At 68.0% G+C, this 52,699-nt stretch carries 62 protein-coding genes, 1 tRNA gene and 1 pseudogene; 47 read left to right on the top strand and 17 right to left on the bottom strand.

Annotated features, from left to right (window positions below):
• The 3 genes and pseudogenes from KBY70_RS11995 to KBY70_RS11985 form a co-directional block, all read left to right on the top strand.
• Positions 1-143 (top strand): annotated as a pseudogene (locus KBY70_RS11995) (photosystem II D2 protein (photosystem q(a) protein)); the annotation flags it as partial.
• Positions 127-1,512: a photosystem II reaction center protein CP43 gene (gene psbC, locus KBY70_RS11990; protein ID WP_094560227.1), complete on the top strand. Its 1,386-nt coding sequence runs from the start codon at positions 127-129 to the stop codon at positions 1,510-1,512. The pseudogene KBY70_RS11995 and the gene psbC, both read left to right, overlap by 17 nt.
• Before the next feature lie 279 nt (positions 1,513-1,791).
• Entirely contained in the window at positions 1,792-1,923 is a 132-nt protein-coding gene (locus KBY70_RS11985) for a hypothetical protein (protein ID WP_254988648.1), read from the top strand.
• A gap of 15 nt (positions 1,924-1,938) precedes the next feature.
• On the opposite strand, the gene KBY70_RS11980 is transcribed toward KBY70_RS11985, so the two are convergent.
• Positions 1,939-2,532, bottom strand: coding sequence for a nucleoside triphosphate pyrophosphatase (locus KBY70_RS11980; RefSeq protein ID WP_094560226.1), 594 nt, complete (start codon positions 2,530-2,532; stop codon positions 1,939-1,941).
• Positions 2,533-2,553: 21 nt separating this feature from the next.
• Here KBY70_RS11980 and KBY70_RS11975 point away from each other — a divergent pair, with 21 nt between their 5' ends.
• From KBY70_RS11975 to KBY70_RS11955, 5 genes are all read left to right on the top strand, one after another.
• Entirely contained in the window at positions 2,554-2,964 is a 411-nt protein-coding gene (locus KBY70_RS11975) for an Npun_F0494 family protein (protein ID WP_254988647.1), read from the top strand.
• A 107-nt stretch (positions 2,965-3,071) separates the two neighbouring features.
• The gene (locus KBY70_RS11970; RefSeq protein WP_254988646.1) at positions 3,072-3,236 is read left to right on the top strand and encodes a type VII secretion target; all 165 of its coding nucleotides are present in this window, start codon (positions 3,072-3,074) and stop codon (positions 3,234-3,236) included.
• A gap of 38 nt (positions 3,237-3,274) precedes the next feature.
• Positions 3,275-3,634, top strand: a complete 360-nt coding sequence (locus KBY70_RS11965) for a type II toxin-antitoxin system death-on-curing family toxin (RefSeq protein ID WP_254988645.1) — start codon at positions 3,275-3,277, stop codon at positions 3,632-3,634.
• 23 nt (positions 3,635-3,657) lie between these two features.
• Positions 3,658-5,142 (top strand): cobyric acid synthase, encoded by a 1,485-nt coding sequence (locus tag KBY70_RS11960; protein ID WP_254988653.1) that lies wholly within the window; start codon positions 3,658-3,660, stop codon positions 5,140-5,142.
• Positions 5,139-5,378, top strand: coding sequence for a 2Fe-2S iron-sulfur cluster-binding protein (locus KBY70_RS11955; protein WP_094560224.1), 240 nt, complete (start codon positions 5,139-5,141; stop codon positions 5,376-5,378). The genes KBY70_RS11960 and KBY70_RS11955 overlap by 4 nt, the downstream gene beginning before the upstream one ends.
• Positions 5,379-5,404: 26 nt before the next feature.
• Here KBY70_RS11955 and mnmA read toward each other — a convergent pair whose 3' ends face one another.
• The gene (gene mnmA / locus KBY70_RS11950) at positions 5,405-6,595 is read right to left on the bottom strand and encodes a tRNA 2-thiouridine(34) synthase MnmA (RefSeq protein ID WP_254988644.1); all 1,191 of its coding nucleotides are present in this window, start codon (positions 6,593-6,595) and stop codon (positions 5,405-5,407) included.
• Positions 6,596-6,670: 75 nt separating this feature from the next.
• On the opposite strand from mnmA, the gene KBY70_RS11945 reads away from it, so the two are divergent.
• The 3 genes from KBY70_RS11945 (at position 6,671) to KBY70_RS11935 (ending at position 10,286) form a co-directional block, all read left to right on the top strand.
• On the top strand, positions 6,671-8,299 hold the full coding sequence (locus KBY70_RS11945) for an NAD(P)H-hydrate dehydratase (RefSeq protein ID WP_315859745.1): 1,629 nt from the start codon (positions 6,671-6,673) through the stop codon (positions 8,297-8,299).
• Between the two features lie 141 nt (positions 8,300-8,440).
• Positions 8,441-9,367: a sigma-70 family RNA polymerase sigma factor gene (locus KBY70_RS11940; RefSeq protein ID WP_094560220.1), complete on the top strand. Its 927-nt coding sequence runs from the start codon at positions 8,441-8,443 to the stop codon at positions 9,365-9,367.
• 4 nt (positions 9,368-9,371) lie between these two features.
• Positions 9,372-10,286: a histone deacetylase gene (locus KBY70_RS11935; protein WP_094560250.1), complete on the top strand. Its 915-nt coding sequence runs from the start codon at positions 9,372-9,374 to the stop codon at positions 10,284-10,286.
• Between the two features lie 12 nt (positions 10,287-10,298).
• Here KBY70_RS11935 and pdhA read toward each other — a convergent pair whose 3' ends face one another.
• Positions 10,299-11,444 (bottom strand): pyruvate dehydrogenase (acetyl-transferring) E1 component subunit alpha, encoded by a 1,146-nt coding sequence (gene pdhA, locus KBY70_RS11930; RefSeq protein WP_409996059.1) that lies wholly within the window; start codon positions 11,442-11,444, stop codon positions 10,299-10,301.
• A gap of 95 nt (positions 11,445-11,539) precedes the next feature.
• On the opposite strand from pdhA, the gene KBY70_RS11925 reads away from it, so the two are divergent.
• The 6 genes from KBY70_RS11925 to KBY70_RS11900 all read left to right on the top strand — a co-directional run bounded on the left by KBY70_RS11925 (position 11,540) and on the right by KBY70_RS11900 (position 17,923).
• Positions 11,540-13,456 (top strand): ARC6/PARC6 family protein, encoded by a 1,917-nt coding sequence (locus KBY70_RS11925; RefSeq protein WP_254988642.1) that lies wholly within the window; start codon positions 11,540-11,542, stop codon positions 13,454-13,456.
• A gap of 105 nt (positions 13,457-13,561) precedes the next feature.
• Positions 13,562-15,019 carry a signal recognition particle protein gene (gene ffh, locus KBY70_RS11920; protein WP_254988641.1) on the top strand — a complete coding sequence of 486 codons (1,458 nt, stop codon included), beginning with the start codon at positions 13,562-13,564 and terminating at the stop codon, positions 15,017-15,019.
• 50 nt (positions 15,020-15,069) lie between these two features.
• Positions 15,070-15,498 carry a 30S ribosomal protein S16 gene (gene rpsP, locus KBY70_RS11915; protein ID WP_254988640.1) on the top strand — a complete coding sequence of 143 codons (429 nt, stop codon included), beginning with the start codon at positions 15,070-15,072 and terminating at the stop codon, positions 15,496-15,498.
• Between the two features lie 11 nt (positions 15,499-15,509).
• A complete protein-coding gene (locus tag KBY70_RS11910; RefSeq protein ID WP_254988639.1) occupies positions 15,510-16,541 on the top strand; it encodes a PhoH family protein in 1,032 nt (343 codons plus the stop codon).
• Complete coding sequence (locus KBY70_RS11905) at positions 16,538-17,044, top strand: FUSC family protein (RefSeq protein WP_254988638.1); 507 nt, start codon at positions 16,538-16,540, stop codon at positions 17,042-17,044. Before KBY70_RS11910 ends, KBY70_RS11905 begins: the two co-directional genes overlap by 4 nt.
• 111 nt (positions 17,045-17,155) lie before the next feature.
• Positions 17,156-17,923: a Bax inhibitor-1 family protein gene (locus tag KBY70_RS11900; protein ID WP_254988651.1), complete on the top strand. Its 768-nt coding sequence runs from the start codon at positions 17,156-17,158 to the stop codon at positions 17,921-17,923.
• Between the two features lie 46 nt (positions 17,924-17,969).
• On the opposite strand, the gene KBY70_RS11895 is transcribed toward KBY70_RS11900, so the two are convergent.
• Together KBY70_RS11895 and KBY70_RS11890 are read right to left on the bottom strand one after the other, a co-directional pair.
• Positions 17,970-19,532 carry an alpha/beta hydrolase family protein gene (locus KBY70_RS11895; protein WP_254988637.1) on the bottom strand — a complete coding sequence of 521 codons (1,563 nt, stop codon included), beginning with the start codon at positions 19,530-19,532 and terminating at the stop codon, positions 17,970-17,972.
• Between the two features lie 11 nt (positions 19,533-19,543).
• Entirely contained in the window at positions 19,544-20,077 is a 534-nt protein-coding gene (locus KBY70_RS11890; protein WP_254988636.1) for a hypothetical protein, read from the bottom strand.
• A 177-nt stretch (positions 20,078-20,254) separates the two neighbouring features.
• On the opposite strand from KBY70_RS11890, the gene era reads away from it, so the two are divergent.
• Genes era through trmD form a run of 5 tightly spaced genes read left to right on the top strand, consistent with a single transcriptional unit; the run spans position 20,255 to position 23,136 of the window.
• A complete protein-coding gene (era, locus tag KBY70_RS11885) occupies positions 20,255-21,184 on the top strand; it encodes a GTPase Era (RefSeq protein WP_369802035.1) in 930 nt (309 codons plus the stop codon).
• Positions 21,185-21,224: 40 nt separating this feature from the next.
• Positions 21,225-21,452: a type II toxin-antitoxin system Phd/YefM family antitoxin gene (locus KBY70_RS11880; RefSeq protein ID WP_094560209.1), complete on the top strand. Its 228-nt coding sequence runs from the start codon at positions 21,225-21,227 to the stop codon at positions 21,450-21,452.
• 29 nt (positions 21,453-21,481) lie between these two features.
• Positions 21,482-21,880, top strand: a complete 399-nt coding sequence (locus tag KBY70_RS11875; RefSeq protein WP_233128561.1) for a type II toxin-antitoxin system VapC family toxin — start codon at positions 21,482-21,484, stop codon at positions 21,878-21,880.
• Between the two features lie 26 nt (positions 21,881-21,906).
• Positions 21,907-22,416, top strand: a complete 510-nt coding sequence (locus KBY70_RS11870) for a phycobiliprotein lyase (protein ID WP_254988635.1) — start codon at positions 21,907-21,909, stop codon at positions 22,414-22,416.
• Positions 22,417-22,437: 21 nt separating this feature from the next.
• Entirely contained in the window at positions 22,438-23,136 is a 699-nt protein-coding gene (gene trmD, locus KBY70_RS11865) for a tRNA (guanosine(37)-N1)-methyltransferase TrmD (RefSeq protein ID WP_254988634.1), read from the top strand.
• A 3-nt stretch (positions 23,137-23,139) separates the two neighbouring features.
• On the opposite strand, the gene KBY70_RS11860 is transcribed toward trmD, so the two are convergent.
• Complete coding sequence (locus KBY70_RS11860; protein ID WP_254988633.1) at positions 23,140-24,021, bottom strand: SPFH domain-containing protein; 882 nt, start codon at positions 24,019-24,021, stop codon at positions 23,140-23,142.
• An 80-nt stretch (positions 24,022-24,101) separates the two neighbouring features.
• Between KBY70_RS11860 and KBY70_RS11855 the strand changes: the two genes are divergently transcribed.
• From KBY70_RS11855 to larB, 5 genes are read left to right on the top strand one after another with little or no spacing between them, the layout of a single operon-like run.
• On the top strand, positions 24,102-24,518 hold the full coding sequence (locus KBY70_RS11855) for an NfeD family protein (RefSeq protein ID WP_254988632.1): 417 nt from the start codon (positions 24,102-24,104) through the stop codon (positions 24,516-24,518).
• Between the two features lie 19 nt (positions 24,519-24,537).
• Positions 24,538-25,023 carry a 2-C-methyl-D-erythritol 2,4-cyclodiphosphate synthase gene (gene ispF, locus KBY70_RS11850; RefSeq protein WP_254988631.1) on the top strand — a complete coding sequence of 162 codons (486 nt, stop codon included), beginning with the start codon at positions 24,538-24,540 and terminating at the stop codon, positions 25,021-25,023.
• The gene (locus tag KBY70_RS11845; RefSeq protein WP_254988630.1) at positions 25,020-25,448 is read left to right on the top strand and encodes a TIGR03792 family protein; all 429 of its coding nucleotides are present in this window, start codon (positions 25,020-25,022) and stop codon (positions 25,446-25,448) included. The genes ispF and KBY70_RS11845 overlap by 4 nt, the downstream gene beginning before the upstream one ends.
• A complete protein-coding gene (locus tag KBY70_RS11840) occupies positions 25,445-26,284 on the top strand; it encodes a methyltransferase domain-containing protein (protein WP_094560202.1) in 840 nt (279 codons plus the stop codon). Before KBY70_RS11845 ends, KBY70_RS11840 begins: the two co-directional genes overlap by 4 nt.
• Positions 26,281-26,967, top strand: coding sequence for a nickel pincer cofactor biosynthesis protein LarB (larB, locus tag KBY70_RS11835; protein ID WP_254988629.1), 687 nt, complete (start codon positions 26,281-26,283; stop codon positions 26,965-26,967). The genes KBY70_RS11840 and larB overlap by 4 nt, the downstream gene beginning before the upstream one ends.
• Here the strand turns inward: larB and KBY70_RS11830 are convergent.
• The 5 genes from KBY70_RS11830 to KBY70_RS11810 form a co-directional block, all read right to left on the bottom strand.
• On the bottom strand, positions 26,942-27,100 hold the full coding sequence (locus tag KBY70_RS11830) for a hypothetical protein (RefSeq protein WP_254988628.1): 159 nt from the start codon (positions 27,098-27,100) through the stop codon (positions 26,942-26,944). The genes larB and KBY70_RS11830 overlap by 26 nt on opposite strands.
• Before the next feature lie 116 nt (positions 27,101-27,216).
• On the bottom strand, positions 27,217-28,146 hold the full coding sequence (locus KBY70_RS11825; RefSeq protein WP_254988650.1) for a DUF1517 domain-containing protein: 930 nt from the start codon (positions 28,144-28,146) through the stop codon (positions 27,217-27,219).
• 94 nt (positions 28,147-28,240) lie between these two features.
• On the bottom strand, positions 28,241-28,447 hold the full coding sequence (thiS, locus tag KBY70_RS11820) for a sulfur carrier protein ThiS (RefSeq protein ID WP_094560199.1): 207 nt from the start codon (positions 28,445-28,447) through the stop codon (positions 28,241-28,243).
• Positions 28,444-29,538: a thiamine phosphate synthase gene (locus KBY70_RS11815; RefSeq protein ID WP_254988649.1), complete on the bottom strand. Its 1,095-nt coding sequence runs from the start codon at positions 29,536-29,538 to the stop codon at positions 28,444-28,446. The genes thiS and KBY70_RS11815 overlap by 4 nt, the downstream gene beginning before the upstream one ends.
• 97 nt (positions 29,539-29,635) lie before the next feature.
• Complete coding sequence (locus KBY70_RS11810; protein ID WP_094560198.1) at positions 29,636-30,610, bottom strand: bifunctional riboflavin kinase/FAD synthetase; 975 nt, start codon at positions 30,608-30,610, stop codon at positions 29,636-29,638.
• Between the two features lie 81 nt (positions 30,611-30,691).
• Here KBY70_RS11810 and KBY70_RS11805 point away from each other — a divergent pair, with 81 nt between their 5' ends.
• Entirely contained in the window at positions 30,692-31,273 is a 582-nt protein-coding gene (locus KBY70_RS11805; protein WP_094560197.1) for a DUF3611 family protein, read from the top strand.
• A gap of 21 nt (positions 31,274-31,294) precedes the next feature.
• On the opposite strand, the gene surE is transcribed toward KBY70_RS11805, so the two are convergent.
• A complete protein-coding gene (surE, locus tag KBY70_RS11800) occupies positions 31,295-32,080 on the bottom strand; it encodes a 5'/3'-nucleotidase SurE (RefSeq protein WP_094560246.1) in 786 nt (261 codons plus the stop codon).
• 84 nt (positions 32,081-32,164) lie between these two features.
• Here surE and pheS point away from each other — a divergent pair, with 84 nt between their 5' ends.
• The 4 genes from pheS to KBY70_RS11780 all read left to right on the top strand — a co-directional run bounded on the left by pheS (position 32,165) and on the right by KBY70_RS11780 (position 35,340).
• Positions 32,165-33,172: a phenylalanine--tRNA ligase subunit alpha gene (gene pheS / locus KBY70_RS11795; protein WP_254988627.1), complete on the top strand. Its 1,008-nt coding sequence runs from the start codon at positions 32,165-32,167 to the stop codon at positions 33,170-33,172.
• 67 nt (positions 33,173-33,239) lie between these two features.
• A complete protein-coding gene (locus KBY70_RS11790; RefSeq protein ID WP_094560195.1) occupies positions 33,240-34,157 on the top strand; it encodes an NAD(+) kinase in 918 nt (305 codons plus the stop codon).
• Complete coding sequence (locus KBY70_RS11785; protein WP_254988626.1) at positions 34,154-34,840, top strand: winged-helix domain-containing protein; 687 nt, start codon at positions 34,154-34,156, stop codon at positions 34,838-34,840. The genes KBY70_RS11790 and KBY70_RS11785 overlap by 4 nt, the downstream gene beginning before the upstream one ends.
• Positions 34,840-35,340 (top strand): DUF192 domain-containing protein, encoded by a 501-nt coding sequence (locus tag KBY70_RS11780; RefSeq protein ID WP_094560193.1) that lies wholly within the window; start codon positions 34,840-34,842, stop codon positions 35,338-35,340. The genes KBY70_RS11785 and KBY70_RS11780 overlap by 1 nt, the downstream gene beginning before the upstream one ends.
• On the opposite strand, the gene cbiE is transcribed toward KBY70_RS11780, so the two are convergent.
• Positions 35,270-36,583 (bottom strand): precorrin-6y C5,15-methyltransferase (decarboxylating) subunit CbiE, encoded by a 1,314-nt coding sequence (gene cbiE / locus KBY70_RS11775; protein ID WP_254988625.1) that lies wholly within the window; start codon positions 36,581-36,583, stop codon positions 35,270-35,272. The two genes, KBY70_RS11780 and cbiE, sit on opposite strands and share 71 nt — an antisense overlap.
• Before the next feature lie 41 nt (positions 36,584-36,624).
• On the opposite strand from cbiE, the gene KBY70_RS11770 reads away from it, so the two are divergent.
• The 6 genes from KBY70_RS11770 to KBY70_RS11745 all read left to right on the top strand — a co-directional run bounded on the left by KBY70_RS11770 (position 36,625) and on the right by KBY70_RS11745 (position 42,925).
• Positions 36,625-36,897 (top strand): hypothetical protein, encoded by a 273-nt coding sequence (locus KBY70_RS11770; RefSeq protein WP_254988624.1) that lies wholly within the window; start codon positions 36,625-36,627, stop codon positions 36,895-36,897.
• A 27-nt stretch (positions 36,898-36,924) separates the two neighbouring features.
• Positions 36,925-39,432 carry a GH116 family glycosyl hydrolase gene (locus KBY70_RS11765; RefSeq protein ID WP_254988623.1) on the top strand — a complete coding sequence of 836 codons (2,508 nt, stop codon included), beginning with the start codon at positions 36,925-36,927 and terminating at the stop codon, positions 39,430-39,432.
• The gene (locus KBY70_RS11760; protein WP_254988622.1) at positions 39,429-39,929 is read left to right on the top strand and encodes a DUF3122 domain-containing protein; all 501 of its coding nucleotides are present in this window, start codon (positions 39,429-39,431) and stop codon (positions 39,927-39,929) included. The genes KBY70_RS11765 and KBY70_RS11760 overlap by 4 nt, the downstream gene beginning before the upstream one ends.
• Positions 39,930-40,449: 520 nt before the next feature.
• Positions 40,450-40,680 carry a hypothetical protein gene (locus tag KBY70_RS11755; protein WP_254988621.1) on the top strand — a complete coding sequence of 77 codons (231 nt, stop codon included), beginning with the start codon at positions 40,450-40,452 and terminating at the stop codon, positions 40,678-40,680.
• 101 nt (positions 40,681-40,781) lie between these two features.
• Positions 40,782-41,870, top strand: a complete 1,089-nt coding sequence (gene ribD, locus KBY70_RS11750) for a bifunctional diaminohydroxyphosphoribosylaminopyrimidine deaminase/5-amino-6-(5-phosphoribosylamino)uracil reductase RibD (RefSeq protein WP_254988620.1) — start codon at positions 40,782-40,784, stop codon at positions 41,868-41,870.
• 5 nt (positions 41,871-41,875) lie between these two features.
• Entirely contained in the window at positions 41,876-42,925 is a 1,050-nt protein-coding gene (locus KBY70_RS11745; RefSeq protein WP_254988619.1) for a mechanosensitive ion channel family protein, read from the top strand.
• Here KBY70_RS11745 and KBY70_RS11740 read toward each other — a convergent pair.
• Genes KBY70_RS11740 through KBY70_RS11730 form a run of 3 tightly spaced genes read right to left on the bottom strand, consistent with a single transcriptional unit; the run spans position 42,891 to position 44,270 of the window.
• Positions 42,891-43,397 carry a DUF427 domain-containing protein gene (locus KBY70_RS11740; RefSeq protein WP_254988618.1) on the bottom strand — a complete coding sequence of 169 codons (507 nt, stop codon included), beginning with the start codon at positions 43,395-43,397 and terminating at the stop codon, positions 42,891-42,893. The genes KBY70_RS11745 and KBY70_RS11740 overlap by 35 nt on opposite strands.
• Positions 43,390-43,635, bottom strand: a complete 246-nt coding sequence (locus KBY70_RS11735) for a Nif11-like leader peptide family RiPP precursor (protein WP_254988617.1) — start codon at positions 43,633-43,635, stop codon at positions 43,390-43,392. The genes KBY70_RS11740 and KBY70_RS11735 overlap by 8 nt, the downstream gene beginning before the upstream one ends.
• Positions 43,632-44,270: an SOS response-associated peptidase gene (locus tag KBY70_RS11730; protein WP_254988616.1), complete on the bottom strand. Its 639-nt coding sequence runs from the start codon at positions 44,268-44,270 to the stop codon at positions 43,632-43,634. Before KBY70_RS11730 ends, KBY70_RS11735 begins: the two co-directional genes overlap by 4 nt.
• 113 nt (positions 44,271-44,383) lie before the next feature.
• On the opposite strand from KBY70_RS11730, the gene ftsH reads away from it, so the two are divergent.
• The 7 genes from ftsH to KBY70_RS11695 all read left to right on the top strand — a co-directional run bounded on the left by ftsH (position 44,384) and on the right by KBY70_RS11695 (position 50,447).
• Entirely contained in the window at positions 44,384-46,264 is a 1,881-nt protein-coding gene (ftsH, locus tag KBY70_RS11725) for an ATP-dependent zinc metalloprotease FtsH (RefSeq protein WP_254988615.1), read from the top strand.
• 54 nt (positions 46,265-46,318) lie between these two features.
• The gene (gene argF / locus KBY70_RS11720; protein WP_254988614.1) at positions 46,319-47,272 is read left to right on the top strand and encodes an ornithine carbamoyltransferase; all 954 of its coding nucleotides are present in this window, start codon (positions 46,319-46,321) and stop codon (positions 47,270-47,272) included.
• A 134-nt stretch (positions 47,273-47,406) separates the two neighbouring features.
• Complete coding sequence (gene lexA, locus KBY70_RS11715) at positions 47,407-48,045, top strand: transcriptional repressor LexA (protein ID WP_094560182.1); 639 nt, start codon at positions 47,407-47,409, stop codon at positions 48,043-48,045.
• 90 nt (positions 48,046-48,135) lie between these two features.
• Positions 48,136-48,208, top strand: a tRNA-Ala gene (locus tag KBY70_RS11710).
• A 210-nt stretch (positions 48,209-48,418) separates the two neighbouring features.
• A complete protein-coding gene (locus KBY70_RS11705) occupies positions 48,419-49,711 on the top strand; it encodes a site-specific integrase (protein ID WP_254988613.1) in 1,293 nt (430 codons plus the stop codon).
• A gap of 176 nt (positions 49,712-49,887) precedes the next feature.
• Complete coding sequence (locus KBY70_RS11700; protein ID WP_254988612.1) at positions 49,888-50,202, top strand: hypothetical protein; 315 nt, start codon at positions 49,888-49,890, stop codon at positions 50,200-50,202.
• A complete protein-coding gene (locus tag KBY70_RS11695) occupies positions 50,199-50,447 on the top strand; it encodes a hypothetical protein (RefSeq protein ID WP_254988611.1) in 249 nt (82 codons plus the stop codon). The genes KBY70_RS11700 and KBY70_RS11695 overlap by 4 nt, the downstream gene beginning before the upstream one ends.
• A gap of 83 nt (positions 50,448-50,530) precedes the next feature.
• Here the strand turns inward: KBY70_RS11695 and KBY70_RS11690 are convergent, their stop codons facing one another.
• Complete coding sequence (locus KBY70_RS11690; protein WP_254988610.1) at positions 50,531-50,749, bottom strand: hypothetical protein; 219 nt, start codon at positions 50,747-50,749, stop codon at positions 50,531-50,533.
• 15 nt (positions 50,750-50,764) lie between these two features.
• Between KBY70_RS11690 and KBY70_RS11685 the strand changes: the two genes are divergently transcribed.
• Both KBY70_RS11685 and KBY70_RS11680 read left to right on the top strand, forming a co-directional pair.
• Positions 50,765-51,472: a hypothetical protein gene (locus KBY70_RS11685; RefSeq protein WP_254988609.1), complete on the top strand. Its 708-nt coding sequence runs from the start codon at positions 50,765-50,767 to the stop codon at positions 51,470-51,472.
• A partial coding sequence (locus KBY70_RS11680; RefSeq protein ID WP_254988608.1) for a hypothetical protein occupies positions 51,465-52,699 on the top strand: 1,235 nt, incomplete at its 3' end. The genes KBY70_RS11685 and KBY70_RS11680, both read left to right, overlap by 8 nt.

Genomic DNA, 52,699 nt, shown 5'->3' with positions numbered 1-52,699 from the left:
CTGAGGACCCCGAATTTGAAACCTTCTACACGAAGAACATTCTTCTGAATGAAGGTCTGCGTGCCTGGATGGCACCGGCTGACCAGCCGCACGAAAACTTCGTCTTCCCTGAAGAGGTTCTGCCCCGTGGAAACGCCCTTTAATTCCAACTTGGTGGTCGGAGGCAGAGACCTCGACTCCACCGGTTATGCCTGGTGGGCGGGCAATGCCCGTCTGATCAACCTCTCCGGCCGCCTGCTCGGCGCCCACGTGGCCCACGCGGGTCTGATGGTCTTCTGGGCCGGCGCCATGATGTTGTTCGAGGTGAGCCACTTCACCTTCGACAAGCCCATGTATGAACAGGGCCTGATCCTGTTCCCCCACGTGGCCACCCTTGGCTACGGCGTGGGCCCCGGCGGCGAGGTCACCGATCTCTACCCGTTCTTTGTGGTCGGTGTGCTGCACCTGATCAGCTCGGCCGTGCTCGGCCTGGGCGGTCTGTATCACGCCCTCCGCGGCCCTGAAATCCTCGAGAACTACTCCTCGTTCTTCTCCCAGGATTGGCGCGACAAAAACCAGATGACCAACATCATTGGTTATCACCTGATCCTTCTCGGCGTCGGCGCCCTGCTGCTGGTCTTCAAGGCCATGTTCTTCGGCGGCGTCTACGACACCTGGGCCCCGGGCGGTGGCGATGTGCGCATCATCACCAACCCCACCCTCAGCCCCGGAGTGATCTTCGGCTATCTCACCCGCGCCCCGTTCGGTGGCGAAGGTTGGATCATCGGGGTCAACTCGATGGAAGACATCATTGGTGGCCACATTTGGATCGGTCTGATCTGCATCTTTGGTGGCATCTGGCACGCGATCACCAAGCCCTTCGGCTGGGTGCGCCGCGCCTTCATCTGGAATGGTGAGGCCTACCTGAGCTACAGCCTTGGCGCCCTGAGCTTCATGAGCTTCATCGCCTCGGCCTACATTTGGTTCAACAACACCGCCTATCCCTCGGAGTTCTACGGCCCCACAAACGCCGAGTCCTCCCAGGCCCAGAGCTTCACCTTCCTGGTGCGCGACCAGCGCCTGGGCGCCAACATCGGTTCGGCCATGGGCCCCACCGGTCTGGGCAAATACCTGATGCGCTCACCCACCGGCGAGATCATCTTCGGTGGTGAAACCATGCGCTTCTGGGACTTCCGCGGCCCCTGGCTGGAGCCCCTACGCGGCCCCAACGGCCTGAGCCTCGACAAGCTCCAGAACGACATTCAGCCCTGGCAAGTGCGCCGCGCGGCTGAATACATGACCCACGCTCCCAACGCGTCCCTGAACTCGGTGGGCGGCATCATCACCGAGCCCAACTCGGTGAACTTCGTGAACATCCGCCAGTGGCTGGCGTCCACGCAGTTTGTGCTCGCCTTCTTCTTCCTGGTGGGTCACCTCTGGCACGCCGGCCGCGCCCGCGCTGCCGCTGCCGGTTTCGAGAAAGGGATCGACCGCAAGGCCGAGCCCACCCTGGCCATGCCGGACCTCGACTGAGCCCTTGTGTTGATCTGAATCCGCAACCATTGGATGCAGTTCTGCCTCAGCCCCCGCCACATGCGGGGGCTTTTTTATTGCCCCGCTCCAGGCTGCATAGCTTTCCAGCAGTACTCAAGACTGCCTGCATGAAGCGTCCCCAGCTTCCGCCGGTGCTGGTCAGCGCCGTGAGCGCCAGCCTGCTCAGCACGGCCCTTGGGTTGAACCCCGTCTTGCCTGCCGCGAAGGCCAAGGGGCGGGACGTACCAGATCAGTGATCGCAACGGCACCACCTGGCCGGTGCAGGTGCGCGACCAGGGGCGAACGCTCAGCTTCAGCTGGTCGGATCGGGTGCTCACCATGACGCCCGAGACCGCAGCCACCAGCGGCACCAGCTGGGGCCAGCTGCTCGACATCCTGCTGGGCCAGTGAAGCCCTGGCTTGCAGTTAGCCCGCAAGCCAGCGGCGCAGCAAGGGCAGGCTCAGGCCGATCACATTGCTAAAACAGCCCTCGATCCGTTCCACCAGCAAGCCGCCTCGGCCCTCCAGGGCAAAACCACCGGCGCACTGCAGCGGTTCGCCGGTGGCCACATAGGCCTCAATCTCCGCTGGGCTCAGGGACGCGAACTGCACACGGGTCACCACCGCGGCGAGCTGTGGGCTGGTGTAGCCCCCCAGACCCTGGCCACCAGCCTGGTCAGCGGGCAGCAGGCAATGGCCGGTGATCAGCTCTCCCCAGTGCCCGGCCATCCGCTGCCAGCGCGCCTGGGCTTCCGCAGCATCGGCGGGCTTGCCAAACACCTCCCCCTCAAACACCAACAGCGAATCACAGCCGAGCACCGCAGCGCCCTCGCCAAAGCCCTCCGCCACGGTGGATGCCACCGCCGCCGCCTTGGCCCGCGCCAGCTGCTGCACGAGCTGCCTCGGATCGCTGTGCTGGATCGCTGCCTCGTCCACGCCGCTCACCTGCACCCGGTGGGGGATGCCGGCCTGCTCCAGCAAACGCCGACGGGCGGGAGACGCCGAAGCAAGAACGAGCATGGGGTCAGGGAGAATCCCTCTATGCAACACCGGGCCGCCACCCCAATCGACCGCCTGCTCCTCGACCCCCTCCTCCACGACCGGCGTGCCCAGCAGCGCGCCAGCCAGGCCCTGCGCTGCCTGCCCTTTCGCCTGGCGTTCTACAGAACGGTGGCGGAGCAGGCCCTCAGCAGCAACGAACTCTGCCGCCGGAACGACCACCGGAGCCTCTGCCGGGGCACCCCCACTCCCGATCGAATCGAAGCCCAGTGGATCTGGCTGATCCAACTGGGAGTGCTGCGGCGGGAGGTGGATGGCCAGGGCCTCACCGAGCGGGTGCGGCTCACGCCGATGGGCCGCACGCTGCTGGCCCAATGGCCCGATGAGATTCCTGCCGCCACGCTGCTGGATCGCCTCCAGCACGGCCTGCGCCGCCACCGGCCCCGGCTGTGAACGGCAGCAGCGAGTAGCATTCAAGTGCTACTTGCCACAGTATGATGCCAACTGAAGTCACGCTTCGTCAGGCTGGCGGGTCTGTCAGCGCCACAATCCCTTCCGAGATGGCCCGCCGGTTTCACCTGGCTCCGGGAGACCGCGTGCAAGCGATCGAAACTGAGCACGGCATCCTGCTCTCCCCCTTCGATCCAACGGTGCAGGAAGCACTGGCACTCGCAACGGATGCGGCGCGCCAGTTCCAAGCCGCCCTGCGTGAACTGGCCCGTTGAGCGACGTCCAGGAACCGCGATGGGTGCCTGCCGTTGCGGTGAAAGCCATCCACCACCAGCAGACCCTGGAGCATGGTGGACTTCGGGGTGTTCGCAGCGAGATCGCTCTGGCCTCTTCCCTTGCCAGGCCCAGGCAGCGTTGGGTCTACGGAGAACTGGGCACAATCCCCCAACTGGCAGCCGCTTACGCCGAGGCAATTGTGCGCGCGCACCCCTTCAGCGATGGGAACAAAAGGAGCGGGTTTCTCGTAGCCGTTGTTTTCCTGGGCCTCAACGGCTTCAGCTTCCAAGCCGGCAATGAAAGCATTGTTCTGACGATTCAACGGCTTGCGGCGGGCGAGCTGCCCTGGTTGGAACTCGAACGCTGGTTTGTCGACAACAGCAGGGCCAACGGATGAGCCAGGCCCCACCCAACCCCCTGATGGTGCTAGGCACCAGCAGTGGTGCCGGCAAATCGCTGATGACCGCCGCCCTCTGCCGGGTGCTGCGCCGCCGCGGTGAAACGCCCCTGCCCTTCAAGGGGCAGAACATGAGCAACAACGCCTGGGTGGACCAGACCGGCGGCGAGATGGCCTACTCCCAGGCGCTGCAGGCCTGGGCCGCCGGCCTGGAGCCGCACCACAGCATGAACCCGGTGCTGCTCAAGCCCCAGGGCGATTCCACCAGTGAGCTGATTCATCTGGGCCGTTCGGTGGGCAGCGCCCGCGCCGAGCACTACTACCGCGACTGGTTTCGCCCCAGCTGGGCGGCGATCCGCCAGGGGCTGCAGACCCTGCAGGCGGCCCATCCCGGCGGGCGTCTGGTGCTGGAGGGGGCCGGCAGCCCGGTGGAGGTCAACCTGCAATCCCGCGACCTCACCAACCTGCGTCTGGCCCAATACCTGCGGGCCCGCTGCCTACTGGTGGCCGACATCGAGCGCGGTGGCGTCTTCGCCCAGCTGGTGGGCACCCTGGGCCTGCTGCGGCCGGTGGAGCGCCCCCTGGTGCGCGGCCTGCTGATCAACCGCTTCCGCGGCCGCCGCGAGCTGTTCGATGAAGGGCGGCGCTGGCTGGAGGCCCACACCGGCGTGCCGGTGCTGGGGGTGATGCCCTGGCTCGATGAGCTCTTCCCCCCGGAAGACTCCCTCGACCTGCTGGAGCGCCGCGGCCGCAAGCGGGGAGCGGAGCTGGAGATCGCCGTGCTGCGGCTGCCGTCGCTGAGCAACTTCTCCGACCTCGACCCCCTAGAGGCCGAACCAACGGTGCAGCTGCGCTGGCTCGCGCCAGGGGAGGAGCTGGGCCAGCCCGATGCGGTGATCGTGCCGGGCAGCAAGCAAACCCTGCGGGATCTGGCCGCCCTGGACGCCAGTGGCCTGGGAGAGGAACTGAAGCGCTATGTCGCTTGCGGCGGCCACGTATTCGGCATCTGCGGCGGCATGCAACTGCTGGGGCGCGAGCTCAGTGATCCCGATGGGCTGGAGGGGCAGGCCGGCACCGGTGCAGCCGGGATCGGCTTGCTACCACTGAGCACAGTGTTTGGCGAGGGTAAGGCCCTGCGCCAACGCCGAAGCCCCGCCCTCTGGCCAGCTGCCGCGGGCGATGCCCTAGAGCTGGAGGGCTTCGAGCTGCACCGCGGCCGCACCACCGCGCTCGACGCCTGCCAGCCCCTCTGCGCCGATGCGGCGTTGGGCTGGGTGGCCGCCTTTGGCGACCAGGGCGGACTGGTGGTCGGCACCTATCTGCACGGGGTGTTTGAGAGCGGCCCCTGGCGGCGGCGCTGGCTCAACCAACTGCGGCAGCGCAAGGGGTTGCCGAGCCTGAGCGAACGGCAACCGCACCACAGCCGCCAGCGCGAAGCCCTGCTCGATCGGCTCGCCGATGCCTTTGCGCAGCACGTCAACCTGGATCCCTTACTGCAGGAGCCATGACCGAGGTGCTGATCCACTGGCCCCACGGCCACCAGAGTCGCATCGCCAGCGGCAGCGACTGGCTGGAAGCAGCCCGCCAGGCCGGGGTGGCCATCCCCACCGGTTGCCTGGGGGGCAGTTGCGGGGCCTGCGAAATCGAGGTGAACGGCCAGGTGGTGCGGGCCTGCATTGCCACGGTGCCCGCCAGCCGCAGCGGCACGCTAACGGTGGAGCTGGCGAGCGATCCCTATTGGTGATCAGGGCTGGTGATGAGCGCTGGTGATCAGGCCTGAATCAGCCCACCGCCGAGCAGCACCTCACCCTCGTAAAACACCGCCGCCTGTCCAGGCGTGATCGAAAACTGCGCGTCTGCAAACTCGAGCCGCACCCGATGGGGCCGGCCAGCGGCCCGGTCGGCCTCAGTGGCGGGCAGGGGGAAGAGCCGGGCCGGCTCCGGCGCACTGCGGTAGCGCACCTGCACCGCCACCTCAAGCGGCTCCACGATCGGCTCCTCGGGCGGGGCCACCGACACCCAGTTCACCGCGCCCACCACCGCTTCAGGGCGGGCCGCCTCGCGCCGGGGCGCCACCACCACCTGGTTCATCGCCCCATCGAGCCGCACCACGTGCAGCGGCTCGCTCCAGGCCACGCCTAGCCCCTTGCGCTGGCCAATCGTGAAGTGCTCGATGCCGTCGTGTTCGCCGACCACCGTGCCATCGGCGAGCACGATCTGGCCCTGGCGCGGCGGCAAATAGGCATCCAGAAAGGCCTTCATTGAGCCGTGGTGATCCGCCAGGCAGAGGTCCTGGCTTTCGGGCTTCTTGGCCGTGCGCAGGCCATGGCGCTCCGCCTCCAGGCGGGTGTCGGCCTTGGTCAGCTCACCCAGGGGAAACACGAGACGGCCCAGGGCCTCCTGGGGCAGGTCGTAGAGGAAGTAGCTCTGATCCTTCTGGGTATCCAGGCCCCGCAACAACTGGTGGCGGCCGTTGTCGCTCACCGCGCCGTGGCGCACCCGGGCGTAGTGGCCGGTAGCGAGGCGGCCGATGCCCCGCTCCGCCTCGGCCCACTGCAGCATCGGCCCAAACTTCACCTCCCGGTTGCAGCGGGAGCAGGGCAGCGGCGTGACCCCAGCCGCGTAGCCCTCCACCAGGAAATCGACAATCTGGGCCTGGAAGTGCGCGCGGAAATCCACCACGTGGTGGGGCACCCCCAACTGCTCACAGATACCGGCCGCATCCACCAGGCCTTCGGCGCAGCAGGCCCCCTTGCCGCTCATCAGCCAGAGAGTGAGCCCCTCCACCTGCCAGCCCGCCTCCACCAGCAGCGCCGCCGTGAGGGAGCTATCGACGCCGCCCGACAGCCCCACGGCCACCCGATGTTCGCCGGGCCAGGCGCGCAGCCGATCCAGGGCCGCAAGGCCGGCCGGAGTGCACGGTGTCGCGGGACTGCTGGAGGTGGCAACGGAAACGGACAACAGGGCAGACAGCGGGCAGGAGTGATCCCATCATGAAACCCAGTTGCTGAAACAGGGTTGGTGCAGCCAGCCGCATTGCCCGCCTGGCCCGCGCGGGACGGCCGCCATCTGCTGGTGAGCAGCGCCCAGATGGCGGCGCTGGAGGAGCAGCTGTTCGCCAGTGGCCTGCCGGTGGAAGCCCTGATGGAAAAAGCTGCCCTGGCGGTGTCGCGGCGGCTGCTGGAGCAGCACGGCGAGCGGTTGAGGCGCGATGGCGCGCTTGTGCTGGTGGGGCCCGGCCACAACGGCGGCGACGGCCTGGTGATCGCCCGGGAGCTGCACCTGGCCGGGGTCGCGACCACCCTCTGGAGCCCGTTTGAGCGGCGCAAGCCGCTCACCGAAGCGCACCTCCACCATGCCCGCTGGCTGGGCATTCCCCTGCTCGATCACAATCCAAACCCCGAAGCCAGCCCCCTCTGGATTGATGCTCTGCTGGGCATCGGCCAGCGGCGTCCCCCCGGGGCAGTGATCGAACCCCTGCTGCACGCTCGCCAGCAACAACGCCCCGGCGGCCTGGTGGCGGTGGATGTGCCCACAGGCCTCTGCGCCGACAGCGGCCAGGCCACCGGCCCGGTCACGGCCCTGGCCCTCACCACCTACGCGATCGGGCTGGTCAAGACCGGCCTGGTGCAGGACGCGGCCCTGGCGAGCGTGGGCCAGCTGGAATGGATCGACCTGGGCTTGCCCCGATCCCTGCTGGACACCCTGCCCTGCGATCAGCCGCTGGGGCTGGCCGCGCGGGATCTGGCCGACCGACCCCGGCCCGCACTCAGTCCGGCCGCCAACAAATACCAGCGGGGCCGGCTGCTGGTGGTAGCGGGCAGCGAGGCCTACCAGGGGGCGGCCAGCCTCGCGCTGGCAGGGGCCTCCAGCAGCGGCTGCGGCAGCCTGCAGGCGGCCCTACCGGAGGCCCTGGCCAGCAGTCTCTGGCAGCAGCACCCCCACGTGGTGGTGAGCCAAACCCTGGCCTGCCACAACCACGGCAGCCTGCGGCTGGATCAACTCACCGAGCTCGACCCGCAGCGGCTCAATGCCCTGCTGATCGGACCAGGAATCGGGCCCCTCGCGCCTGCGGGCCAGCTGGCTCCACCGATGCCCCAGGCTGGCCCTGGAGAAGCCGACTGCTGGCGCAGCCTGCTGGGCTGGAGCGGGCTGCTGGTGCTCGATGCCGATGGACTCAACCGACTGGCCGGGCCGGTGGCCCAGGGCCTCGGCCTGAGCGCCATCAGCTGGCTGCAACAGCGCCAGGGCCCCACCTGGATCACCCCGCACCCGGCGGAATTCGCCCGGTTGTTTCCTGAGCTCGCCGCCACCTCTACCACCACCAGTACCGCCCTGGAGGCCGCCGCCCAGGCGGCCCGGAGCTGCGGCGCCTGCGTGCTGCTTAAAGGGGCGCGCAGTGTGGTGGCAGCCCCCGATGGCCGCCGCTGGCAACTGCTGGAGGCCAATCCCACCAGTGCCAGGGCCGGCCTCGGCGATGTGCTGGCGGGCCACGCCGCAGGCCTGGGGGCGATGGCCATGGCCGCCACAGGCGGCGCCGATGCCTCCTGGCTGGCTGCAGCGGCCCTGGCCCACGCCCAGGCCGGCTTGCAACTCCGTGCACCCAGCAACCAGGGCGCCGCCACCCCCCTGGAGGTGGCGCAAAAGCTAGCCCAGTTGTGTTGATCACCACACCAAGTTGCAGCGCAGCCGCCCCAACCCAGGACGGTTCTGTGTTGTTTTGCAATTGAAAGCTAAAGGGTTGCTGAAAACACACTCGAAACAGTGAATTTGCCTGGATAGTCATTGTCCTCTCTAGGCGCTCCGATGACCTCCTCTCCCCTAGGAGCTAGCGAAAGCAGTCGTCGACGAAGTAGCGACCCGATCACCTGGTATCTGGCGACGATCGGTCGCGAACCTCTGCTCACACCAGCCGAAGAGATCGAACTCGGCAACCAGGTGCAGACAATGATGCGCCTGCTGGAAGAAGGAGAGCGGGACTACACCGACCTGGAAAAGAAGCTGCTCCGCATCGGCAAGCGCTCCAAGCAGCGCATGATGAAGGCCAATTTGCGTTTAGTGGTCAGTGTTGCCAAAAAGTATCAAGGCAAAGGCCTCGAACTCCTCGATCTGATCCAGGAAGGATCGCTGGGATTGGAGCGGGCCGTTGAGAAATTTGACCCAACCCGGGGCTATAAATTTTCGACCTACGCCTTCTGGTGGATTCGCCAGAGCATGACCCGGGCGATCGCCTGCCAGTCGCGCACGATCCGCCTGCCGGTGCACCTGAGCGAACGGCTGTCGGCCATCCGCAAGGTGAGCCTGGATCTGGCCCACAAACTGGGTGCCATGCCCAGCCGGCAGGAAATCGCCGAAGCCATGGCGATACCCATCGACGAGCTCGATGGCCTGCTGCGCCAGGCCCTCACCACCTCCAGCCTGGATGCGCCCGTGAACGGCGATGAGGGGCGCAGCTTCCTGGGTGATCTGATCGCTGACTCCTCCAACGAGGAACCCCTCGATCGGGTGGAGCGGGTCATCCACCATGAGCAACTGGGACGCTGGTTGAGCCACCTGAGCGACCAGGAGCGTCAGGTGTTGCACCTGCGCTTCGGGCTGGAAGGCGAGGAGCGCCACACCCTGGCGGAAATCGGCCGCCAGCTGGATGTGTCACGGGAACGGGTGCGCCAGGTGGAGCTCAAGGCCCTGCGCAAGCTGCGCAACCTCACCCGCCGCACGCCCACCACGCTCTAGGGCTCTGGGGCCGCCGCTGATCTACCACCCGGCCTACTCGGCCCCGCTGCCCAGCAGCCATCGCTTCCCGATGGCGAAGTTTCGGCTGCTGCACCAGCTGCTGCACCAGCAGGGGCTCGCCAGCCCTGAGCAACTGCACACCCCCTTGCCCGCGCCGCGCCGCTGGCTGGAACTGGTGCATGAACGCACCTATCACCAGGCCTTTGCCCGCAACGCGCTCACGGCCGCCGATCAGCGGCGCATCGGTCTACCCGCAACCCTGCCGCTGGTGCGGCGCACCTGGCTGGCCGTTGGCGGCACGGTGCTCACCGCCCGTCTGGCCTTGCGCCATGGGGTGGCCTGCCACCTCGCCGGCGGCACCCATCACGCCTTCCCGGATCACGGCAGCGGCTTCTGCATCTTCAACGACTGTGCCGTGGCGGCCCAGGTGTTGCTGGCAGAGGGGGCGGTGCAGCGGCTGATGGTGATCGACCTGGACGTGCATCAGGGGGATGCCACGGCGGCGATCTTTGCTGATGAGCCGCGGGTGTTCACCTTTTCGGCCCACTGCGCCAGCAACTTCCCGCTGCGCAAACAGCGCAGCAACGTCGACCTGCCGCTCGCCGATGGCCTCGAGGATGTCGACTACCTGCACGCCATTGGAGATCTGATCCCCGAGCTGCTCGATCAGCAGCTCCCCCAACTGGTGCTCTACAACGCCGGAGTGGATCCCCACCGCGACGATCGCCTGGGACGTCTCTGCCTCAGTAGCGATGGCCTGATCAACCGCGACCGACTGGTGCTCGATGCCTGCCTACGGCGCGGTATCCCGGTTGCCACGGTGATCGGTGGCGGTTACGACGCCTTGGAGCCGTTGGTGAAGCGCCACAGCCTGGTGTTCAGGGCCGCCGCTGAGCAGGCCCGTCTGCACGGGATCTGATCGGCCTTCGGCTCAATCTTCCGCCCAGATGTAGCGGGTGAGCTCTTCGGGTTTGGGCTCGGGGGCAGCAAGGGCGAATTCCACGCAATCGGCTACCTCAGCGTCGATCTCCTTCTCAATCGCCTTGAGCTCCTCGGCGGAGGCGAGGCCCTGCTCGATCAGGCGAGCGGCCAGGGCCTTGATCGGGTCGCGTTTCGCCCAGAACTCCTTCTCCGCCTCGGCCCGCAGCTCGTCGGGGTCGGCCAGGGAGTGGCCGCGGAAGCGGTAGGTGAGGCACTCGAGCACGGTGGGGCCTTCTCCAGCCCGGGCCCGCTCAATGGCGCGCTGGGCGGCACCGCGCACCGCCAGCACATCCATGCCATCCACCTCTTCACCGGCCATGCCGAAAGCAGCTGCCTTGCGCCAGATCTCCGGATCACTGGTGGCGCGGTTGTGGTCCATGCCGATGGCCCACTTGTTGTTCTCCACCACAAACAGGATCGGCAGCTTCCAGAGAGCCGCCATGTTCAGGCACTCGTAAAACTGCCCGATGTTGCAGGTGCCATCGCCGAAGAAGGCCGCCGTGACCGCATCGCTGCTGGCATCTCCCAGGGCGTCGCGCTTGTAGCGGCTGGTGAAGGCGGCGCCGAGGGCCACCGGGATGCCCTCACCAATGAAGGCGTAACCACCCAGGAGGTGGTGCTCCTTGGAGAACAGGTGCATCGAGCCGCCGCGGCCCTTGCTGCAGCCGGTTTCCTTGCCGAACAACTCGCTCATCACCTCGCGGGCCGGCACGCCGCAGCTGAGGGCGTGGACGTGATCGCGGTAGGTGCTGCAGAACCAGTCGTGCTGCATCTTCATCGCCTTGATCACGCCCGTGCTCACGGCCTCCTGGCCGTTGTAGAGGTGCACGAAGCCAAACATCTTGCCCCGGTAATACATCTCGGCGCACTTGTCTTCGAAGCGCCGCCCCAGGGTCATGTCGCGGTAGAGCATCAAGCCCTCCTCCCGCGTCACCGTGGCCGGGGTGGAGGGGTAAAGGTTCTCCAGACGCTCGGCATGAGCACCAACCAGGCTGGTGGCGTCGGCGGAACAGGACGGTGCTCCGGTAGCAGCCGTTCCAGAAACAGCCGTTCCAGAAGCAGCCGTGATGTCAGGGCCCATGTCTGCCTGCGTCATGAATCAACTCTACGAGGTCCGATCTCAACGGGACCGGCAATCTCTGGCAAAACTGCTGACCCTGCCTAGAGTCGGCCGTCAGTGACGGGTCTGGATTGGAACTGCCAATCGATCACTTCCGGTTGCTCGGAGTTAGCCCGACCACCGACCTGCAGGCGTTGCTCCACACCCTGCAGCAACGCATCGACCGCGCCCCCGACCAGGGCTTCACCCAGGACACCCTGCTGGCCCGCGAAGAGCTGCTGCGGGCCAGCGCCGACCTGCTCAGCGACGCGAGCCGGCGCCAGGCCTACGAATCCGACCTCACCGCCCTGGCGGGCAGCGACCAGTCTGTAATGCCGGCGCTGGATGTGCCCACCAGCAAGGATGTGGGAGGCCTGCTGCTGCTGCTGGAGGCGGGTCAGGCCTTTGATTGTTTCGAAATCGCCTGCCGCGCCCTGCAGCCGCCCCAGGCACCGGCGCTGGGCAGCACCCGTGAGGCAGACCTCACCCTGCTAGCGGGCCTGGCCTGCCTGGCCGCCGCCGCCGATCTGCATCAGCAACGGCGCTATGAGGCCGCCGCCCAGACCCTTCAGCGGGGCCAGCAGCTGCTGCAACGGATGGGCCAACTGCCGGCGATCCGTCAGCAACTCAGCGACGAGCTCGACAACCTCCGGCCCTACCGCGTGCTCGACCTGCTCAGCCGCAACCTCACGGCCCAGGCGGAGCGGGCCGAGGGACTGGCCCTGCTCGAGGAGCTGGTGGCCCGTCGCGGCGGACTCGAAGGCTTCGGGGATCCCAGCATGGGTCCCGAGGAGTTCCAGGCCTTCTTCAAGCAGATCCGCGCCTTCCTCACGGTGCAGGAGCAGGTGGACCTGTTCAGCCGCTGGGCGCCAACCTCCGCCGCAGCCGATTTTCTGGCCAGCACCGCCCTCACCGCCTCCGGCTTTGCCCAACGCAAACCCGAACGCATTGCCGCCGCCCGGCAACGGCTCGAGGCCAGCGGCCAGGAGGGTGTGCAACCGCTGTTGGCCTGCCAGCACCTGCTGCTGGGCCAGGTGGAGCAAGCCCGAGCCGCCTTTGAACAGGGCGCCACGCCGGACTTGAAGCGCTGGGCCGACCAGCAGAGCCCGGATCCCCTGGCCCAGCTCTGTGCCTATTGCCGCGACTGGCTGGCCCGCGATGTGTTGCCCGGCTACCGCGACCTGGAGGCCGATCCGGATCTGGAGGCCTACTTCGCCGATCGCGATGTGCAGACCTACGTGGAGCAGCACGACCGCCCGCCCGCTCCGGCTGTCACCGGCAGCATCCTCCCCTGGGGCGTGGCCGTCGATTCCGGCAGCCCGGCGGAGACCACCACCCAGCCTTTGACCCCGGTCAACGACGACGACGGGGACTGGGATGGTGACGGTTGGAACCCGGGAGCCTGGCTGGAGACCATGCGCTCCAACTGGCGCTGGCCGCAGCTGGAGCGACCCTCGCGCAGCACGGCCACGGCAGCGGCCGTTGGGGCTGGCGTGGTGCTGGTGGCCATCGCCTCGGTGATGCGCCCGCTGCCACCCACACCCACTCCGCTGCCCGTCGAGGCCAGCAAACCCGCCGCGCCACCGGCACCGGCACCGGCACCGGCCACCCTGCCGCTGCGGGCCGAGGCCCCCAGCGAAGCGCAGGTTCAAGCGCTTCTGGAAGCCTGGCTCGATGCCAAGGCCTCCATCCTGGCCGGCAAGAACAGCCGCATCCCCTTGGAGGTGCTGGCCCGGCCCTCCCAGGTGGATCGCCTTGAGGCCGAGCGCGCAGCCGATCAGGCCCGCGGCGAAACCCAAACCATCAGCACCGCGATCACCTCCGTGGTGATCGATGAACAGAGCGCCAACCGGATCGCCGCCACGGTGAACCTGCGCTATGCCGACCAGCGGCTCAACGCCAAGGGAGACCCACAAGGCGAGCCCACCAAGCTCGCGCTGCGCAACCGCTATGTGTTCGGCCGCGATGGTGGCATCTGGCGGCTGGTGAGCTTCCAAAAAGCCCCCTGAATCACCAACCTCCCGGAACACCGCCCCCGTGCCCGCCGGGCCGGTTTTTACGATCGCTTCACTCCCGGGGCCACGCCCCGCCCCTGGTCCCCGAGCGGCAACGCGATGTTTGACGAGCTGTCCCAGCGATTTGAAGATGCGGTCAAGAGCCTGAGGGGCCAGGCCTCGATCACCGAAACGAACGTGCAGGGGGCGCTCAAACAGGTGCGCCGGGCCCTGCTGGAGGCCGATGTGAGCCTGCCGGTGGTGCAGGACTTCGTCGACGAGGTGCGCCGCAAGACGGTTGGCGCCGAAGTGGTGCGGGGCGTGAGCCCGGATCAGAAATTCATCCAGCTGGTGCATGAACAGCTGGTCGAGACCATGGGCGGCGAGAACGCGCCCCTGGCTGCCGGCGGCGTAGCCGGGGCCCCGACGGTGGTGCTGATGGCCGGCCTGCAGGGCGCCGGCAAGACCACCGCCACCGCCAAGCTCGGCCTGCACCTCAAGGAGCAGGGTCGCAAAGCGCTGCTGGTGGGAGCGGATGTGTACCGCCCAGCCGCCATTGAGCAGCTCAAAACCCTCGGCAGCCAGATCGGCGTGGAGGTGTTCAGCCTCGGCATTGATGCCAAGCCGGAAGCCATCGCCGCCGCCGGCATCGCCAAAGCCAAGGAAGAAGGCTTCGACACGGTGCTGGTGGACACCGCCGGCCGTCTCCAAATCGATCAATCGATGATGGAGGAGATGGTGCGGATCCGGGAGGCCTGCAGCCCCGATGAGGTGCTGCTGGTGGTGGATTCAATGATCGGCCAGGAAGCGGCCGAGCTCACCCGCTCCTTCCACGAGCAGGTGGGCATCACCGGTGCCGTGCTCACCAAACTCGACGGCGACTCCCGGGGTGGTGCGGCCCTGTCGATCCGCAAGGTGAGCGGAGCGCCGATCAAGTTCATCGGCACCGGCGAGAAGGTGGAGGCGCTGCAGCCCTTCCACCCCGAGCGGATGGCCAGCCGCATCCTCGGCATGGGCGACGTGCTCACCCTGGTGGAGAAGGCCACCAAGGAGGTGGAGCTGGCCGATGTGGCCAAGATGCAGCAGAAGCTGCAGGAAGCCAGCTTCGACTTCTCCGACTTCCTGCAGCAGATGCGCCTGATCAAGCGCATGGGCTCCCTGGGCGGCCTGATGAAGCTGATCCCGGGCATGAACAAGATCGACGACGGCATGCTCAAGCAAGGCGAGCAGCAGCTCAAGCGGATCGAGGCGATGATCGGCTCGATGACCGAGGCCGAACGGCAGCAGCCGGAACTGCTGGCGTCCCAGCCCTCCCGCCGCCGCCGCATCGCCGCAGGCAGTGGTCACGCGCCGGCCGATGTTGACAAGGTGCTGGCCGACTTCCAGAAGATGCGCGGCTTCATGCAGCAGATGACCAAAGGCGGCGGGATGCCGGGGATGCCTGGGATGGGCGGCATGCCCGGGATGCCAGGTATGCCAGGAATGCCAGCCATGCCCGGTCCCATGGGCGGAGTTGGGGGCGGGGGGCGACGGCCCGCCAGGCCGGCCAAGAAACGCAAGGGCTTCGGGGAGCTCTGAGCACCCGACCGGGTACATTGCTTCTTTGGACACCTAGCGGCAAGGCCACGATGATCAAGCTCCGCCTGAAGCGGTTTGGAAAGAAGCGGGAAGCGAGTTTCCGCCTAGTGGCCACCAACAGCACCTCCCGTCGCGACGGTCGTCCGCTCGAGGAGCTGGGCTTCTACAACCCCCGCACCAAGGAGACCCGTCTCGATACCGAGGCGATCCGGGCCCGCCTGAGCCAGGGCGCCCAGCCCACCGACACGGTGCGCTCCCTGCTCGAGAAAGGCGGATTGGTCGAAAAGACCGTTCGCCCCGCTGAGGTGGTCGGCAAGCTGAAGCAGGCCGAGGCGCGCGAAGCCGCTGCCAAGCAGGCCGCCAAAGAGGCTGCGGAAGCCAAGGCCGCCGAAGCCGCTGCCGCTGCGGAAGCCAAAGCTGCTGCTGCGGCCGAAGCCGCTCAAGCTGAGCCCGCTGCCGAAGCTGCAGCCGAAGCTTGATCGCTCGCCCCATGGCTGAGCCAGGGGAGCCAACCCGCTTTTCCATCCCTCTGCCCAACCCTGCCGCGGCCCTGGCCCTGGCGGGTGACGCCGAATCGTCCACCCTGCATCGCCTCGAAGCCCTCACCGGGGCCTCGTTGGTGTTGCGGGGTCTGGATCTGGTGATCCAGGCCCGCCCCAGCCAGCTGGAGCGGGCTTCGGCCTTGGTGGAGCTGCTGCGTCCCCTCTGGGAGGAGGGTCAGGCCATCGGGCCGGTGGATGTGCAAACGGCCCTGCAGGCCCTCGACACTGGCCGGGGTGAGGAGCACCAACAGCTGGGGCGCCAGGTGCTGGCCCGCAGCCAGAGCGGCAAGTTGTTGCGCCCCCGCACCCTGCGCCAGAAGGCGTACGTGGAGGCCATGGAGCGCCACGACCTCACCATCGCCCTCGGCCCAGCCGGCACGGGCAAGACCTTTCTCGCCACGGTGCAGGCGGTGCGCATGCTCACCGAACGCAAGGTGGAACGGCTGGTGCTCACCCGGCCCGCCGTGGAAGCCGGCGAGCGGCTCGGGTTTCTGCCCGGCGACCTGCAGCAGAAAGTCGATCCCTACCTGCGCCCCCTCTACGACGCCCTGCACGCCCTGCTCGGCGCCGAGCGCACCGCTGCCCTGCTGGAGAAGGGGGTGATTGAGGTGGCCCCCCTGGCCTACATGCGCGGTCGCACGCTGGCTGACGCGTTCGTGATCCTCGATGAAGCCCAGAACACCACCGCCGCCCAGATGCGGATGGTGCTCACCCGGCTGGGCGAACACTCCCGGATGGTGGTGACCGGCGACCCCACCCAGGTGGACCTGCCGGCGGGCCAGCTCAGCGGCCTGATCGAGGCGGCCCAGGTGCTTGAGGGGGTGGAAGGCGTGGCGATCTGTGAGCTCACGGCGGCCGATGTGGTGCGCCACCCGCTGGTGCAGCGGCTGGTCACCGCCTACGCCAACCGCGATGTCAACAGGCTGGCACCTACAGGACAAAGGCGATTCGATGGCCCGCAACGCCGTCCGGAACCTTGAACAGCACTGAGCGACTCCGCATTCCCGCCGAAATTGCCGTAGCGGCCCTGGTGGCCTACCTGATCGGCTTCTGGTTCACCGGCCTATTTCCCGGTTATCTGCCCAAGATCGGCGGCCTCTGGTCAGCGATCTCAGCGATCGTGGTCACCCAGGCCACCCGCCGGGAAACCACCTCCTCCGCCTCGCTGCGCATTGTGGGATCAGCGATCGGCGCCATCACAAGCGCCGTCTACCTGACGCTGTTGCCCTTTCACCCCCTCGGCATGGCCCTGGCGATCTTCGTCACGGTGCTGCTGTGCACCGCCGTCCACATTCCCAGCCACGGCCGCCTGGCGGCGATCACTGTGATCGTGGTGATGGTCACCGGCAGCCTGGATCCAAAGCTGAGCCAGGGGCTGAACGCCCTGCTGCGCTTGATTGAATCCTGCATTGGCACTGGCGTTGCACTGCTGGGCGTTCGGCTCTGGCCGGGATCTGGGCTCGACCCCGGCGACAACGCCTGAAGCGCACGTTCTGCCTCCATAGGGAGATCCGCACCCCACAGCAGCCGTGGAGCCTCCCATTGGCTGAAAACCACTGGCAGGATGGACGGAGTTTCCTTCCACTGGTGCGCCATGCCGGCCAGCAGCAATTTTCAGCAAGCCATCCGTGAGGCGCAGTCGAGCGCCTTGGTGGGCCCCAATGTGGTCAACAAGGCGCTGCCCTATGTGGGCGGCGGCATGGTGCTCACCGCTGGTGGGGTCATCGGCGGACTGACCCTGATGGCCAGCAGCCCGGCCCTGTTCATGCCCCTGTTCTGGGTGGCCCTGATCGGCAACTTCGTGTTGTTCTTCGTGGCCCAGAACGTGGCGATGAAGGGCAACAACAGCACGGCCCTGCCGCTGCTGACCGCTTACAGCCTGATCACCGGCTTCACCCTGAGCGGCATCGTTTCTCAGGCGATGCTGATGGCAGGCCTAGCCAATCCACAAAATCCATATGCAGGAGTCATGCCAGTTGGTGTGGCTGCTCTAGCGACTGGAGTCACTTTTGTGATGGCCTCCTTTTTTGGTCGCCGCATGAGCGACAACATGGGCCAAGCCCTTAGTGGTGTGGTGGGTCTTGGGATCATTGGCCTGCTGATTGCAATGGTGGTTCAGCTCATCGGGGCTGCTTTCACAGGTGGGCAATTTGGAGGCGGCACCTTTGGACTGATGATCGCCGGCTTCGGCACCGTGCTGTTTGTGGGCGCGGCCTTCGTCGACTTCTACACAATGCCCCGCACCTACAGCGACGACCAGTATCTGGCCGGCGCTCTGGGCATGTATCTCACCTACATCAACTTGTTCATCTTCATCCTGCGCTTGATCATCGCCCTCAACGGCGGCGGTCGCCGCGACTGAGCCAGCAATCCAGAGCATTCTCCAGCGCCCCAATGGGGCGCTTTTTTTATGGCTGGACGACCACCGGGCTGGGGAGCTGGGGCAGGGTGGTGGTGACATCCCGCAGCGGATGGCGGCTGCTGCCCCAACCACCTGCGGGCAATTGGGGAGACACCCCTGGGCCAGCCTGGGCTGCGGCATTGAACCAGGCCAGCAGCAGGCCACGCAGGGCCCCACCACCATCGCCCTGGGGTGAGCGGAGGTTGAAATGGTCTGCCCGCTCGGCCAACACCAGGCGGTGGCCGCTGCCAGCTGAGCGGGTGGCGCGGCCCATCGGTTCGATCGCCTCGGGGCCAGAAGGCACCACCCAATCGCTGTTGCCACTCACCACCAACACCTTGGCGGGCATCGTCTGGGCCGACTCGACGTCAAACAACAGGAGCATCGGCGGACTCACCGCCACGGCGGTGAGCACCCGGGGATCCACCAGGGCGGCGCTCTCGGCGGATCCCACAAAGTTGCACTGCAACACCCAGCTGAGATTGCGGGAGGGATGTCCCACCTCATCGCACAGCTCCTTGAGCCGGCTGGGGGTGGGCCGGGCTCCAGCCAGTTGCAGCGCCGTGGTGGCTCCCCAGGAATGGCCGGCGACCAGCACCGCCTGGGTGTTCACTGGCCGGCGCAAGCCAAGCCGGCCGTCTGCCGCCGCATCGATCACCGCCGACACATCCTTGGGCCGCAACGCCAGCTCCAGCGGGCTCGGCGGCGGCGCCTTGCCGGCCAGCATCGCCCGCTGCTGGGTCTGGTCGCTGCCGGGATGGCGGGGCAACACCACCGTGTAGCCGTGGCTGGCCAGGTGGCTGGCCCAACCCTCGAAGTTGCTGGGGTCGTCCCACAGGCCATGGGAGATGACCACCAACCGGTCGCTGGCGGGAGCGGATGCGCTCGACTCCAGAACCACCACAGCCAGGGGCTCCGGGCGATGCTTCACCGCAACGGTGAGCTCACGCCGCACGTTGGAGAACCGCCCGGTCTCCAGCCAGGGCCCCTGGCCGCTCACAGCAGGGAGGGAGGCCACGAGCTGGTCGGCCTGCCGGCGCTGGGCCCGGAATCGCTGCACCGATGAGCCCAGGCGCCCCAGCTGCACCGTGACGCTGTCGCCGGGCAACTGCTCCAGCACATCCAGCAGACTGATGCCCCCCTGGGCGGCGGCCCGCTGCATGGCCGCTTCAAACTGGGCTGGCTGAAGGGGCTCGGGCAGGCCGTCGATGTCGCCCAGGGCCCCCACCAACAACAGCACCTGCTCCAGCAGCGGCGAGCCCTGGGCATTGCGCACCACGGCCCTCAGCTCCAGGGGCAGAGTGGATTGCATCACCGCCTTGAGCTTCTGACCAATCGCTCCGCCGGTCGCCCGGTCGAGTTCGGCCAGATCGCTATCCCCTGCCATCAGGGCCTGGGGGCTGCGCAACTCCGAAACCCGGATCACGAAATCGGTCTCCAGCAGCGGCAAGCGCAGCTTGATGGTTTCAATCGCCTGGGCGGAGGTTGGCGCCAGCAACGCCGCCGCCGCCGCCAAAGCGAAAACCCTGGAGCGCTTCACCATGAACAGGGCAGCTGCTGGCTCGGCCATTTTGGCCTGCGTTACCCCTCAGCCACCGCGTCGATCGCCGCAGCAATGGCTGCCCTCTGGTCGGTGTCGTAGCCCCAGCGGTCCAGAAAGGCCACATCCTCCCCTTCCCCTGCCGTGGCCGCCAACAAGGTTTCGAGCCGCTGCTTGACTGCTTGGGGCTCCAGGCCGCGCAGCAAGTCGGTGCAGCGGGCCTGCACCCGCTCCGACGCCCCCTGCTGCGCCCCATCGCCAGCACGCTGATGGTGCAACACCATCGCCGTGCTCATCGCCAGGTTGCGGGCCGTCAGATCCACCACCCCCGCGCCAGCCAGCCGCAGCTGCAGCAGCAGCGGCTCCGGCAAACGGTCCATCAGCGGGCCATCACCGGCCAGGCTCACCACGAAGAAGCCCCGGGCGCCATCGCGGCTGGCCACCAACTCGGCCACCCGATCGCCCAGCACCTCGTCACTGAGCTCCCCGTTTTCCCAGAGCGCCAGCCACTGGGCCGTGATCTCCATGGCCTGCTGGAAGGTGGGTTCGCGAAGGGTGTCGGGTGTGTCAGACATGGAGCCAGCGGTGCTCTGCCCTCTGAGCCTATGGAAACTCCCCCGGGTCCGATGGGCTGCCACTGTTAACCCATGACAGCCACGCCCCCGCCCCCCTCCAACGACGACGCGATCAACGACGGTGAGATTCTGGAAGGCCAGATCCTGCCGATCCCCGATCCGCAGGAGTCGGCGCGGCTGCTGGGGGCCGCTGGGGCTGGATCGACTCCAGGGCGGAATGCCGACTACCGCTCCGGCTTCGTGGCCCTGATCGGCCGGCCCAACGTGGGCAAATCCACCCTGCTCAACCAGTTGGTGGGCCAGAAGGTGGCGATCACCTCGCCGGTGGCCCAAACCACCCGCAACCGGTTGCGGGCGATCCTCACCACCCCGGCGGCCCAGCTGGTGCTGCTCGACACCCCGGGCATCCACAAGCCCCACCACCTGCTGGGGGCGCGGCTGGTGCAGAGCGCCCGGGGCGCCATCGGCGAAGTGGATGTGGTGCTGCTGCTGGTGGATGGCAGCGAGCCCGCCGGCCGGGGTGATGGCTTCATCGTGGAGCTGCTTAAGCACTGCCGGGCCCCAGTGCATGTGGCCCTCAACAAAGCCGACCTGGTGGATCCGGCCCGGGCCGATGAGCTGGCCGCCAGCTATCGCGACCTGGTGGGCGACTGGCCCCTGCACCCGGTGAGCGCCTTGAACGGCGAGGGCACCGAAGCCCTGGTGACGGCGCTGAGCGCCGAGCTGCCGCCGGGGCCCCAGCTCTACCCGGCCGATGCGGTGAGCGACCAGCCCGAGCAGCTGCTGATGGCCGAGCTGATCCGTGAGCAGGTGCTGACCCACACCCGCGAGGAGGTGCCCCACTCGGTGGCGGTGAGTATTGATCGGGTGGTCGACGACGGCCCCCGCACCGCCGTGCTGGCCACGGTGCTGGTGGAGCGCTCCAGCCAGAAGGGCATCCTGATCGGCAAGGGGGGGAGCATGCTCAAAACCATCGGCCAGGGAGCGCGGCTGCAGATGGAAAAGGTGTTCAGCGGGCCGGTGTATCTGGAGCTATTTGTGAAGGTGGTGCCCAACTGGCGCCGCAGCGCCGCCCGCCTGGCCGAGCTGGGCTACCGGGGGGACTAGGTCGGTGCTGCTTAGCCGCTTTACCGGCTAAGCTGAGTTGATGCAGGTCAACCTCCACGACGCCAAGACCCATCTCTCCCGGTATGTGGAGCAGGCACTCGATGGCGAGGAGGTGGTGATCGCCCGAGCCGGCAAGGCGCTGGTGCGTCTGGTGCCGGTGGATGAGACTCCTCGCCAGCGCGAGCTCGGCTTTCTGCAGGGGTCTGCTGTTCTGAACTGCGACCTCAAAGCCGACTTCCAGGAGGACATCGAGTCGATGTTCGGCTGATGGAAACAGCCAGCTCAAGCCAACCGAATTTGAGCCCGCAACTGCTCGACACCCAGCTTCTGCTCTGGATGGCCATCGCCCCGGAGCGCCTACCGGCAACGTTGCGTGGAAACCTCAGTGATCGCCGCTTGCCGTTGCTGTACAGCGTTGTGAGCCTTTGGGAAGTGGCGATCAAAACCTCTCTCGGCAAACCCGGATTCCTCGTAGACGCCACTCAGTTGCGTGATGGGCTGAAGCAGCAGGGTCTTCAGGAACTGGGAATCGCGCCTGAACACTGTCTGGCGGTACAGCATCTGCCCTTGATCCATCGCGACCCCTTCGATCGGCTGCTGGTGGCCCAGGCCATCCATCACGGCCTCACCCTGCTAACGGCTGATCGAATCCTCCGCGGCTACGGCCAGCAGGTGATCTGGATTGGCGACGCGTAGATCAGGCGGCTGAGAGAATCGAGGCCATGAGCGAGCCCAGCACCGAGTCACGCACCAACGCTGCCCCCTTTCCCCCCCAGGAAATCGGCGCCTTCCTGCGCTTCTGCGCCGGCGAGTGGATGGGGCTGCGCAGCCGCTTTGCCCTCGATGCCGGCCTGGAGGGGGAGAACGGCGACGAGTGGCACAGCAGCGAACGCGGCGAGCTGCTGGTGGCCTATCTGGAGCCCGAAACCGCAGACGCTCCCGGCGGCCTGCAGGTGGGGCCGAAGGACGGCACCGCCCAAGAGCTGCAGTTCAGTGCCGATGGCAGTTTCCGCAACGGCGACCAACAGGGCCGCTGGCAGCTCTGGCCCGACGGCAGCCTGGAGCTCAGCCTCAGCAGCGGCAACGCGGAGGTGCGCGAGCGCATCTGGTTTACCAAGCCCAACCTGCGCCTGCGCTCCACCGTGGAGAGCCGCGCCGATGGCAGCCCAGGCCGCGCCTGCTTCAGCTCCGAGATCCGCCGGGTGAGCCGGCCCGCCGAGCCCTCGAGCTGAACTGATGCGTCTCGATCTGTGATGAGACTCGATGTAGTGAGCCTGGCCCCGGAGGCCTTCGCACCCCTGCTGAGCCTGGGGGTGATCGGCCGGGCCTTTGCTGCGGGCATCGCCGCGCTGCACACCCACAACCCGCGCGACTTCGCCACCGACAAGTACAAAAAAGTTGACGACGACCCCTATGGCGGCGGCGCCGGCATGGTGCTCAAGCCGGAGCCGGTGTATGCGGCGGTAGAGGAGATCCCCGTGCTGCCGCGGCGGCGGGTGCTACTGATGAGCCCCCAGGGCAAACCTCTAGAACAGGCCGATCTACGCCGCTGGGCCAGCGGCTACGAGCAGCTGGTGCTGATCTGCGGCCACTACGAGGGCTTCGACGAGCGCATCCGCAGCCTGGCCGACGAAGAGGTGTCGATCGGCGATTTCGTGCTCACCGGCGGCGAGCTACCGGCGGCGGTGATCATCAATGGGGTGGTGCGGCTGCTGCCCGGCACCGTGGGCAGCGAGGCCTGCCTCGACGACGAGAGCCACAGCGCCCTGCTGCTGGAGCACCCCCACTACACCAGGCCTGCCGAGTTCAGGGGCATGGAGGTGCCGGCAGTGCTGCGCAGCGGCGACCATGGCGCCATCGCCCGCTGGCGCGCTGAGCAGCAGCAACAGCGCACCCGCACGCGCCGGCCCGATCTGTATGCCCGCTGGCAGGAGCAACAACAGCAGCAATAGGCCTCAGCCCTGACCCTGCTGCAGATTCCGCAGGGCGGTGAGCAGGGCCGCCGGGCTCTGGGGGTCCACCATCAGCACGCTGCCGCCGGGGGCCTGGGCCATCTGCTCGCCCATCGCCATCCAGTCGCGGGCCAGCAACAGCCGGATCGCTTCTGACGCCTGGGGGTTGGCCTGCATCGCCTCGGCCAGGCGCGTAGCCGCATCGGCCCGGGCCTGGGCCAGCAGGGCCTGCTGCTTGGCCTGGGCTTCGGCGTCCAGCACCAGGGCTTCGGCCCGGCCCCGGGCCGCATTCACCTGGGAGTCGCGCTCGCCTTCGGAGCGCAAAATTGCCGCCCGCTTCTCCCGCTCGGCGGTCATCTGCTGCTCCATCGCCTGCTGCACGCCGCGCGACGGCTGGATGTCGCGCAGCTCAACGCGGGTCACCTTCACCCCCCAGGGATCGGTGGCCTGATCCAGCTCCCGCAGCAGCGCCTCGTTCACCTCTTGGCGGGTGGTGAAGGTTTGATCCAGGTCGAGCTTGCCCATCTCGGCGCGGATCTGGGTGAGCACCAGGTTCACCATCGCCGCCTGGAGGTTGTCGACGCCGTAGTAGGCGCGGGCGTGCTCGAGCAGCTGCCAATACACCACCGCATCCACCTCGATGCCGACGTTGTCGCGGGTGATGCACTGCTGGGGCGGGATGTCGAGCACCCGCTCCTTCAGGGATTCGTGGCTCACCACCTTCTCCACCCCCGGCAACACGAAGGAGAGCCCCGGCTGCAGCTGGCGGTCGTACTTGCCCAGCCGCTCCACCAACCGCGACTGGCCGCCGCTGGTGACCTTGACGCTGCTCACCCCCAGCAGGGCCATCAAGGCCAGGGCGGGCAAAGACAACAGCGCTTCCACGGCCGGGCTCCGAGCTAGGAATCCCAACGCTAGTCAGCATGGGCACAACGAACCGCCCGCGCCCTCACCCCATGGCCCCCATGCCCCTCCTCTGGCTGCTGCTGGCCGCCGGTCTGCTGGTGCTGGGCCTGGCGGGCGCGGATGTCGAGGGGCTGCTGCCCGCCGCGGTGGCAGCCCTGGGGCTGTCGGTGGCCACGGCCTGGTGGCCCCTGCCACCAGGGCTGCAGCTGGGACTGCTGCTGGGGCTCACGGGCCTGGGAGTGCTGGGCCTGCGGCGCTGGTCGCGGCGGCAACGCCACCGCAGCCTGCCGCTTGCAGAGACGGCCGAGGTGATCAGCGGCTTTGCCGAGAGCGATACGGGTCGGGTGCGCTGGCAAGGCCAGAGCTGGAGCGCCGTCAACCTCAAGGACTCCCACCCCCTGCCACCGGGCAGCTACGTCACCGTGATGGGCCGTGACGGCAACCAGCTGCAGGTGATGGGGCCTGGGGGAGACTGAGAGCAGACATCAGGGGCAGATGCAATTCCGCATCGGCAACGGCTACGACATCCATCGCCTAGTGCCGGGTCGGGCGCTGATCCTGGGGGGGCAACCGCTGGAGCACCCGGATGGCCTGGGCCTGGATGGCCACAGCGATGCCGACGTGCTGGTGCACGCGATCATGGACGCCCTGCTGGGGGCCCTGTCGCTGGGCGACATCGGCAAATACTTCCCGCCCGACGATCCCCAGTGGAAAGGGGCCGACAGCCTGGAGCTGCTGGAGCAAGTGGTGGCCCTGGTGATGGAACGGGGCTGGAGCGTGGTGAACATCGACAGCGTGGTCGTGGCCGAGCGGCCCAAGCTCAAGCCCCACATCGAGGCCATGCGCAGCGCCATCGCCAGCCGGATGGGCCTGGAGCCCGAGCAGGTGGGGGTAAAAGCCACCACCAATGAGCGCCTCGGTCCCGAGGGGCGTGAAGAGGGGATCTCCTGCCATGCCGTGGCCCTGTTGCAGCAGCCATGACCGTTCTGGCTAGGTTGCTGGCCGTTGCCCTGTGCCTGGCGATGCTGCTGGCCGGTCATGCCGATGTGGCGATCGCCGAGCTGGATCGGCCCGATGGCGGTTTTGAGGTGGCCGTGGTGGAGCACCTGCGCCTGAAGGTGCCGGTCGAAGCCCGCCAGGCCTGGATCGACGCTGAAAAGGGCAGCTGGGAGCCTTGGTTGACCCAGCAGGATGGCTTCCTTGATCGCCAGCTGCTTTGGGACCCCGCCACCGAGGAGGGCACCCTGCTGATCCGCTGGGCCAGCCGCGACCAATGGAAAGCGATCCCCGAGCAGGACCTGGAGGCGGTGCAGGAACGCTTCGAGCAGCTGGCCCGCCAGGCCACCGGTGCGCAGCAGGGCAATCCCTTCCCGCTGGTGTTTGAAGGGGAACTGCTGCCGCCATGAGCGCCGCCACCAGGGGAGCCTCCTATGTGCTCGGCAGCCACGCCATCGAGCGGGAACGGCTGGCGCGCCAGCATGCGATCTGGCGCGACGCGATGCTGAGCTCCTGGGACCGGGCTGGCTTCGGGCCGGGTCAGCGGTTGCTCGATCTGGGCTGCGGCCCCGGCTTCGCCAGCTGCGAGCTGGCCGAGCGGGTGGGGCCGGCCGGCCAGGTGCTGGCCATCGACAGCGCCCCGGCCTACCTGGCGCACCTGCAGCAGCAGTTGCAGCAGAAGGCCATGCCCCAGCTGCGCACCCTGCAACACGACCTGGCCTCCTCCAACGGGTCGCCACCCCTGGCTTTGGAGGGGGACAGCTGGGACGGGGCCTGGTGTCGCTGGGTGGCGATGTTTCTACCCCGGCTTGAGCCCCTGCTGGATCTGGTGAGCCAGGCGTTGCGCCCCGGCGGCCGGCTGGTGCTGCACGAATACGTGCAGTGGAACACCTTCGCGCTCCATCCGGGCGGCAGCGCCCTGGCCCGCTTTGTGGAGCGCTGCATCCAACACTGGCGCGACCATGGCGGCGATCCCGACGTGGCCCAGCGCCTACCGGCCCTGCTCGAGGCCCGCGGCTTCCGGCTGCTGCACAGCTCCAGCCTGATGGCCTGCTCCCCCAGCGACCACCCCAAAACCCAGTGGCTGCTTGATTTCCTCAGCAGCTATCCCGCCCAGCTGATCGCCGCCGGCCGCTGGAGCGCCGCCGAGCAGGCCGGCCTGGAAGCCGAACTGGCCTGGGGGCAGCGCCACGCCAGCCTTTGGGTGACGCCAGCGCTGGTGGAGATGGTGTGGGAGCGGCCATGAGCGCCGAGCACCGGCTGGATCTCGGCCGCCGCCAGCGGCTGGGCATGGTGGAGGCGATCTGGGGGGAACACAAGAGCGCTGAGCAGATCGCGCGGATCCTTGAGGCCCTGCACGACGCCGGGGAGCTGGCCCTGGCCACCCGCATCTCCCCGGAGAAAGCGGAAGCCGTGGCCACCCAGCTGCCGCAGGCGCTGCTGCCGCAGCTGGCACTCCAGCACCACGGCCAGGCCCGCTGCCTCACGGCCGGCCCCCTGCCGGATCCGGATCCCCGCCGCGGCCGGGTGGTGGTGCTGAGCGGCGGCACCAGCGACCTGCCGGTGGCGGCCGAGGCCCAGCTGGCCCTGCACTGCCATGGGATCGCCGCCGAGCTGGTGCTCGACGTGGGCGTGGCCGGGCTGCATCGCCTGCTGGATCGGCTCGAGGAGCTGCGCGGCGCGGATGTGCTGATCGCCTGCGCTGGCATGGAAGGAGCGCTGCCCACGGTGCTGGCCGGGCTGCTGCCCCAGCCGGTGATCGGCGTGCCGGTGGCGGTGGGCTACGGGGTGAGCGCCGGTGGGGTGGCTGCCCTGCACGGCATGCTGGCCAGCTGCGCCCCAGGGCTCTCGGTGGTCAACATCGACAACGGCTACGGGGCCGCCATGGCCGCTGTGCGCATCCTCAGCAGCCGGGGCGCAAGGGGGTAGGGGCGGACTCCTCGATTTCCAGCAGGGTCTGCAGCCAAAGCTGCATCGATCGGGGCAGCCGTCCCTGCTCGTAGCGTTCAATCGCCTGCAGCAGCACGGGAGTGTTCGCCCAGGACAGCGCGCGACGACCCATCGGTGCAACCGGCAGTGAAGCGCAGTGTGGAAAGCCCACGAGGTGACCGCAAGGGCCTGGGGACCAATCTCCTCGGGCCGTTTGCGACTCGCCCCAGGACTGCTGCTCCCCCAGGGCTAGAGGTGCTGCAGCTGGGGGTAGGCGGTGAGCAGCTCTTCGGTGCTGAGCACTTCGCCGGCCCCTTCCGGCTGCCAGATCACCTCGATCGCAAGCAGGTCCGCAGAGCCCACCGCCCCGAGCTGCTGCAGCGATTCACGCAGCTGGTCGGCGCTGCCCGCACCCTTGAGGTTGATCCGGTTGCGGGTGGCCACCAGCAGGGTCACGGCGATGAAATCACTGCTGGCATCGCTGTCGCCCGCCGCGACGGCGGCATCGCTGTAGCGCTGACCGCCGACATTGCTGGTCACCTCACGCTGCAACTTGCTGCGTTCGGCCATCGACAGACGGTTGAAGGTGGCTTCCGCACTGACGAAGGGCACCTGGCCCACTTCACCGTTGGCGTACACCCAGAGGTCGGGGTGGCGCAGCAGGGCCAGGGTGCTCTCCTGGAGCAGTGCCTGGAGCCCGGCCGCATGGCTGGTGTCGGCGCTGCCGGCCAACCGACGCAGGTCGGTTTGCAGCTGGCGCGCCGAAGCGAGCAGCCCCACCTGCAGCTGGCTGATCGTGACCGGTCCATCGGGGCGTCCCGCGCCAATCAGATCGCCGCCGCGGCCGCTGCCAAGGGCGGGGCCCTGACCACCACCACCACCGCGCACGGCATTGAGCAGCAGACCCACCACGCCCATCAGCACCAGGAAGCCGAACAGCCCACCGCCGCCGAAGCCAAAGATCGGGATCAGGAAGGGAAAGCCAATTCCACCGCCGCCATAACCACCGCGATAGCCGCCGCTGTAGCCACCTCGATATCCCCCGCCATAGCCACCGCCGCCGTAGCTGCGGGGCATCGAGGGGGCCGAACGGAAGCTGCCGCCACCAATCCGGCCGCCGCTGGCCGCCCAGCTGGGGCTTGGATGGGCAAGCAGCAGGGTGAGCGCCAGCACCGGCATGGCCAGCCAACTGACACAGCGCCGCAGGCTCAGGCTGGGTCCGAAGGTCGGACGGGTCGGAAGCGCCAAGGCTCTGCAAGCAAGTGGTTGAAATCTAGGAACCGCCACCCACGATGGTGACCACCTCCAGCACATCGGATTCCACCACCGGCTGGGAGGGCCAGGCCTGCCGGAGCAGGATCGCGCCGTTGAACTCCACCACCACCAGCCGGGGCTGGTAGCCCAGTTCGGCGAGCACCTGCTCCAGGCTCAGGCCTGCTGAGCACTGGCGCAGTTCGCCATTCACCTGCAAGGTGATCATGGGCAACCCTCCAGGGCCTGCAGCAGCGCGGCCGTGGCGGCAGCCGGATCAACGGCTTCGGTGATGGCCCGCACCACCGCCACCCGATCGGCACCGGCCGCCCGCACCGCCGCCAGGTTGCTGGCCTCCACCCCGCCGATGGCGAAGAAGGGGATCGGGCTGGCCGCCGCGGCCTGGCGCACGTAGTCAAGGCCCACCGGCTCCCGGCCCGGCTTGGTGGGCGTGGCGTGCACCGGCCCGACGCCCACGTAGTCGCAGCCATCGGTCACCGCCTGCTGCAGCTGCGCGAGGGCATGGGTGCTGCGGCCGATCAGGCGATCGGGCCCCAGCAGCTGGCGCGCCACCGCCGGCGGCAGATCCCCCTGGCCCAGATGCACCCCATCGGCTTCCACCGCCAGAGCGATGTCGATCCGGTCGTTGACCAGAAACAGGGCGCCGTGGGCCGCGCACAGCTGGCGCAGGGCGCGGGCCTGGCCAAGCTTCTGCAGGTCGTCGAGACCAGCAGCCTCCTTGGCGCGGTATTGCACCAGGCGCACCCCGGCCCCGAGGGCCGCGGCCACCACGCCCTCCAGATCGGCCACCGGCGAGGTAACCAGATACAAGCGGCAGTGGGCCAGGGCCTCGCGGCGCCCCTCCCCGCCCGTGGCCGCCAGACGACAGGCCTGCAGCAGATCCACTTCCAGGTCGTAGAGCAGGTAGCGCAGGGTGGAGGCCTCCTCCGCCAGCTCCGGATCGCTGCTGCGGCCAAACTCCTCCAGCACCCGCAGCGCCTCCTGCACCCGACCGGCGTTGGCACCAACCACGGCGCTGGGGCTGCGGCGCTCCGCCTGGGCCGGATGGCCGAGCCCCGCGGCCGGGTCGGTGGCTGTGTGGCGCGCAAATTTGTAGGCATCCCGGTGCAACCGGCCCAGCCGCTGGCGCATGTCCTTGGTGCGCACCACCAGGTCGCGTCGATCCAGGCCGAAACGGGCCCAGTCCTCCAGCACCCGCAACCCCTCTCGGGCTCGATCGAGGTTGGCGTCGATCAAGCGATCGCGAGCTGGGTCGATCAAGCGATCGCGAGCTGGGTCATCCAGACCCTCGCTGGCCATGCTGTTTAGGGTGGGGTCCATCGCGCAGGGGCCAATGGCAGGCGAGCCGGGCGGAGTGGACAAAGGCAACTCCGACAGCCCGATGCTGGTGCTGATTTCAGGGATTCTGCTGCTCGGCGGGATCGCCACCTTCATCGGCTGGGGCCTGACCCACGCCTATCCCGGCGGTTAGGGCCCGGGCCTCGTCGGCATCGCGGGCGATCTGGGCACTCAACGCCTCGAAGCTGGCGAAGGTCTGCTGGCGGCGCAGCAGCTGGAGCGGCTCCACCACCAGCTCCAGGCCGTCGAGCTCCAGGCGGCGATCCAGCAGGTGCACCTCCACTGCCGAGGGCGCCATCGGATCGACGGTGGGCTGGGGGCCGAGGTTCATCACGGCCGGCAGCAGCGGCCCACCGGCCACCGTTGCCGCAGCGGCATACACCCCCTCGAGGGGGAGAAACTTGCGCCCGTCCACCTGCAGGTTGGCGGTGGGCCAGCCGAGCTCCCGACCCAACCCCCGGCCCCGCACCACCCGGCCGCTGAAGCGATAGGGCCGCTCCAGCAGCCGCCGGGCCTCGGCCACATCCCCCGCCGCCAGGGCCCGGCGGATGCGGCTGCTGCTCACCCGCTCCTGGCCGTCCCAGAGCATCGGCAGCACCTGCACGTCGATGCCGTGGCGCTGGCCGATCGCTGCCAGCGTGTGGCTGTCGCCACTGCGGCCGGCCCCGAAGCGGAAGTTGTCACCCACGGCAACGCGCTGGGCCCCCAGCTGGCCCACCAGCACCTGCTCCACGAACGCCTCGGGGCTGAGGGCCGCCAGCTCGCGGGTGAAAGGCACCAGCACCAGCTGCTCAATGCCGAGGGGTTCGAGCAGATGCAGCTTCTCGGCGGGCAGATCCAGCCGCAGTCGCGGCTCGCCGTACAGCACCTCGCGCGGATGGGGCCAGAAGCTGACCACCGTCGGCGTCGCCCCGCCCGCAGCTCCGGTGACGGCCGCGATCACGCGGCGGTGTCCCTGATGCAGGCCGTCGAAGCTGCCGAGGGCAATGGCCGTGGGCCGCCGCGCCTCCTGGGGTGATCGCAGGGGTATCAACGCTACGGAACCCAAAGGCAACAGGAGCCAAAGCGATCTTCCCATGGCACCTTTGGGACCTGTTGTTCTCGCGATGGCTGAATGGCTGACCGCCTCGACCTGCAGCTGATTGCCGCAGCGCTGCGGCGCATGGGCTGGGTGCGCTTCTGGGCCCAGGTGGTGCTGGGTGTTGTGGTGGTGGGCGTGCAGCTGTTCAACAACATCGGCGGTCGCCTTGCCGCCAATTCGGCCCGGGCCCTGGGCCTGGGGCCGGGCATTTCGCTCACCACCCTGGCCTTCCTGCTGCTGCTCTGGTGCATCTGGCAGAGCTGGCTGGTGGTGCGCTGCGGACGGGCCTTGGCCAGCCCCGTGCACCCCAGCAAGGGCGAAACGGCCCGGCTGATCAAACGCGGCGTGTTCGCCGACCTGGTTGGACTCACCCTGGCGGTGTTGGGCTATCAGTCGCTCGCGGGCAGCCTGTTCGTGCAGGCCTCCCAGCAGGTGCCGGGCTTCTTCGGGGCGCAGATCCAGTCGGCCCCTGGCACGGCTGGACGACTGGTGGGGCTGCCGATCACCTCGATCGAGATGCTTTCGGTGCTGGGCAACACCCAGGTGCTGTTTGCCCACCTGATCGGGCTATGGATCAGCCTGTGGATGCTGCAACGGATTTACCGATCAGCCTGATCGACCGCTCAACCTGATCGTTCACGGCTCGGGCAGGTCACGGGTGGCGCCGCGCCAGAAGATGTCGGGTTGCAGCGGTGTCAGCGAGGCACCGCCGCCGTTGATCTGGGCCACGTCGGTGGGCCAGGCCGCCGGCCCGGACACCTCGGCCTCCAGGTCGTTGACGACCTCGCCAGCCAGCCAGTAGTAGGTGTGCCCGCGGGGATCCACCCGCTGCTCAAATTGATCGGTGTAGCGGCGCACCGCCGCACGGCACCAGCGCAGCGGCCCGATCGCTTCCGCCGGCCGGGGCGGCACATTGAGGTTGAGCAGCATGCGCTCCGGCCAGCCCTCGGCCAGCATCCGCTCGGCCACATCGAGGGCCAAGCTTGCTGCCGGCGCAAACTGGCGCCATTGGAAGTCGGCACTGCTCACCGCCAGGGCGGGCAGGCCCTCGATCGTGCCCTCCATCGCCGCGCTCACCGTGCCGGAATAGAGCACATCGGTGCCCAGGTTGGGGCCGTGGTTGATGCCGGAGAGCACCAGATCCGGCCACTCCTCGAGCAGGGAGAAGAGCGCCAGCTTGACGCAGTCGGAGGGGGTGCCGCTGCAGGCCCAGGCCTGGACTCCATCGTCAAACAGCTCATCGGCCCGCTCCGCCCGGATGGGGGTGTGCAGGGTGAGGCCATGGCCTGTGGCGGAGCGCTCCTGATCCGGACACACCACACTCACCTGGTGGCCGCGGGCCAGGGCCGCATTGGCCAGGGTGCGGATGCCCTCAGCGAAGACCCCGTCGTCGTTGCTGATCAGGATCCTGAGTGGTGCCATCAGGCCCAGCGCCATCTCGCTGCAACGGTACTGGGGTTGGGTCTGGGGCGGCTCCTTACAGTCGGCACTCCCTCCGCCTCAGCCGTGAGCGCCACCGTGTCCCTGCAGCAGCTCACCAACCAGCTCCAGGAGCTGGAAACCCAGGCCGCGGCAGAGATCTCCGCGGCCAGCACCGCCGCTGAGCTCGAGGAGCTGCGGGTGGGGTTGCTGGGCAAGAAAGGGCGTCTGTCGGGGGTGCTCGGGGCGATGGGCAAATTGCCCGGCGACGAGCGACCGCTGATCGGCCAGCGGGCCAATGTGCTCAAGGAGCAGGTGCAGGCTCTGCTGGGCGAGCGCCTGACGGCCGTGAAAAGCGCCGCCATGGCCGCGCGCATCGCCCGCGAAACCCTCGACGTCACAGCCCCCTGCAGCTACACGCCGCCGGGCCACCGCCACCCGCTGATCAGCACGATCGAGGAGATCACCGACATCTTTGCCGGGCTCGGCTATCGGGTGTCAGAAGGCCCCGAGATCGAAAGCGACTACTACAACTTCACCGCCCTCAACATCCCGGAGCACCATCCGGCCCGGGACATGCAGGACACCTTCTACCTGGAGGACGGCCGGCTGCTGCGCACCCACACCTCGCCCGTGCAGATCCGCTATCTGGAAAACAACCCGCCGCCGGTGCGGGTGATCGCCCCGGGCCGGGTGTATCGCCGCGACGCGGTGGATGCCACCCACTCGCCGGTGTTCCACCAGGTGGAGGTGCTGGCCATCGATGAGGGCCTGGATTTCAGCCACCTGCGCGGCACGGTGACCGCCTTCCTGCAGCAGTTCTTCGGCGATCTGCCGGTGCGCTTCCGCGCCAGCTACTTCCCCTTCACCGAGCCCAGCGCCGAGGTGGATGTGCAGTGGCGCGGCCGCTGGCTGGAGGTGATGGGTTGCGGCATGGTCGACCCCGCCGTGCTCACGGGCATGGGCCTCGATCCCGAGCGCTGGAGCGGCTTTGCCGCTGGCCTTGGGGTGGAACGGTTCTGCATGGTGCGCCACGGCATCGACGACATCCGCCGCCTCTACACCAGCGATCTGCGCTTTCTGGAGCAGTTCTGAGCAGACCGCCAAGGCCCATCCAACCAGCCCCCCCATAAACTCAGACTGCCCTCCGCGCCCCCGATCGGTGCCCCGCGTCGGACTGATCGTGAATGACGGCAAGGACCTGGCCCTGGCCACCGCCGATGCCATTGAGGCGCGCTTCACGGCGGCGGGCTATGGCGTGGTGCGGGTGAGCAGCTCCGGCGGCATGGTGGGCTTCGCCAACCCCGACCAGCACCTGCGCACCCGTGGCTACACGGCCTGCGTGCCGGCGGGCTTCGATCGCGACCTCAGCCTGGCGGTGGTGCTCGGCGGCGACGGCACCGTGCTTTCGGCCGCCCGCCAAACCGCGCCCGTTGGCGTGCCGATTCTCACGGTCAACACCGGCCATCTGGGTTTTCTGGCCGAGGCCTACCTGCACCAGCTGGAAACGGCCCTCGACCAGGTGCTCAGCGGCGAATGGACGGTGGAGGAGCGCACATCCTTAATCGTCAGCGTGATGCGCGGCGACCAGCGGCGCTGGGAGGTGCTGTGCCTCAACGAGATGGCCCTGCACCGCGAGCCGCTCACCTCGATGTGCCATTTCGAGATCGCCGTGGGCCGTCACGCCCCGGTGGACATCGCCGCCGACGGCGTGATCCTCTCCACCCCCACCGGCTCCACCGCCTATGCCCTCAGCGCCGGTGGCCCGGTGATCACGCCGGATTGCCCGGTGCTGCAGCTCACGCCGATCGCACCCCACTCCCTGGCCTCGCGGGCCCTGGTGTTCAGCGACCGGGAGCCGGTGACGGTGTTTCCGGCCACACCGGAGCGGCTGATGATGGTGGTGGACGGCAGCGCCGGTTGCTACATCTGGCCGGAAGATCGGGTGCTGGTGCGCCGCAGTGAGCAGCCGGTGCGCTTTGTGCGCCTGGCCGACCATGAGTTTTTCCAGGTGCTACGCAACAAACTGGGCTGGGGCCTGCCCCACGTGGCCAAGCCCGGCAACGGCACCGCACCATGAGCGAAGCCCTGATCCTGCTGGTGGGCCCGGAAGCCGAGGCGCTGGCGGCCCGACTGGAAGCCTCGGGCTACGTCTGCAGCAGCGAAGCCCAGCTGGGGATCGGCGCTGGCCAGGACTCGGCTGCCAGCCCCGATGCCGTGCTGCTGTCGGCAGGAGAGGCCGGGCGGATCGGCGCATTGCGGGCGCAGTGGGGCACCATTCCGCTGCTGCTCGACGTGGGCAACGACACGGTGGAGGCCCGCATCCATTGCCTCAGCTCGGGTGCCGACGACTTCTGGCTCTCGAGCCTCGGCCCCAGCGACCTGCTGATGCGGTTGCGACTGCACCTGGATCTAACGCGCCGCACCAACGTGCCGGCCCAATTGCTGCAGGTGGGCGATCTGGTGGTGAACCCCAGCACGCGCCAGGTGAAACGCGGCCCCCGGCCGGTGGGCCTAACGGCGCGGGAATACCAACTGCTGCTCCTGCTGCTGGAGCGCAAGGGCACGGTGGTGGGCCGCGAGCTGATCCTGCGCCAGGTGTGGAACGACGATCAGGCCACCACCAGCAACGTGATTGAGGTGTACGTGCGCTATCTGCGCCAGAAGCTGGAGGAGGGCGGCGAGCGGCGGCTGATCCACACGATCCGCGGCCAGGGCTACTGCCTCAGCGAGCGCCTGCCCCCGCTGGAGGCGCGCAGCTGATGGGTGTCCGTTCCCAGCTGCGCTGGTGCGGGCAGGCGGCCCTGGCCCTGCTGCTGAGCGGCTTCACGCCCCCGCCCCAATGGCTACCGATCACGGCCCAGTGGTGCCTGGCCCCGCTGCATCCCCAACGCTGCATCGCCCTGGAGGTGGCCGACACCCCCGAGAAACAGAGCAAGGGCCTGCAGCTGCGGCCGCCCCTGCCGCCCCTGCGGGGCATGTGGTTCCCCTACAGCCCGCCCTCGCTGGCGCGGTTCTGGATGCACCGCACCCCCGAACCCCTCGACATGCTGTTTGTGCAAGGCAACCGGGTGGTGGCGATCGAGGCCCACACCCAACCCTGCCTTCAGCTGCCCTGCCGCAGCTACGGCCCCGACCAAGCGGTGGACGGCGTGCTCGAACTGGCCGCCGGCCAGGCCGAAGCCCTGGGGATCACGGTGGGCAGCCCGGTGCGGATTGAGCCGCTTGGGAAAGCCTCCCCTTCAACACCAGCACAGGATTGAGCGGCGCCAGGCGGGTGCCGTCGGCCAAGGGCGCCCCCCGCCAGGCCTGATGCTGGCCCACCGCCACCCGGCAGCCGGCCTGCTCCAGCAGGGGCCGCAGCTCCGCCAGGGCCTCCACGGTGGCCAGGGGGATCACCACCACGCCGCCAGGCCGCAGCCGCTGCAGCACCGCCGCCAGCACGGCCGCCCGCTCGCGGCCACCACCGCCAAGCAGCACCCGATCCGGATCGGGCAGCGCCGACAGGGCGTCGGGCGCCCGGCCGTCGTGGATCCCCGCTGGCCGCACCCCCAGCCGTTCGGCATTGGCGGCGATCAGCGCCGCCGAACCGCCCCGCGCCTCCAACAACCAGCCCGCCAGGCCAGGCCGCAGCCGCAGGGCCTCCAGGCCCACCGAGCCCACACCGGCGCCGATGTCCCACAGCACGCCGCGCTCGGGCAGCTCCAGATCGGCCAGCAGCTGGATGCGCACCTCCCGCTTGGTCATCAGGCCCGGGCGGTCGTCGTGCTGGAGGAACAGGCCATCGTCGAGGCCGAACAGGGGCAGAGCCGCCGGATCGGCGGGGGGCGCCGGCGGCTCGGCGATCAACAGCACCAGGTGCAGGGGATCGACTGCGGTGGGCAGCGCCGCCTGCGGGGCGAGCCGCTGCACCCGCTCCTCGGGATGCCCCAGCCGCTCGCACAGCCAAACGGCATAGGCCGCCTCCAGCCCTGAGGCCGCCAGGATCCGCCGCGCCTCCTCGGCCCCGCCCCGGCTCGGATCGGTGAGCACCGCCAGGGCGGCGGGCCTTTTCTGCAAGGCGGCGGCCAGGGGCTCCGGGTCGCGGCCGTGCAGGCTGATCCAGCTGGCGTCCTGCCAGGGGCGGCCGATCCGGGCGAAGGCCAGCTGCAGCGAGCTGGGGGCCGGGTGAAAGCGCAGCTGGGCCGCCGGGAAGCGCTGCAGCAACAACCGGCCGATGCCAAACCAGAGCGGATCACCGCAGGCGAGCACCACCGCCGGCTCGCCGCTGGCCAGGGCCTCCTGCAGGGGCTCCACGATCTGCTCGGGCCGGTCGCTGGCCAGCAGCGCCGGGCAGGGTTGCTCCTGGGCGATGCGCCCGGCCGCCTGCTCCGCGTGCCACCAAGGCTCCAACGGCCCCAGCAGCCGCGCCGGCGCCACCACCAGCCGTGCCCGGCGCACCAGCTCCAGGGCCCGGGGAGCCAGAGCGGCCAAGCCACTGGCATCGGTGCCGATCACCTCCAACACAGCCTGCTGCGCCAGGGCGCTTCTCGGTTACTGGAGCCATGATGCTCAGCCGAGTGCCCTTCGGCCTGGCCATGAACGACCGCCGCCAGCGCATCCACGACCTGGTGCTCGCCCTGCTGGCCCAGCAGGGCGACCTGGAGCTGCTGGCCGGCGACGGCACGGGCCTGCCCAGCGGCGATCCCAGCAACTGGATCGAGCGCAACCGCCGGGTGGTGCAGCGCTACCAGGCCCTGGTGCGCTCCGCCGTCACCCTCGATGCCCTGGTGGATCAGGAGGTGCACGGCGGCTTCCAGCCCCCAGCCAACGACCTCTGACAAGCTGGGCGCACCTTTTCTGGCCCCATGGCGCGCTTCGGCCTCTCCGCCCTGACCTCCCTACTCCAGGGGAAAGGGGGCCGCCGGACGGGCACCAGCAGGTGGACCGCACCGGCCGCCAGCTGGAGCCGCCCCTTCGGCCTGGGCTGGCAGCAGCCCTACACGGTGCGCTACGCCAGCAACCTCGACGACGGCCCCAACCACGGCATGCCCCTGGGGGGCTTCGGTGCCGGCTGCATCGGCCGAGCCCCCGACGGCAGCTTCAACCTCTGGCACCTCGACGGCGGCGAGCACTGGTTTGGCACCCTGCCCGACTGCCAGTTCGCCCTGTTTGAAAGCGACGGGACCCAGAGCCGTGCCCACGCCCTGGCGGTGAAGCCGGCGGCCGATGCCTCCCGCCCCGAGGGCAGCGAGCCCCTCAGCGCCTGGAGCTGGTACCCCGCCAGCACCCCTGAGCAACCCACCGGCACCTACGCCGCCCGCTACCCCCTGAGCAGCACCAGCTACGAAGGCGTGTTTCAAGCCGAGGTGAGCTGTGAGGCCTTCAGTCCGATCCTGCCCGGCGACTACCAACGCACCAGCTACCCGGTGGCGGTGTTCGTCTGGACGCTGACCAACCCCACCGACCGACCCCTCGACCTCTCCCTGCTGCTGAGCTGGCGCAACACCACGGGCTGGTTCAGCAACACCGATCCCACCGCGGCAGTCCAGTTTCGCGACGACGGCAGCCCAGAGCACAACTACGTGCCGGCGATCGGCCTCAGCAAGGGCCAGCGCAACCGCTGGGTGGATGGGGAGAACCTGCGCGGCGTGCTGCTGGAGGGTGATCGCTCCACGCCGATCGGGGAAGGGGAGGGGCAGTGGTGCCTGGCGGCCCCTGATCACCTGGAGGTGCAGCGCTGCAGCCGCTGGAACCCCCACGGCAGCGGCGCCGAGCTATGGGAGCCCTTCGCGCGCGATGGCTCGATCCCCGACAGCAACAACGACCGCCGCAGCAGCGAGGGCGACCCCAGCAGCGCCGCCCTGGCGGTGAGGTGCCAGCTGGAGCCCGGCGCCAGCATCGAGATCCCCCTGGTGATCAGCTGGGACCTGCCGGTCACGGCCTTCGCCACCGGCACCCGGGCCCTGCGCCGCTACACCGACTTTTTTGGCGGAAAGGCCGGCAGCGCCGCTGCCATCGCCGCCGAGGCCCTGCGCGACTGGCGCGATTGGCGCGCCCAGATCGAGGCGTGGCAACGGCCGGTGCTGGAGCGCACGGATCTGCCCGACGCTCTGCGCATGGCGCTGTTTAACGAGCTCTACGACCTGGCCAGCGGCGGCAGTCTCTGGACCGCCGCCAGCAGCGGCGATCCGGTGGGTCAGTTTGGGGTGTTGGAGTGCCTCGACTACGCCTGGTACGAAAGCCTCGACGTGCGGCTCTACGGCTCGTTTGCCCTGCTGCAGCTCTGGCCCGAGCTCGACAAGGCCGTGCTGCGCAGCTTCGCCCGCGCCATCCCGGCCGCCGATGCCACTCCCCGGCCGATCGGCTGGTATTTCACCCAGGGCAAGGGCCGGGTGGAGGCCCCCCGCAAGGTGGCCGGCGCCACACCGCACGATCTGGGCGCCCCCAACGAGCGGCCGTTTGAAGCCACCAATTACACCGCCTATCAAGACTGCAACCTCTGGAAGGACTTGGCCAGCGACTACGTGCTGCAGGTGTGGCGCACCTTCAAGCTGGCCCCAAGCGGCGAAGACCTCAGCTTTCTGGCGTCCTGCTGGCCGGCGGCGGTGCAGGCCCTGCGGTATCTGAAGGGCTTCGATGCCAACAACGACGGCCTACCCGACAACGGCGGCGCCCCCGACCAGACCTTCGACGACTGGCCGCTGAAGGGCGTGAGCGCCTACTGCGGCGCCCTCTGGATCGCAGCCCTGGAAGCCGCCCTGGCGATGGCCCAGCAGCTGCAGTTGGAGCTGGGGCTCGACACGAGCGGCGAGCAGCGCGAATTCGGCAGCTGGCTGGAGCAGAGCCGGGCCAACTTCGACCCACTGCTGTGGAACGGCGAGTACTACAACATCGACGCCGAGAGCGGCACGCCCGTGGTGATGGCCGACCAGCTCTGCGGTGATTTCTACGCCCGGCTGCTGGGTCTGCCGCCGGTGGTCGCCACCGACCGGGCCCAGAGTGCGCTGCGGGCCGTGAAGGAGGCCTGCTTCGAGGGCTTCCAGGGCGGCACGCTCGGCGTGGCCAACGGCCTACGACGCGACGGCACGCCCCTCGATCCCAACGGCACCCACCCGCTGGAGGTGTGGACCGGCATCAACTTCGGCCTGGCGGCCTACTACCGCCTGATGGGCGAAACCGACACCGCCTTCGCCATCTCCGCTGCCGTGGTCGAGCAGGTGTACAGCGGCGGCCTGCAGTTCCGCACCCCGGAAGCCATCACCGGGGTCAACACCTTCCGGGCCTGCCACTACCTGCGGGCGATGGCGATCTGGGCCCTGTGGGCCACCCACACCAACTGGCAAGCGATCCCCGGGGCGGAGCGCCAGCCATGAAGCGCATGCTTGCCCTGCTGCTGGCCCCTCTGTTGGCCCCTCTTTTGGCCGCCACCCTCTGGCTGGGCCTACCCCCCGCCGCCCAGTCCCTGGTGCATGCCCACAACGACGAGAACGGCACCCCGGTGGTGCGCAGCCTCGAAAGCCTGCGCGACCTCGACTACCAGAGCTGGCAGGTGGTGGCCTACCGCGAAGGCCCTCCCGGCGGGCCCCTGAAGCTGCGGATCGTCGGCTACCCCGGCAAGGTGCGCCTCGACCACCCCACGGCCCTGCAGGTGCAGAGCGGTCGCTTCCGCTGGGAGCTGGCCGATGTGACCCTGGCCAATCCCCAGCTGGCCGGAGACGGCCGCGCCGCCGCCGCCGAATTCGACCTGGCCCCGCTGCTGGCCGACCTGAAGCAGGACCGGCCCCTGCGCCTGGTGCTGCCGGGAGTGTTTGTGGAACTGCCGGTGCCGCCATTTGTCGTGGCGGAATGGCGCAGCCTGCCGATGGCTTAGCCAGCAAGTCAGGATTGCCAACGACAGCCCCTCTGCAACGCAACGAGTATCAATCAGGGCAGGGCACTGAGCCACCGAGCAAAGCTGGATTGATCAAGATAGAATTACGAAAACATTGTGCACGAGGACGGCATCATGGTTAGCTTTTCCAAGAGCATCGCGGTTGTTGCAAGCCTTACAACGATTGCGGTTGCCGCCGTTGCTGCCGTGAGATACTTTGATGGAATGGATGGGCAAATAAAAGATCAGCGGCTTTTAATTGAGACGTTGCAAAAAGAGCTCAAAGACCGTGGGGATAGCACCCAGAGTCCGCAGTCTCAGTCTCCCGGCGCTCCATCTCTGCCTGCCCCGGCCTCTTTGCCCCTTCAAAATCCTCCCCCGCTGCCCACTGCACCAGCTGCAGACGAGATAAGGCCTCCGGCATCGGCGCAGTGACGCCAGACAACCCGTGAATCACCTTTCTGCTCAGACGCGAACAAACAGAGATTGCAGCGCTGCGTTTCCACGCCATCATGCAGCCATGAGCATAACAATTGGCCTGGCTTTTTCGTTGACCATCGGCTGGATGGCTGCAAAACTCCTGGCCGGAAAGGCTCGGAGTCAAGGCGAGGATCAGAGGACGATTTCTCTGAAGACGATTTCTCTGAAGACGATCTCCTTGGATCAGGAACGCCCCAGGGCCCTGTCTTACACGGAAATGATGAATTCAGGGAAACAACGGATGGATCAAACATCCCTCAGGGACGACTGATATCTCTTTTAGTTTTTCTCCACTCGCTTTGTTGCTCTTCCACACCTTCTTCAGTGCCACCCCCCTTATCCAGCCCCGAACCCAGCCCCTGGCGCCCCTGGATGCAGCGAGCCCTGCAGCTGGCGGCCCTCGGCACCGGCCGCACCAGCCCCAACCCTTTGGTGGGTGCGGTGGTGCTCGATGCCAACGGAGCGTTGGTGGGGGAGGGCTACCACGCCCGGGCTGGTGACGCCCACGCCGAGGTGGGCGCCCTGGTCCAGGCGGGCGAGCGGGCCCGCGGCGGCACGCTGGTGGTCACCCTGGAGCCCTGCTGCCACCACGGCCGCACGCCCCCCTGCACAGGCGCCGTAATCGCCGCGGGGCTGGCCCGGGTGGTGGTGGCCATGGCCGATCCCAACCCCCAGGTGGCCGGCGGCGGCCTGGCCCAACTGCGGGCCGCCGGCATCGCGGTGATCACCGGGGTGGCCGAGACGGAAGCCCGCGCCCTCAACCGCGCCTTCTGCCATCGCGTCGCCACGGGCCGCCCCCTGGGACTGCTCAAATGGGCCATGGGTGCCGACGGCCGCACCGCCCTCAGCAACGGCGCCAGCCAATGGATCAGCGGCCCGGAGGCACGGCAGTGGGTGCACCGGCTGCGGAGCCAGTGTGATGCGGTGATCGTGGGGGGCGGCACGGTGCGCGCCGACGACCCCCTGCTCACCAGCCGCGGACGGCGCGATCCCGAACCCCTGCGGGTGGTGCTCAGCCGCAGCTTGGATCTGCCGGCCAACGCCCAGCTCTGGAGCCAGGCCGCCGCGCCCACCCTGGTGGCCCATGGCCCCGAGGCACCGCCGCAGGCCTGCGCCGCCCTCGATCAGCAGGGCGTACCCCGGCTGGAACTGGAGCTCTGCAGTCCCCGGGCCCTGCTGGAGGCCCTGGCGGCCCGCGGCTGCAACCAGGTGCTGTGGGAATGCGGGCCGGAGCTGGCCGCCGCGGCCGTGCGCGACGGCTGCGTGCAGGAGGTGGCCGCCGTGATCGCCCCGAAACTGATGGGCGGCGAGCCGGCCCGTACACCCCTGGGCGAGCTGGGTTACAGCGCCATGGCCGAGGTGCCGGCCTGGCCTGCCCACCCCCCCCTGGCCCTCGGCCCCGATCTGCTCTGGCGGCTCACCACCCCAACCCCCGAACCCCCAGCCCCCCCCTTCCCTTGAGCGCCATGCCCACCACCAACCTGCCCTTCGCGCTGCAGCTCCCCCTGGCGGGGGCGGTGCTGGCCCTGGTCGTGTGGCTGCTGCTGGATCGGCTTGGCCGGCGCTGCCGCAGCGGATCCCTGGTTCGCGCCCTGCTGCTCAACGGTCGGCTCAGCCTGGCCGGAACAGTCTTGCTCAGCAGTGTGGGCTGGTGGCTGGCGGGGCCGGAGCAGGGCCTGCAGGTGCGCGATCTGCTGCTCAGCATCGGCGTGGTGTGGACCCTGCTGCGCTGGCGTCGAGAACTCAAGCAGCGCGATGAGCACTACGCCGCCCAACTGCTGCCGCACCTCGCCCCCAAAGACCAGCTCTTCCTGTTCGACGTGCTCGACAAGCTGTTCTGCAGCGCTGCCCTGCTGGTGGTGCTGTTCAAGGCACTCGAGCTGCTGGGGGTGTCGGCAGGGGTGTTGATCACCGCCGGGGGCTTCGGCGCCGCAGCCCTGGGCTTCGGTGCCCGCATGATCGTGGAAAACGGCCTCAGCGGCTTGAGCCTCTACATCAACCGGCCCTTCACTCTCGGCGACACGATCAACCTGCCGGCGCTCAACCTGCTGGGCACGGTGGAGAAGGTGGGCTGGTTTTACACCGAGCTGCGTGATCCCGACCGCCAGCGGATTTACATCCCCAACGGCATCTTCACCAGCCAGGCAGTGCAAAACCTGGCCCAGATCGACAACCGCCGCATCTGGATCGAATTCGGACTCCGCTACGCCGACCGCGGCCGCATCGAGGCCATCATCCACACCCTGGGGGAGCGGCTTGAGACCCTGACTGGGATTGACCGGGTCAGGGACCGGCTGGTGCACTTCGTCGACTACGGCGACTCGGGCCTGCTCTTGCGACTGCTGTGCTTCAGCGCCAGCGGCGACCGGCAAGCAGCCTGGGCCCTGAGGCAGCAGGTGTTGCTGTTGATCGGCGAGGTGGTGGAGCAGGCCGGGGCCGCCATGCCCTTCCCCACCCGCACGGTGATCTCAAACGATGGCCCTACCTCAACTGCGGATGCAGCGGATCCCCCTTGAAGGGCCCCACCACCGCGGAGGTGATCCAGCCGCCGTAGAAACCGCCCGGCTGGGGCACGACCCGCTCGCCATCGAGCCAGCAGCCATCCATCAGGGCTGGATACACGGCAAACCAACCCGCCAGCGCCGCGAAGGCGGGGGTGGGCTCGGGGTAGGTCCACACTGCCCGGCGTAGGCGGCGCTCGGCCGGACCGCCCGGATCCACCACCACATCGGCGTAACGGGCCACCCCCTTCCACTCGCAGAAGCTGGTGCCGGCGCTGGGCTGCAGCAGCTCTAGCCGCACACTTTCGGGCGGCAGGTAGATGGTGGGGGGATGGAAGGTTTCCAGCACCCGCAGGGCGCACTGGCTCTCCGCCAGCAGCTGGCCCAGGGCCTCCACACGCACCTGGGCAGCGCTCTCCACCAGGGCTGGCGGCCGGGGGTAGTCGCACACCCGCTCAACGGCTGCCGCCATGGCGGGCTCAGGCATGGATGAAATTGCGCAACCGCCGGCCTTCCGCTCCGGCCCGCTCCTGCAGCTCCGCATCGCTGAGGCTGGCCTCCTGCCGCTGCTGCGCGGCGATCACATCAGCCTCCTCGAGCGCATAGCCGGCGCCGCGGGCCAGCTCCAGGAAGGCCGGCAACTCCAGGGGCTCCGCCAGCTGGGCCGCCAGGTCGGGCGTCTGCCGGGCAGCGGCCAGGAAGGCGTCCAGTTGCTCGAGGCTCACAGATTCAGCTCCAACTGGGGCTGGTCTAGCCACGACGGCGGGCCATCGGCTAGCCAGCCAGCGGGATCCCAGGGGAGCAGCAGCGGCTCCAGGGCTCTCAGGCCGGGGCCGTCAGCGACCGCCAGCCAGGCCTCCTCCAGCCCCGTGGGAATCACCACCGGCATGCGCCGGTGGATCGGCGCCAGCAGGGTGTTAGGGGCACAGGTGAGCACGCAGCAACTCTCCAGCTCGCTGCCATCCGGGCCAATCCAACGGTCCCAGAGGCCGGCCAGCCAGAACAGCCCGCCGTCGCGCCGGCGGATCCAGCGGCCCTGTTCCCAGAAGGCATCGGCGGGGATCAGGCAGCGGCGGTGACGCCAGGCGCCGCGGAAGCTGGGCTTGAGCGCCACGGTTTCGGCGCGGGCATGCACAGAGCGGTGGGCGGTGGCCGGATCCTTGACCCACTCGGGCAACAGCCCCCACAGGGCCAGGGCCACCTGCAGCTGGCCGTGCTCCTGGCGCTGGATCAACAGCGGTTCGCCCGGGCGCACCTCGGCCCGGGGGGCGTAGTGGGCCGCCAGCCCCGGCGGCAGGGGGCCCTGCAGCTGCGGCAGCAGGCGGGCGAGATCGGCGCCGAGGGAAAAGCGACCACACATGGAGCAACAGGCGACTTGAGGATTGGGGGAGCGCGTTCGGTTCTCCCAACCTTGGCTCGATCGCCGCTGGAGAGCACAGGCCTAGCCTGGGGGTCACCTTTGGCTGCCGCACCATGGCGATCCGCCAGGACGACAACCGCCCCAACCGCCGCTTCGGAATCATCAACCTGGTGTTGATCGGCTTCGGCGTGCTGCTGCTGTTCAGCAACTTCCTGCCCAATCCAGCCGCCCAGGTGCCGCGGGTGCCCTACTCGCTGTTCATCGACCAGGTGAACGACAGCAACGTCAAGCGCGCCTACATCACCTCCGACCAGATCCGCTACGAGCTCAAGGAAGCCTCTGAGGAGGGCGCACCCACCGTGCTCTCCACCACGCCGATCTTCGACATGGATCTGCCCCAGCGGCTGGAGCAGCACGGGGTCGAGTTTGCCGCCGCGCCGCCCCAGAAGCCCAGCTTCATCACCACGGCCCTGAGCTGGGTGGTGCCGCCGCTGATCTTCATCCTGGTGCTGCAGTTCTTCGCCCGCCGCCAGATGGGCGGCGGCGCCCAGGGGGCCCTGAGCTTCACCAAGAGCAAGGCCAAGGTGTACGTGCCCGATGAGGAATCCCGGGTCACCTTCGCCGATGTGGCCGGTGTGGATGAGGCCAAGGCCGAACTCGCCGAGATCGTCGACTTCCTCAAGAAGCCCGAGCGCTACGCCGCCATCGGCGCCCGCATTCCCAAAGGCGTGTTGCTGGTCGGCCCTCCCGGCACTGGCAAAACCCTGCTCTCCAAGGCTGTGGCCGGCGAGGCGGAAGTGCCCTTCTTCATCATTTCCGGCTCCGAATTCGTGGAGCTGTTCGTCGGCGCCGGCGCGGCCCGGGTGCGCGATCTGTTTGAAGAGGCCAAAAAGAAGGCCCCGTGCATCATCTTCATCGACGAACTCGATGCCATCGGCAAGAGCCGTTCCGGCTCGATGGGTGTGGTGGGCGGCAACGACGAGCGGGAGCAGACCCTCAACCAGCTGCTCACCGAGATGGACGGCTTCACCGGCCAGGACAAACCGGTGATCGTGCTGGCGGCCACCAACCAACCGGAAACCCTCGATGCCGCTCTGCTGCGTCCGGGTCGTTTCGACCGCCAGGTGCTGGTGGATCGCCCCGACCTGTCTGGTCGCAAGTTGATCCTTGACATCTACGCCAAGAAGGTGAAGCTCTCGAGCAGCGTTGACGTTGACAAAATCGCCCAGGCCACCAGCGGCTTTGCCGGCGCCGACCTGGCCAACCTGGTGAACGAGGCGGCCCTGCTGGCGGCCCGCGCCTACCGCACCGAAGTGGAGCAGGCCGACCTCAACGAAGCGATTGAGCGCGTGGTGGCTGGCCTGGAGAAGAAGAGCCGGGTGCTCCAGCCCGATGAGAAACGGGTGGTGGCTTATCACGAAGTGGGCCACGCCATCGTCGGCCACCTGATGCCCGGCGGCAGCAAGGTGGCCAAGATCTCGATCGTGCCCCGGGGCATGAGTGCCCTGGGCTACACCCTGCAGCTGCCAACCGAAGAGCGCTTCCTCAACTCCAAGGAAGACCTCGAAGGCCAGATCGCCACCCTGCTGGGCGGCCGCAGCGCCGAGGAGATCGTGTTTGGTGAAGTCACCACCGGAGCCGCCAACGACCTGCAGCGCGCCACCGACATCGCCGAGCAGATGGTGGGCACCTATGGCATGAGTGAAACCCTCGGGCCCCTTGCCTACGACAAGCAAGGCGGCGGCCGCTTCCTCGGCGGCGGCAACAACCCCCGCCGTTCCGTCAGCGATGCCACGGCTCAGGCGATCGACAAGGAGGTGCGCACCCTGGTTGACAACGCCCACGCGCGTGCACTGGCGATCCTGCACCACAACCGGGACCTGATGGAGAGCATCTCCCAACAGATCCTGGAGAAGGAGGTGATCGAAGGAGACAACCTCAAGGAACTGCTGGCCAGCAGCGTGCTGCCCGAGGAGGCCGGGGTGACGGCCTGAGGCCTTGACGCCGGGGCACCTGATCACGGATAAGGGTTCTTTAGAGATGCAGCCATGGCTGCCATCAACGGATACCCGGCCCTGGCTGAGCTGCGCGGCAGGGATCTCCTCTCCTCCGCCGACCTGAGCGCCGAACAGACGCTGAGCATGCTGCGGCTGGCCGCCGACCTCAAGGCCGGGCGCAGCCACATCAATCTCGACGGCAAGACCCTCGGCCTGATCTTCACCAAGGCCTCTACCCGCACCCGGGTGAGCTTTTCGGTGGCCATGGCGCGCCTCGGCGGCCAAACCCTCGACCTCAACCCCCAGGTGACCCAGGTGGGCCGGGGCGAGCCCGTGGCCGACACGGCCCGGGTGCTGAGCCGCTACTTGGATGCCCTGGCGATCCGCACCTTCGCCCAGGAAGAACTGGCGGACTACGCCCACTGGGCCTCGATCCCCGTGATCAACGCCCTCACTGACCTGGAGCACCCCTGCCAGGCCCTGGCCGACTTCCTCACCCTGCAGGAAGCCTTCGGCGAGCTGGCCGGTCTCACCCTCAGCTACGTGGGCGACGGCAACAACGTGGCCCACTCGCTGATGCTCAGCGGTGCCCTGCTGGGTGTGAACGTGCGCATCGGTTGCCCCAAAGGCTTCGAGCCCGACGCCGCGGTGCTCGACCAGTCCCGCGCCCTGGCAGCGGCCCACGGCAGCAGTGTGGAGGTGCTGCATGAGCCGGTGGCGGCCGTGCGCGGCGCCCATGCTCTCTACACCGATGTGTGGGCGTCGATGGGGCAGGAAGAGGAAAAGGCGGAGCGGGAGCGGGCCTTTGCCGGCTGGTGCCTGAACGAAGAGCTGGTGGCGGAGGCCGATCCCCGGGCGATCGTGCTGCACTGCCTGCCGGCCTATCGGGGCCTGGAGATCAGCGCCGGTGCCATGGAGGGCAGCGCCAGCCGCATCTTCGATCAGGCCGAAAACCGCCTGCACGCCCAGCAGGCCCTGCTGGCGGCGCTGCTGGCCGAGCCCTGAACCGGATGGCGGCACGCTCCCGTCGACTTCGCCGGTTCCATCCCTGTCGCCCAGCCTTTAAGCGAAATCCGCCCGCGACAGAGCTGGACAAAGCGCCCACGAGGCGGTACATCTGTATCAGCGACGCCAACCCGGTGCCCCAGCCTGCTCATCAAGGCCATCACGACACCCAGCAAGAGCTGACCACGGCCCAGCGGGAGCTCTACGACTGGCTGGCCGACTACATCGGCGCCCACCGCCACAGCCCCTCGATCCGCCAGATGATGGAGGCCATGGGGCTGCGCTCGCCGGCGCCGATCCAAAGCCGCCTGCGCCACCTCCAGCTGAAAGGCTGGATCACCTGGCAGGAGGGCCAGGCCCGCACCCTGCAACTGCTGGGCGGCATGGCCAGCGGCATTCCGGTGCTCGGCGCCGTGGCCGCTGGTGGCCTGGTGGAAACCTTCGACGACGTCCAGGAGCGACTCGATTTGGCCCCGGTGCTCGACACCCGCGGCCTGTTTGCCCTCACGGTGAACGGCGATTCGATGGTGGATGCCCACATCGCTGATGGCGACGTGGTCCTGCTGGAGCCGGTGCCCGACCCCAGCCGCCTCAAGGCCGGCACGATCGTGAGCGCCCTGGTGCCAGGCAGTGGCACCACCCTCAAGCACTTCCACCGCAGTGGCGCCACGGTGACCCTGGAGGCCGCCAACCCGGCCTACGAACCAATCGTGCTTCCCGCAGACCAAGTGACGGTGCAGGGCAAGCTGGTGGCCGTCTGGCGCCAGGTCTGAACAGGCAGCGTTGTAAGCTCATCTAGCGCACGGCAAGGCCCACGGGCCAAAGCGAGACGACCAGCGTCATTGCTGCCAAAGCGCCTTTTCGGGGCCATAGCTCAGCTGGTAGAGCACCTGCATGGCATGCAGGGGGTCAGCGGTTCGAATCCGCTTGGCTCCATCGAGAGAACCCAGGCCCAGCCTGGGTTTTTTAATGCTTTGGTGCACCTCAGGCAGAGGGTCAGATGCACCCAGGAGCACCCAGACACCCCCATTTGGTGCACGATTTGGTGCATGCTGGAGCCGGTCAAACCCCAGTAAAAAAGGGGGCTGACCTCCTGCCGAACAGGCAGGCCCTCACCTTGGTGCACGTTTGGTGCATGTTTGACCCATGGCACCCCGTCAGCAGTGGTTTGAGACGCTCCGCGTGAGCATTGCCCAGGAGCACGGCAAAGGCTGGATCGTCCGGGAGGTGGGAGCCACCAGCCGCAACCCGATCGGGCGCTGCCAGCTGATCCGCATCTGGGAGGACCGCACCCGCAGCAGCGTGATGCTGCCCTTGGAGTGGAAGGCCACCAACGCCACGGCGATCCTCACCACCGTGGGCCAGATCCGCACCCTGATGGAGGAGCGCAACCTTCCCCTGCAGGAGGCCCTCAAGCTCAACACCGAGGCGCTGGGTGGCGGCCCGCAGGGTGCTGAGGAGGACTTTGCAGGGTGGCCGGAGGTAAAGGCGCGGTTCCTCAAGACCCAGCAGAGCCACCGCAGCTCCACACTGCGCGACCTCACCACCCGGCTGGATCGGGTGCTGGAAGCGCTGCAGGGCAAGCCAGCCCCCCGCGACGGCGGCACCCTGATGCGGCGCTATGCGGATCGGTTCTTTGCTGACTGCCCCCCAGGTGGCGTGGGCCGCAAACGCAACCTGTTGGATGTGGCCCGGTTCCTCACCTATGCGGTGGATGAGTGTGGGGCCCCGACGCGGTTCTACCCACCCAGCAAAGCCAAGATCAATGAGCTGATCGGCAGCGCCACCACCACCACCAGCGAGCGCCTAACGCCACCCATCAAGCCGGAGGATCTGGCGGCCCTGCTGGATCAGCTGGAGGCCGACGGCGAGCATGAGCTGCGGCTGGCGGTGGGGCTGGTGGGGCTTTACGGGCTGCGGCCCGCTGAGCTGGCGGTGCTGGAGGTGCGCGAGGGCAAGGGCTATGTGGGCCACGTCAAGCGCAACAGCAGCAGCATGAGCGCCAAGACCAAACCACCTCGGCTGGTGATGGCCATCGACGTGCCGGGCCGTGAGGGCGAGGGCGAGCGCCTGCTGCACCTCTACGGCAGCGGGCTGGTGAAGCTGCCCAAGTCGATCCGCAACCAGATCGCGCTGGTGGAGCAGAAGGGCAAGTTTCAGGACGTGGGCGCAGAGTTTGCTCAGAAGCTGGAGCGCTACGGGCCGTGGCAGGCGCTGGTGGCCCGCAACACAGGGCTCACCCCGTACTCACTGCGCCATGGGTATGCGTGGCGGGCCCACACCGGCAGCAGCCAACAGCTGCATCCACGGATCGCAGCGGCCCTGATGGGGCACAACGTCGCCACCCACCTCAAGCACTACGGCAGCTGGACCGATGAGGCCAGCCTGGAGGCCGCAGTGGAGCGGTTCAACGCTGGGGTGCACCCAGTTGAGTCATAGCTGCACATTGCCGCTATACTTTCACCATCGGATTAAACCACTGCGTCAGATGCAGCCTGCGGCGGTCTGACGGGTAGCTGCGCTGGTGGGTGTCTCCGGGTTGTTCTGCCCCTCCCTGCGGGATTAAGGGCCTGCGAAAGCTGAGCAGAACGCAAGACCCTTAGACATCCACACCAATGGCTAACACCATTTGCGGAGGTGCTGCGGCGCCTTCAATGAAAACCTCAGAGCTGAAGAAAACCCTCGGCTTTTATTTCAAGGAAGACCTCAAACGTATCTCCTGGAGGCACACTTGGGCCAGCATCAAATGCAACGAAAAGAACCGGGAGATGGTCCTCACCGCCAGCAGTGATGAGCCATCAGCCGAGGCCTTGAAAGCACTGGTGGAGCGCATCAATGCAGTGATCGCCAAGAACTGGCCGGACTGCAACATTCGCATGCGACTGGCTGAGTTCTCGCTGAGCTTTGCAAGCCAGGAGGTAGCCCAATGAGCACCCCTCAGCAATGGCTCCGCACCCCCGTGGCAGCAATGGCGCTGGGCTGCAGCCAGAACCACCTCAAGCGCTGCCGCGACACCCACGGCGGCTTCCTAGTGGGTGGTGAGCACTACATCCTCGGCACCAGCCACAGCGCCGCGATCCTCTGGAACGTGGAAAGGATCAGGGCTGCTTTTCATCACCGGGGCGTGATTCGGCAGCGCGGTGAAGCAATGCTCAAGCAAGCGGTGGGAGCATAAAAATGGCCCCTACAAATTGCAGAGGCCAGGGGCATGAGCATGCTCTGAGCCTAAGCGACCATCTGCTGCATCTGCAGGGGGTCTCAACTGGCAGAACAACTGCCACAACTGAGCAACAGCAGAACGGCAAGGCAGTGCATGCACCAGAGCGTGCACCATGGCGGTATCAGCTCCACCAACTCCAGCACCTTGAGCAGGATCTGGCCCTGCTGCCGATCGGCTGGGGTGCTGATCGCAAGGGGCCCATGCTGGAGGGCTGGCAGCACCACGATGGTTTCACCGTGGCCCAGCTGCAGGCTCATCGCAGCATGCGCTCAGTGGGCGCCCGCACCGGGCTGCTCACCGGCCCGCTGCTCTGCTTTGACTTTGACGGGGCCACCTCCCTGGAGCTGGGCCTGGATCACTTGATTGATCCTGGCTGGGCCAGCACTTGGCAGGTGCACCGCGACACCGACGCCAACCGGCTGAAGGTGTTGTTCCGGCCCACGCTGGAGCAGCTCAGTGAGCTGCCCGATGGCGCTGAGTTTCAGGGCAAGACCATCACGGCACCCAAGACCGACACCAGCAAGGGCGAGGCCCTGGAGGTGTTCTTCGATGGCGGGCGCCAGGTGATCGTGCTGGGTGAGCACCCCAGCAGCGGGGGGCACTACTACTGGCCCGAGGATCTGGGCCCCGAGGCGCTGTCAGCACCACCAGCTCACTGGTGGGAGCATGCGCTGCAGATTGCTGCAGAGTGCCGCCAAAGGATCACCACCGGCAGCCAACCCAGCTCAGCCCGCCATGGCACCAAGCGGCTCAACCCTTGCCCGATCTGCGGGCGGCACGGGTCGCTGTGGTGTGAGCAGACCCAGGAGGGGCTGATCCTCTGCATGCCCGGCTCCACCTTCAGCGCTGAGCAGCGCCATGGGCCCCTGGTGCTGGGGCAAGTGGTGGATGGCTGGGCGCTGGTGAAGCGCACACCGATCGGTGAAGGCGACGTTCTCACCTTCAAGGTGCACCGGCCCAGGGGGTGCAGCAATGGCTGAAGCTCCCTTCAAGGTGCTGGGGTGGTGCACTGATCGCAAGGTCATCTACTACCAGCACCGTCAGACCGGGCAGATCGCCTACATCACACCGTCAGCGCAGGCCACACCTCTCCTGAAGCTGGCGCCTGCTGACTTTTGGGAGTCGCAGTATCCGGGCCGACTTGGCACCGACTGGGTAACTGCTGCTTCCAAGGTGATCGAAAGCGCCAACAAACGCGGTGTGTTTGCCCTGGATCACGTCCGGGGCCATGGTGTGTGGATGGATGGCACCAAGGTGGTGTGGCATCTGGGGGATCGGCTGGAGGTGGATGGCAAGCCGGCTGATCTGATCGACCATCAGAGCAGTTACCACTACCAACGCCTACCCAGACTCGACATCAACCCTGCAACGGCTCCGCTAAGTGATGCCCAGGGCGCTTTGATCCTCCAGGCCGTTAAGGCCATGGGCTGGATCACCACGCTCGATCACCTACACCTGTTGGGCTGGGTGGTACTGGCCACGGTGGGCGGCGCGCTCGACAAGAGGCCCGTGCTGCAGATCACCTGCGGGTTCGCGCAAGGCAAGACCTACACCCTCACGGTGGTGATCCAGCCGCTGCTGGCTGGGTTGGCGATCTGCGAAAGCAACAGCTCAGAGGCGGCGATCCGCCAGACCCTCAACACCAACACCCTGCCGGTGTTGATCGACGAATCAGAGGGAGAGGATCAGCACAAACGCGAGGGGCACCTCAAGCTGGCCCGGCTGAGCTTTGACGGCAGAGCCACCAGCAGGGGCACCACCCACGGCAAAGCCCTCACCTATGCGGTGCGCAGCAGCATCGCCCTAGTAGGTATCAATGCGGTGATCGCCAATCCAGCTGATCGCAGCCGCACGGTGGTGGTGGGCCGCCAGCAGCTGCCCCAGGATCAATGGGGGCCAGTGGATCGCAAGCTGCGCGAGCTGCTCACGATCAAAACGGGGGCCATGCTTCTGCGCCGCTGCGTCACCCACCTACCCACACTGCGGGCCAACGTGGCCACCTTCCGCAGTGTGGTGGAGGGCCAGCTGCCAGCAGGAGCAGCGGCCCGGGCTGGCGACACCTACGGCGCCTTGCTGGCCGGTGACGTGGACCCCGGCAATCGGTCCAGGGTGAATGAGAGTCCTCAGCCGGCCAGACTGGGCCGGGGACTTCACCATGAAACGCACCAGGCACACCGCGGAGCAGATCATCCGCAAGCTGAAAACGG

It is taken from the genome of Cyanobium sp. ATX 6E8 (assembly GCF_024346335.1).
In the GTDB taxonomy this organism is placed as follows: domain Bacteria; phylum Cyanobacteriota; class Cyanobacteriia; order PCC-6307; family Cyanobiaceae; genus Cyanobium_A.
Note: the sequence above shows the minus strand (reverse complement) of the source record. Positions and strands in the feature narration are given on the sequence as shown.

Bases quoted from the DNA above. Each gene is read 5' to 3' on its own strand.
- KBY70_RS11705 (WP_254988613.1), top strand. From the start codon at position 48,419: ATGGCACCCCGTCAGCAGTGGTTTGAGACGCTCCGCGTGAGCATTGCC.
- KBY70_RS11890 (WP_254988636.1), bottom strand. From the start codon at position 20,077: ATGTCTGACACACCCGACACCCTTCGCGAACCCACCTTCCAGCAGGCC.
- KBY70_RS11840 (WP_094560202.1), top strand. From the start codon at position 25,445: ATGAGCGCCGCCACCAGGGGAGCCTCCTATGTGCTCGGCAGCCACGCC.
- KBY70_RS11960 (WP_254988653.1), top strand. From the start codon at position 3,658: ATGGTGCTAGGCACCAGCAGTGGTGCCGGCAAATCGCTGATGACCGCC.
- KBY70_RS11770 (WP_254988624.1), top strand. From the start codon at position 36,625: ATGCTCAGCCGAGTGCCCTTCGGCCTGGCCATGAACGACCGCCGCCAG.
- ispF (WP_254988631.1), top strand. From the start codon at position 24,538: ATGCAATTCCGCATCGGCAACGGCTACGACATCCATCGCCTAGTGCCG.
- KBY70_RS11980 (WP_094560226.1), bottom strand. From the start codon at position 2,532: ATGCTCGTTCTTGCTTCGGCGTCTCCCGCCCGTCGGCGTTTGCTGGAG.
- surE (WP_094560246.1), bottom strand. From the start codon at position 32,080: ATGGCACCACTCAGGATCCTGATCAGCAACGACGACGGGGTCTTCGCT.
- KBY70_RS11740 (WP_254988618.1), bottom strand. From the start codon at position 43,397: ATGCCTGAGCCCGCCATGGCGGCAGCCGTTGAGCGGGTGTGCGACTAC.
- pdhA (WP_409996059.1), bottom strand. From the start codon at position 11,444: ATGACGCAGGCAGACATGGGCCCTGACATCACGGCTGCTTCTGGAACG.
- argF (WP_254988614.1), top strand. From the start codon at position 46,319: ATGGCTGCCATCAACGGATACCCGGCCCTGGCTGAGCTGCGCGGCAGG.
- KBY70_RS11855 (WP_254988632.1), top strand. From the start codon at position 24,102: ATGCCCCTCCTCTGGCTGCTGCTGGCCGCCGGTCTGCTGGTGCTGGGC.
- KBY70_RS11940 (WP_094560220.1), top strand. From the start codon at position 8,441: ATGACCTCCTCTCCCCTAGGAGCTAGCGAAAGCAGTCGTCGACGAAGT.
- KBY70_RS11880 (WP_094560209.1), top strand. From the start codon at position 21,225: ATGCAGGTCAACCTCCACGACGCCAAGACCCATCTCTCCCGGTATGTG.
- larB (WP_254988629.1), top strand. From the start codon at position 26,281: ATGAGCGCCGAGCACCGGCTGGATCTCGGCCGCCGCCAGCGGCTGGGC.
- ftsH (WP_254988615.1), top strand. From the start codon at position 44,384: ATGGCGATCCGCCAGGACGACAACCGCCCCAACCGCCGCTTCGGAATC.
- trmD (WP_254988634.1), top strand. From the start codon at position 22,438: ATGAGACTCGATGTAGTGAGCCTGGCCCCGGAGGCCTTCGCACCCCTG.
- rpsP (WP_254988640.1), top strand. From the start codon at position 15,070: ATGATCAAGCTCCGCCTGAAGCGGTTTGGAAAGAAGCGGGAAGCGAGT.
- KBY70_RS11970 (WP_254988646.1), top strand. From the start codon at position 3,072: ATGGCCCGCCGGTTTCACCTGGCTCCGGGAGACCGCGTGCAAGCGATC.
- KBY70_RS11845 (WP_254988630.1), top strand. From the start codon at position 25,020: ATGACCGTTCTGGCTAGGTTGCTGGCCGTTGCCCTGTGCCTGGCGATG.
- KBY70_RS11700 (WP_254988612.1), top strand. From the start codon at position 49,888: ATGGCTAACACCATTTGCGGAGGTGCTGCGGCGCCTTCAATGAAAACC.
- KBY70_RS11900 (WP_254988651.1), top strand. From the start codon at position 17,156: ATGCCGGCCAGCAGCAATTTTCAGCAAGCCATCCGTGAGGCGCAGTCG.
- ribD (WP_254988620.1), top strand. From the start codon at position 40,782: ATGCAGCGAGCCCTGCAGCTGGCGGCCCTCGGCACCGGCCGCACCAGC.
- KBY70_RS11805 (WP_094560197.1), top strand. From the start codon at position 30,692: ATGGCTGACCGCCTCGACCTGCAGCTGATTGCCGCAGCGCTGCGGCGC.
- KBY70_RS11975 (WP_254988647.1), top strand. From the start codon at position 2,554: ATGCAACACCGGGCCGCCACCCCAATCGACCGCCTGCTCCTCGACCCC.
- KBY70_RS11780 (WP_094560193.1), top strand. From the start codon at position 34,840: ATGGGTGTCCGTTCCCAGCTGCGCTGGTGCGGGCAGGCGGCCCTGGCC.
- KBY70_RS11695 (WP_254988611.1), top strand. From the start codon at position 50,199: ATGAGCACCCCTCAGCAATGGCTCCGCACCCCCGTGGCAGCAATGGCG.
- ffh (WP_254988641.1), top strand. From the start codon at position 13,562: ATGTTTGACGAGCTGTCCCAGCGATTTGAAGATGCGGTCAAGAGCCTG.
- KBY70_RS11830 (WP_254988628.1), bottom strand. From the start codon at position 27,100: ATGGGTCGTCGCGCGCTGTCCTGGGCGAACACTCCCGTGCTGCTGCAG.
- KBY70_RS11955 (WP_094560224.1), top strand. From the start codon at position 5,139: ATGACCGAGGTGCTGATCCACTGGCCCCACGGCCACCAGAGTCGCATC.
- KBY70_RS11785 (WP_254988626.1), top strand. From the start codon at position 34,154: ATGAGCGAAGCCCTGATCCTGCTGGTGGGCCCGGAAGCCGAGGCGCTG.
- thiS (WP_094560199.1), bottom strand. From the start codon at position 28,447: ATGATCACCTTGCAGGTGAATGGCGAACTGCGCCAGTGCTCAGCAGGC.
- KBY70_RS11815 (WP_254988649.1), bottom strand. From the start codon at position 29,538: ATGGCCAGCGAGGGTCTGGATGACCCAGCTCGCGATCGCTTGATCGAC.
- KBY70_RS11760 (WP_254988622.1), top strand. From the start codon at position 39,429: ATGAAGCGCATGCTTGCCCTGCTGCTGGCCCCTCTGTTGGCCCCTCTT.
- KBY70_RS11730 (WP_254988616.1), bottom strand. From the start codon at position 44,270: ATGTGTGGTCGCTTTTCCCTCGGCGCCGATCTCGCCCGCCTGCTGCCG.
- KBY70_RS11690 (WP_254988610.1), bottom strand. From the start codon at position 50,749: ATGAGCCTGCAGCTGGGCCACGGTGAAACCATCGTGGTGCTGCCAGCC.
- KBY70_RS11870 (WP_254988635.1), top strand. From the start codon at position 21,907: ATGAGCGAGCCCAGCACCGAGTCACGCACCAACGCTGCCCCCTTTCCC.
- KBY70_RS11910 (WP_254988639.1), top strand. From the start codon at position 15,510: ATGGCTGAGCCAGGGGAGCCAACCCGCTTTTCCATCCCTCTGCCCAAC.
- KBY70_RS11755 (WP_254988621.1), top strand. From the start codon at position 40,450: ATGAGCATAACAATTGGCCTGGCTTTTTCGTTGACCATCGGCTGGATG.
- KBY70_RS11745 (WP_254988619.1), top strand. From the start codon at position 41,876: ATGCCCACCACCAACCTGCCCTTCGCGCTGCAGCTCCCCCTGGCGGGG.
- KBY70_RS11895 (WP_254988637.1), bottom strand. From the start codon at position 19,532: ATGGCCGAGCCAGCAGCTGCCCTGTTCATGGTGAAGCGCTCCAGGGTT.
- KBY70_RS11825 (WP_254988650.1), bottom strand. From the start codon at position 28,146: ATGCCGGTGCTGGCGCTCACCCTGCTGCTTGCCCATCCAAGCCCCAGC.
- KBY70_RS11765 (WP_254988623.1), top strand. From the start codon at position 36,925: ATGGCGCGCTTCGGCCTCTCCGCCCTGACCTCCCTACTCCAGGGGAAA.